Origin of the sequence: Streptomyces himalayensis subsp. himalayensis (assembly GCF_013778455.1) — a bacterium.
Lineage (GTDB): Bacteria > Actinomycetota > Actinomycetes > Streptomycetales > Streptomycetaceae > Streptomyces > Streptomyces himalayensis.
On record NZ_JACEHE010000006.1, the window covers coordinates 1 to 57,671 of the forward strand.

At 69.3% G+C, this 57,671-nt stretch carries 39 protein-coding genes and 3 pseudogenes (1 of these 42 running past the window's edge); 18 read left to right on the plus strand and 24 right to left on the minus strand.

What is annotated here, in order from left to right; translation table 11 throughout:
- The 4 genes and pseudogenes from H1D24_RS41715 to H1D24_RS11825 all read right to left on the minus strand — a co-directional run.
- Positions 1-961 (minus strand): class I SAM-dependent methyltransferase (locus tag H1D24_RS41715; RefSeq protein WP_220136664.1); only part of this gene is annotated, 961 nt, incomplete at its 3' end.
- A gap of 165 nt (positions 962-1,126) precedes the next feature.
- Positions 1,127-2,239 (minus strand): annotated as a pseudogene (locus H1D24_RS11815) (glycosyltransferase family 4 protein); the annotation flags it as partial.
- Positions 2,240-2,364: 125 nt separating this feature from the next.
- On the minus strand, positions 2,365-2,763 hold the full coding sequence (locus tag H1D24_RS11820; protein WP_181657419.1) for a 6-pyruvoyl trahydropterin synthase family protein: 399 nt from the start codon (positions 2,761-2,763) through the stop codon (positions 2,365-2,367).
- A 75-nt stretch (positions 2,764-2,838) separates the two neighbouring features.
- On the minus strand, positions 2,839-3,819 hold the full coding sequence (locus tag H1D24_RS11825) for a zinc-dependent alcohol dehydrogenase (RefSeq protein WP_181657420.1): 981 nt from the start codon (positions 3,817-3,819) through the stop codon (positions 2,839-2,841).
- 229 nt (positions 3,820-4,048) lie between these two features.
- Here H1D24_RS11825 and H1D24_RS11830 point away from each other — a divergent pair, with 229 nt between their 5' ends.
- Positions 4,049-4,903: a CDP-alcohol phosphatidyltransferase family protein gene (locus tag H1D24_RS11830; RefSeq protein WP_181657421.1), complete on the plus strand. Its 855-nt coding sequence runs from the start codon at positions 4,049-4,051 to the stop codon at positions 4,901-4,903.
- Here the strand turns inward: H1D24_RS11830 and H1D24_RS11835 are convergent.
- The 6 genes from H1D24_RS11835 to H1D24_RS11860 all read right to left on the minus strand — a co-directional run bounded on the left by H1D24_RS11835 (position 4,799) and on the right by H1D24_RS11860 (position 12,373).
- Entirely contained in the window at positions 4,799-6,781 is a 1,983-nt protein-coding gene (locus H1D24_RS11835) for a DUF2264 domain-containing protein (RefSeq protein ID WP_181657681.1), read from the minus strand. The genes H1D24_RS11830 and H1D24_RS11835 overlap by 105 nt on opposite strands.
- 17 nt (positions 6,782-6,798) lie before the next feature.
- Positions 6,799-8,028 (minus strand): LacI family DNA-binding transcriptional regulator, encoded by a 1,230-nt coding sequence (locus tag H1D24_RS11840; protein ID WP_181657422.1) that lies wholly within the window; start codon positions 8,026-8,028, stop codon positions 6,799-6,801.
- Between the two features lie 52 nt (positions 8,029-8,080).
- Positions 8,081-9,745 carry a type 2 periplasmic-binding domain-containing protein gene (locus H1D24_RS11845; protein ID WP_181657423.1) on the minus strand — a complete coding sequence of 555 codons (1,665 nt, stop codon included), beginning with the start codon at positions 9,743-9,745 and terminating at the stop codon, positions 8,081-8,083.
- Positions 9,746-9,858: 113 nt separating this feature from the next.
- The gene (locus H1D24_RS11850) at positions 9,859-10,719 is read right to left on the minus strand and encodes a carbohydrate ABC transporter permease (RefSeq protein ID WP_181657424.1); all 861 of its coding nucleotides are present in this window, start codon (positions 10,717-10,719) and stop codon (positions 9,859-9,861) included.
- A gap of 56 nt (positions 10,720-10,775) precedes the next feature.
- The gene (locus H1D24_RS11855) at positions 10,776-11,642 is read right to left on the minus strand and encodes an ABC transporter permease (RefSeq protein WP_258564011.1); all 867 of its coding nucleotides are present in this window, start codon (positions 11,640-11,642) and stop codon (positions 10,776-10,778) included.
- A gap of 296 nt (positions 11,643-11,938) precedes the next feature.
- The gene (locus H1D24_RS11860; RefSeq protein WP_181657425.1) at positions 11,939-12,373 is read right to left on the minus strand and encodes a GNAT family N-acetyltransferase; all 435 of its coding nucleotides are present in this window, start codon (positions 12,371-12,373) and stop codon (positions 11,939-11,941) included.
- 211 nt (positions 12,374-12,584) lie between these two features.
- On the opposite strand from H1D24_RS11860, the gene H1D24_RS11865 reads away from it, so the two are divergent.
- The 3 genes from H1D24_RS11865 (at position 12,585) to H1D24_RS11875 (ending at position 14,887) form a co-directional block, all read left to right on the plus strand.
- On the plus strand, positions 12,585-12,947 hold the full coding sequence (locus H1D24_RS11865; RefSeq protein ID WP_181657426.1) for a YciI family protein: 363 nt from the start codon (positions 12,585-12,587) through the stop codon (positions 12,945-12,947).
- The gene (locus H1D24_RS11870) at positions 12,944-14,221 is read left to right on the plus strand and encodes an RNA polymerase sigma factor (RefSeq protein ID WP_181657427.1); all 1,278 of its coding nucleotides are present in this window, start codon (positions 12,944-12,946) and stop codon (positions 14,219-14,221) included. Before H1D24_RS11865 ends, H1D24_RS11870 begins: the two co-directional genes overlap by 4 nt.
- Positions 14,222-14,668: 447 nt before the next feature.
- Positions 14,669-14,887, plus strand: coding sequence for a hypothetical protein (locus tag H1D24_RS11875; protein WP_181657428.1), 219 nt, complete (start codon positions 14,669-14,671; stop codon positions 14,885-14,887).
- 200 nt (positions 14,888-15,087) lie between these two features.
- On the opposite strand, the gene H1D24_RS11880 is transcribed toward H1D24_RS11875, so the two are convergent.
- The 5 genes from H1D24_RS11880 to H1D24_RS11900 all read right to left on the minus strand — a co-directional run bounded on the left by H1D24_RS11880 (position 15,088) and on the right by H1D24_RS11900 (position 23,288).
- Positions 15,088-15,510, minus strand: coding sequence for a hypothetical protein (locus tag H1D24_RS11880; RefSeq protein WP_181657429.1), 423 nt, complete (start codon positions 15,508-15,510; stop codon positions 15,088-15,090).
- A 63-nt stretch (positions 15,511-15,573) separates the two neighbouring features.
- A complete protein-coding gene (locus H1D24_RS11885) occupies positions 15,574-16,527 on the minus strand; it encodes a DEAD/DEAH box helicase (protein WP_258564012.1) in 954 nt (317 codons plus the stop codon).
- A 128-nt stretch (positions 16,528-16,655) separates the two neighbouring features.
- Positions 16,656-18,509, minus strand: a complete 1,854-nt coding sequence (drmB, locus tag H1D24_RS11890) for an MrfA Zn-binding domain-containing protein (protein WP_181657431.1) — start codon at positions 18,507-18,509, stop codon at positions 16,656-16,658.
- A complete protein-coding gene (locus tag H1D24_RS11895) occupies positions 18,506-21,631 on the minus strand; it encodes a helicase-related protein (RefSeq protein ID WP_181657432.1) in 3,126 nt (1,041 codons plus the stop codon). The genes drmB and H1D24_RS11895 overlap by 4 nt, the downstream gene beginning before the upstream one ends.
- 52 nt (positions 21,632-21,683) lie before the next feature.
- On the minus strand, positions 21,684-23,288 hold the full coding sequence (locus H1D24_RS11900) for a coiled-coil domain-containing protein (RefSeq protein ID WP_181657433.1): 1,605 nt from the start codon (positions 23,286-23,288) through the stop codon (positions 21,684-21,686).
- Positions 23,289-23,500: 212 nt separating this feature from the next.
- On the opposite strand from H1D24_RS11900, the gene H1D24_RS11905 reads away from it, so the two are divergent.
- On the plus strand, positions 23,501-24,865 hold the full coding sequence (locus H1D24_RS11905; protein ID WP_181657434.1) for an ISNCY family transposase: 1,365 nt from the start codon (positions 23,501-23,503) through the stop codon (positions 24,863-24,865).
- Positions 24,866-24,940: 75 nt separating this feature from the next.
- Here H1D24_RS11905 and H1D24_RS11910 read toward each other — a convergent pair whose 3' ends face one another.
- Positions 24,941-26,467, minus strand: a complete 1,527-nt coding sequence (locus tag H1D24_RS11910; RefSeq protein WP_258564013.1) for a sigma-70 family RNA polymerase sigma factor — start codon at positions 26,465-26,467, stop codon at positions 24,941-24,943.
- Between the two features lie 316 nt (positions 26,468-26,783).
- On the opposite strand from H1D24_RS11910, the gene H1D24_RS11915 reads away from it, so the two are divergent.
- Genes H1D24_RS11915 through H1D24_RS11930 form a run of 4 tightly spaced genes read left to right on the plus strand, consistent with a single transcriptional unit; the run spans position 26,784 to position 41,313 of the window.
- Positions 26,784-33,065, plus strand: coding sequence for a protein kinase domain-containing protein (locus tag H1D24_RS11915; protein WP_181657684.1), 6,282 nt, complete (start codon positions 26,784-26,786; stop codon positions 33,063-33,065).
- A 32-nt stretch (positions 33,066-33,097) separates the two neighbouring features.
- Positions 33,098-36,115, plus strand: a complete 3,018-nt coding sequence (locus H1D24_RS11920; protein ID WP_181657435.1) for a DEAD/DEAH box helicase — start codon at positions 33,098-33,100, stop codon at positions 36,113-36,115.
- Positions 36,115-40,137 (plus strand): Eco57I restriction-modification methylase domain-containing protein, encoded by a 4,023-nt coding sequence (locus H1D24_RS11925; protein WP_181657436.1) that lies wholly within the window; start codon positions 36,115-36,117, stop codon positions 40,135-40,137. Before H1D24_RS11920 ends, H1D24_RS11925 begins: the two co-directional genes overlap by 1 nt.
- Before the next feature lie 33 nt (positions 40,138-40,170).
- Positions 40,171-41,313, plus strand: coding sequence for an EcsC family protein (locus H1D24_RS11930; protein WP_181657437.1), 1,143 nt, complete (start codon positions 40,171-40,173; stop codon positions 41,311-41,313).
- 52 nt (positions 41,314-41,365) lie between these two features.
- On the opposite strand, the gene H1D24_RS11935 is transcribed toward H1D24_RS11930, so the two are convergent.
- Both H1D24_RS11935 and H1D24_RS11940 read right to left on the minus strand, forming a co-directional pair.
- A complete protein-coding gene (locus tag H1D24_RS11935; RefSeq protein ID WP_181657438.1) occupies positions 41,366-41,554 on the minus strand; it encodes a DUF397 domain-containing protein in 189 nt (62 codons plus the stop codon).
- The gene (locus H1D24_RS11940; protein ID WP_181657439.1) at positions 41,551-42,408 is read right to left on the minus strand and encodes a helix-turn-helix domain-containing protein; all 858 of its coding nucleotides are present in this window, start codon (positions 42,406-42,408) and stop codon (positions 41,551-41,553) included. The genes H1D24_RS11935 and H1D24_RS11940 overlap by 4 nt, the downstream gene beginning before the upstream one ends.
- A gap of 162 nt (positions 42,409-42,570) precedes the next feature.
- Here H1D24_RS11940 and H1D24_RS11945 point away from each other — a divergent pair, with 162 nt between their 5' ends.
- Positions 42,571-43,023, plus strand: coding sequence for an ATP-binding protein (locus H1D24_RS11945; RefSeq protein WP_181657440.1), 453 nt, complete (start codon positions 42,571-42,573; stop codon positions 43,021-43,023).
- Between the two features lie 453 nt (positions 43,024-43,476).
- Here H1D24_RS11945 and H1D24_RS11950 read toward each other — a convergent pair whose 3' ends face one another.
- On the minus strand, positions 43,477-43,806 hold the full coding sequence (locus H1D24_RS11950) for a hypothetical protein (protein ID WP_181657441.1): 330 nt from the start codon (positions 43,804-43,806) through the stop codon (positions 43,477-43,479).
- Between the two features lie 154 nt (positions 43,807-43,960).
- Between H1D24_RS11950 and H1D24_RS11955 the strand changes: the two genes are divergently transcribed.
- From H1D24_RS11955 to H1D24_RS11965, 3 genes are read left to right on the plus strand one after another with little or no spacing between them, the layout of a single operon-like run.
- Positions 43,961-45,778 (plus strand): DUF4357 domain-containing protein, encoded by a 1,818-nt coding sequence (locus tag H1D24_RS11955; RefSeq protein ID WP_181657442.1) that lies wholly within the window; start codon positions 43,961-43,963, stop codon positions 45,776-45,778.
- Entirely contained in the window at positions 45,775-47,004 is a 1,230-nt protein-coding gene (locus H1D24_RS11960; protein ID WP_181657443.1) for an McrC family protein, read from the plus strand. Before H1D24_RS11955 ends, H1D24_RS11960 begins: the two co-directional genes overlap by 4 nt.
- 42 nt (positions 47,005-47,046) lie before the next feature.
- Positions 47,047-49,182, plus strand: coding sequence for a UvrD-helicase domain-containing protein (locus tag H1D24_RS11965; protein ID WP_181657444.1), 2,136 nt, complete (start codon positions 47,047-47,049; stop codon positions 49,180-49,182).
- Positions 49,183-49,205: 23 nt separating this feature from the next.
- On the opposite strand, the gene H1D24_RS11970 is transcribed toward H1D24_RS11965, so the two are convergent.
- A complete protein-coding gene (locus H1D24_RS11970; protein ID WP_181657445.1) occupies positions 49,206-50,858 on the minus strand; it encodes an N-6 DNA methylase in 1,653 nt (550 codons plus the stop codon).
- A 354-nt stretch (positions 50,859-51,212) separates the two neighbouring features.
- Here H1D24_RS11970 and H1D24_RS44480 point away from each other — a divergent pair, with 354 nt between their 5' ends.
- The gene (locus H1D24_RS44480; protein ID WP_508477318.1) at positions 51,213-51,458 is read left to right on the plus strand and encodes a hypothetical protein; all 246 of its coding nucleotides are present in this window, start codon (positions 51,213-51,215) and stop codon (positions 51,456-51,458) included.
- A gap of 128 nt (positions 51,459-51,586) precedes the next feature.
- Here the strand turns inward: H1D24_RS44480 and H1D24_RS41720 are convergent, their stop codons facing one another.
- Together H1D24_RS41720 and H1D24_RS41725 are read right to left on the minus strand one after the other, a co-directional pair.
- A complete protein-coding gene (locus tag H1D24_RS41720; protein ID WP_220136653.1) occupies positions 51,587-51,883 on the minus strand; it encodes an alkaline phosphatase PhoX in 297 nt (98 codons plus the stop codon).
- A gap of 118 nt (positions 51,884-52,001) precedes the next feature.
- Positions 52,002-52,652 carry a PhoX family protein gene (locus H1D24_RS41725; RefSeq protein WP_220136669.1) on the minus strand — a complete coding sequence of 217 codons (651 nt, stop codon included), beginning with the start codon at positions 52,650-52,652 and terminating at the stop codon, positions 52,002-52,004.
- Positions 52,653-53,187: 535 nt separating this feature from the next.
- On the opposite strand from H1D24_RS41725, the gene H1D24_RS11980 reads away from it, so the two are divergent.
- Both H1D24_RS11980 and H1D24_RS11985 read left to right on the plus strand, forming a co-directional pair.
- Positions 53,188-53,643: a peptidoglycan-binding domain-containing protein gene (locus H1D24_RS11980; protein ID WP_181657447.1), complete on the plus strand. Its 456-nt coding sequence runs from the start codon at positions 53,188-53,190 to the stop codon at positions 53,641-53,643.
- Positions 53,644-53,766: 123 nt separating this feature from the next.
- A complete protein-coding gene (locus H1D24_RS11985; RefSeq protein ID WP_181657448.1) occupies positions 53,767-54,075 on the plus strand; it encodes a hypothetical protein in 309 nt (102 codons plus the stop codon).
- A 15-nt stretch (positions 54,076-54,090) separates the two neighbouring features.
- Here H1D24_RS11985 and H1D24_RS11990 read toward each other — a convergent pair.
- Together H1D24_RS11990 and H1D24_RS11995 are read right to left on the minus strand one after the other, a co-directional pair.
- Positions 54,091-54,974: pseudogene (locus H1D24_RS11990) on the minus strand (fructosamine kinase family protein).
- A 291-nt stretch (positions 54,975-55,265) separates the two neighbouring features.
- A complete protein-coding gene (locus H1D24_RS11995; RefSeq protein ID WP_181657449.1) occupies positions 55,266-56,300 on the minus strand; it encodes a glycoside hydrolase family 5 protein in 1,035 nt (344 codons plus the stop codon).
- 235 nt (positions 56,301-56,535) lie between these two features.
- On the opposite strand from H1D24_RS11995, the pseudogene H1D24_RS12000 reads away from it, so the two are divergent.
- Both H1D24_RS12000 and H1D24_RS12005 read left to right on the plus strand, forming a co-directional pair.
- A pseudogene (locus H1D24_RS12000) lies at positions 56,536-57,477 on the plus strand (RNA repair domain-containing protein); the annotation flags it as partial.
- An 81-nt stretch (positions 57,478-57,558) separates the two neighbouring features.
- On the plus strand, positions 57,559-57,671 hold the beginning of the coding sequence (locus H1D24_RS12005) for a type II toxin-antitoxin system Phd/YefM family antitoxin (protein ID WP_181657451.1). 148 nt of this gene lie beyond the right edge of the window; only the first 113 of its 261 coding nucleotides appear in the window; the start codon lies at positions 57,559-57,561; its stop codon lies off the right edge, out of view.

Below are 57,671 nucleotides of genomic sequence, written 5' to 3' on the forward strand. Positions count from 1 at the left end.
GCACATCGCTGTGGTGCACCACCACCCGCAACTCCCCCGCCGCGCACGCCGCCAGGCGCCCCCGCAGATAGGCATCGGCGCGCGGGGCGAGCTCCGGCCTCTGTTCGCACGCCGCGCCTACCCACCCCCGCAACCACTCCGCGCTGAGTGCGGAGTCGTCGGGGCCCAGCCGCCAGGGGCTGGGGTGAACCAGTACGGTCGCGCCCCTGCGGGCGAAGGCCTCGCAGGCCGCCGTGACGGCGTCGGGCCCGAGCAGGCGGCGCCCGCGGTCGCTGCGGCGCTGATGGGCGTTGAACGCGTCGGCGATCGCGGCGTCGAGCGGGTCGGCCGGGGTGATCTCGACGCGCCCCACCACCGACAGGGCCAGCAGCGCTGGGCAGCCGGTTTCGGTGCAGGCCGCGGCGAGCCGGTCCACCTCCTCGCGGGTGAGCAGGTCCAGCAGGGCGGAGGCCGTGACCAGCGAGGTGAGCGCGAGGTCGGCTGCGGTCACCCTCGTGATGTCTCCCCGAACGGTGGCGACCGTGATGGCGCTGCCGTCACCCGTATCGGCGCGCCCCGCCACGCCCGGCTGCGCGGCCGCGTCGGCCGTGTCGGCCGCGTCGGCCGTGTCGGCCGCGTCGGCCGTGCGGGGCATGCCGGGCACGCGGGGCATGCGTGGCAAGCCGACCATGCGGGGCATGCGGGCGGAGGCCAGGGCGAGCAGTTCCGGGTCGCGGTCGTGCAGGACCCAGTGCTGTGCGCCGGCGACGCGGGACGCGAGCCGGGGGGCGAGCCAGCGCCCCATGGAGCCGCTGCCGCACCCGAGGTCACGGATCACCAGTCCCGTGCCGCGGCGCCGCGGCAGGTCCGCCGGCCGGCGCAGCAGCCGGTCGACGAGTTGCGGTGCGCGGGCGGCTGCGTCCGCGCGCTCGCGCAGGGCCAGCCACTCGGGGGCGTAACGAGGGGCGTCCGTCGTCGTCATGTGGCCCTCCCGGGCTCCCGGCCTAGGCCCTGTCGTCAAATTCCCGTCGTCGCCCGGAGGGCGGCCCTGCGGCGTCAGGTGCGTGCTCTGGGGGTCCCCCCGGCCGGAGGCTGGGGGAGTGCCGGGCCCCGAACTTGGGTCGGGGCCCGGTGCGGCGAGAGTGCGTGCATGGCGTCGCGGGGCAGGCGGGAATTTGACGACAGGGCCTAGCCCTCCCAGTACCCCGGCGAGACTCCGCGCCGTCGTCGCCCATCCGTCGAGTGCGCCCCGCCGCCGTCTTGCGGCCGACCTCAGCCGGCGGCGCAGGTCGGGGTCGCGGAACCAACCGCGCAGAGCCGCCGTGAGTGCCACCCGGTCTCCCGGCGGTACGAGGATGCCGGGCACGTCACCGTCGGGCGTGCGTCCGACCGCTTCGGGGAGTCCCCCGACATCCGTCGCCAGTACGGGAATTCCACGGGCGAGCGCCTCGGTCACGGCCATGCCGTAGGTCTCGGCGTACGAGGGGAGCACCATGAGGTCGGCGGCGGCGTAGCTCGCGTCCAGGTCCGCACCGGCCTGCGGGCCCGCGAGCCTCAGCCGGTCGTCCAGGCCTGTCACACCGATCTGCTCCCGTAGCCGGGCCACATAACGGGGATCCTGGCCGAGCCCACCGACGCACAGGCACTCCCACGGCCCGTCGGCGACGGCCGCAAGAGCGTCTACGAGCAGGTGCTGGCCCTTGCGCGGGGTCACCGAGGCGACACAGAGCAAGCGCGAGACGCCGTCGGTCCCGGGCGCCAGCGGCGAGATGTCGGCGCCGGGCGCGGCGACATGGACCCGTGCGGGGGCGAGGCCGTGGTGGTCCACGAGCCTGCGGGCCGCCCAGTCGCTGGTCGCGACGACCGCCGAGACGGCGCGCAGTGTCGTTCGCTCACGGGCGTCCAGTTCCGCGGCCGGTCCCGGGGCGAGTCCCGTCTCGTCGCCCAGCGGCAGGTGCACCAGCACCGCCAGCCGCAGCCGCTCTGCCGCGGGAACGACGACGTCGGGCACGGCGCAGGCGACGAGTCCGTCGAGGAGGACGACGCTGTCGTCCGCCAACCCGCTGAGCAGCCGTGCCAGTTCCGCGCGGGCGGCTCCTCCGGGTCGCGGCCAGGTGCCCGCCACGGCATGCTTGTGCACGTGCCAGCCGAAGGCGCGCAGGTCGAGGGAGACCCGGCGGTCGTAGGTGTTGCCGCCGCTCGGTGCGGCGGGATCGTCGACGCCGCCGGGCATGACGAAGTGCACCGAGCTCAGGGACATCGGGGTGATCCCCCGAACGGTCCTCGGGACCGTCCTCGAAATGCTCTCGGAATCGGCATCGACATCCGCATCGACATCCGCATCGACATCGACATCGACATCGGCATCGGCATCGGCTGCGCCGTTCACAGGGCACGCTCGTAACTCGCCCACGCGATGTGCGACTCGTGGAGGGTGACGGTGATACCGGCCAGGCCGCGGGCGCCCTCGCCCAGCTTCCCGGCCTGCACGCGCGCGGCGAGGCGGTCGGCGATCACCTTGGCGAGGAATTCCGTGGAGGTGTTGATCCCGGCGAAGTCCGGTTCGTCGTCGAGATTACGGTAGGTGAACTCCCCCACCACCTCCTTGAGTTCCTGGGTGGCGAGACCGATGTCGACGACGATGTTGTCGGCGTCCAGCTCCGCGCGCCGGAAAGTGGCGTCCACCAGATACGTAGCTCCGTGCAGGCGCTGCGCGGGCCCGAAGACCTCTCCACGGAAACTGTGAGCGATCATGAGGTGATCGCGGACGGTGATGCTGAACAACGGCGACCCTCCAGGTGCGGCGTCGGGCCCTCGGCCGGGGCTTGCCGTGTAGTACGAGCGGTCGGCTGATCTCGTTCAACCGGATGAGTAGGCGACGCGATGACACAACCCGGGGAGTTCGCCGGCGGCGATCCTGGGCATCGCGTCCGGCAGCTCCTCGAAGGCGCATTCGCTGGTGACGAGCGCGTCGAAGGCGGGATCGGCGAGCAACTCGAGCGCGAGGGCGAGCCGATCGGCGAAGGTCCGCCGGGAGCGCCGCGCCGGGGACACGGCCCCCACCTGACTGCTGCGCACGACGAGGCGGCGCGAGTGGAACGCCTCCCCCAACGGCACACTGACCCGCCGGTCGCCGTACCAGCTCATCTCGAGGACCGTCCCCTCCGGAACGAGGAGTTCCAGTGAGCGCGCGAGTCCGTCGTCGGTGGCGCTGGCATGCACGACGAGGTCGCAGTCGCCGAGGGCGTTTTCGGGCAGCGCGAAGTCGACGCCGAGCGCGGCGGCGATGCGTGCGCGCGCGGGATCGGCGTCGACGAGCTGTACGCGAACGGCCGGGTAGCGGGCGAGCAGGGCCGCGACGGAGGATCCGACCATCCCCGCGCCGACCACGGCGATCCGGTCACCGATCAGCGGCGCGGCGTCCCACAGAGCGTTCACAGCGGTCTCGACGGTCCCGGCCAGCACGGCGCGCGCGGCGGGAACGGAGTCGGGCACAGGTGTCACGGCGCTCGCCGGGACGACGTACCGGGTCTGATGCGGATGGAGGCAGAAGACGGTACGCCCGAGCAACGGCACCGGACCGTCCTCGACGACGCCGACGCTGAGATAGCCGTACTTGACGGGCCCGGGGAACTCGCCGTCCTGGAACGGCGCCCGCATGGCGGCGTACTGACTCTCCGGTACGCCACCGCGGAAGACGAGCGTCTCCGTCCCGCGGCTCACCCCGGAGAAGACGGAACGCACCAGGACCTCGTCGGAGGCGGGCTCGGGCAGGGTGACCTCTCGTATCTCACCGTGACCGGGAGAGTTGAGCCAGAAGGCGTGGGCGGCATGCTTCATCAGCGAGCTCCTGAAGGCATGAAAAATCGGGCTGAACAACCGGAAGGCGACACACGTACTGATCACCGGAGGCCGCGAACACGGTACGTGGCCCTGTTCGACGCCGCCATAAGGCGTCACCCGCCGAACAGCGCTACACGCCAGACAGCCAACACGACAGTCAGCGCAACACGACAGACAGCGTCACACGCCATACAGCGGTACACGCCAGACAGCCGGAAGGTGCACGGTGGCCCTGAACAGCACGTACGACATGAGGTTGATGCGGCAGGAGACCGCGGTCGGAGCCGGCGCGCAGGTCCTCCTGCTGACCCTGCTCGGCACGGCGATCGGCCTGGGCCCGGCAGGCTGGCTGACGGGCCTGGCCTTCGCGGCCGCCACGTGGGCAGTGCTGACCAGGGCCCTGCACCGGTCGCGCCCGCGGTCGTTCGGGCCTGCCAACCGCGTCACTCTGGGCCGGGCGACACTCGTCGGCGGCGTAACCGCCCTGGTGGCGGACTCCTTCGAGAGCCCGCCCCCGCTCACCATCCTGGTCACGCTCACGGCAGTCGCCCTGATCCTGGACGCGGTGGACGGCAAGGTGGCCCGCCGCACAGGCACGGCGACCCCACTGGGCGCCCGCTTCGACATGGAGGTCGATGCCTTCCTCATCCTGGTGCTGAGTGTGTACGTCGCCATGTCACTGGGTGCGTGGGTACTGCTGATCGGCGCGATGCGGTACGCGTTCGTGGCGGCGGCGTGGGTGCTGCCTTGGCTGCGGGGGCAGTTGCCTCCGAGTACGGCACGGAAGGCGGTAGCGGCGTTGCAGGGCATCGTCCTTCTCGTGGCCGGCGCCGGAATCCTTCCGCCCGGTCCGGAGTTCGCGGTGGTCCTTGCGGCCCTGACCCTGCTCACCTGGTCCTTTGCACGCGACATCAGGTGGCTGTGGGGGGCGAGGGCGCCCCGAACCGTGGCGATGTGCCTCGGCGGCTGCAGCCGGTCAGACCACCACCTCCTCCTTCGTCCCGTCACGGAAGCGCACGACGACGACAGTGCCGTTGCCCTCACCGTGATCCGTGACGTGTGCCGTCACTGCGGCTCGTAGGGAGTCCGCGGTGCTCGGCCCGTCGGTGTCATCGCGGGTCAGCACGACCAGGGAGACGAACAGCCCACTGGTGCGCGCAGGTATGGGCCCGAACGGCCCGCTGCCGCCCCCGAGCGCGGGCAGGGCGAGATACGGGGTCGCCGAGTGGCGGCCGTAGGCGTTCGCGTCCGTCGCGTGGACGACCGCGCCGGTCGCGGAGTCCCAGCCGTGCAGACCGACGATCGCGCTGGTCAGACCGTCCGCGCGGCGGGCCAGGGCCCAGCCGGGACCCGAGTCGGTGACAGGGACGTCGGCGCCGGCCAACGCCCATCCACCCTCCCGTACGCCCGCACCCGCCGCCCCTTCGACACGGTGCACGCGCACCTCCCAGGGGCCGTGCACCACACTCGTCGTCTCGATACGGCTGCCTTCGGCGGGGGCGTGCCAGGACGCGGCACGCCGCCCGGCAGTCCCCAGTGGATGGATGCGGCCCCGCCGTGTGGGGACTCCCTGCGCGTCGACAAGCGCGATGTGGTTGTCGATGCCCGCCGCCCAGGCCGCCTCTCCCGTGTCCGGCGCGGCCGCCGTCGCGTACCCGAACTTCGCGTAGTGCGGGTTGTCCTCTGCCTTGGCCGGCAACGGGCGGAGCCGGTCGCTGCCGTGGTTGAGCAGCCGTACGATTCCGTCGGCGGCCGTGGAGTGCAGCAGCCAGCCCGGTTCGGGCAGGGCCAGGCATGCGTCGGTGGTGTCGACCGGGCTCGGCTCCTCGACGGCCGTCCACGCGGGATGGTCTTCGGGCAGCAGCAGGCCGAGGAACGCCTTGCTCGCCCAGTACGGCGAAGCGGGTCCGGAGTACCGCTGCGTGACCGGCTCGAACGCGCCGTACCAGCCGAGCGTCAGCAGCCCGCGTTCGTCGGGGACGCCGCGCTCGGCGAAGTGGCGCAGCGCGCCGGAGGCGATGCGGCGGGTGCGGCCTGGAGGTAGTGGTGTGGCGTCGGCCAGGGCACCCGCCCACAGAGGTGCGGCCGTGGCGAAGCGGTAGATGAGGGAACGGCCTTGGTGCACGGGTGCGCCGTCGGAGCCGAAGAAGTACTGGTAGGTGGAGAGGAATTCGCGCAGGCGGGCGCGGTAGGCGGCGACGCGGGCGGGGTCGGCGCGGGGGCCTGCGATGCGTGCCCACAGCAGCGGGTACAGGTGCATCGCCCAGCCGTTGTAGTAGTCGAACTTGCGGCCGTCGCCGTCGCTGTACCAGCCACCACCCCGGTACCAGTCCTCGATCCGGTCGAGTCCGCCGTCGATCTCGGCACGGGAGTGCGGGGCACCGACGGAGGCGAGGAACTCCTCGGTGACGACCTGGAAGAGGCGCCAGTTGGAGTCGTTCGCCTGCTTGCCGACGAAGCCGCCGAGCCACTCGGCGACGCGGGCACGAACCGCGTCGTCCAGCCGGTCCCAGAGCCAGGGGCGGGTCTCGTGCAGGGCGATGGCGATGGACGCGGCCTCGACCATCGGCTGGGCCCGGTCCTCGATGGGCGGCCACGCCTCGGGGCCGCCCGGATCCGTGCCTGCGGCGAGACCGGCGGCGTACCGCTCGATGAGGGACGCGTCCGCCTCGCCGCCCGCGCCCGCGATCCGGAAGGCGGCCAGCATGAAGGAGCGGGCGTAGCCCTCGAGGCCGTCGGAGAGCGGACCGGAGTGGCTGGCCGGTCCGGGCAGCCGGTACTGGGCGAAGCCGGGGGTTGCGTACGGGACGAGGGCGTCCAGGAGCCGGTCGGCGATCGCTTCCCAGTGCGCGCGGGTCCAGCCGGTGACGGGCGAGCGGAGGCGGTCCTCGGGCGGAAGGTCGGGGAGGTTGCTGACGGCGGGCGGGCTCGGCAGATGGGCTGCGGTGCGTGCGGTCATACGGAGACGAGGTGCGGTCATGCGGTGGGAGATCCTCCGTCGGACAAGGCGGGCCCTGGCGGGGGCGGCTGGACGCTGTCGCGTACGACGATGTGGGTGCCGAGCAAGTGGTGGGTGCCGGCGGCGTGCTCGGGGTCGCGCAGGGCCAGCCGTACGGCGGCGCGGCCCAGCTCCTCGGCGGGGGTGCGGACGGTGGTGAGGGGCGGGTCGAAGTCCTCGGCGAGCGGAACGTCGTTGTAGCCGACGACGGAGATGTCCTCGGGAACGCGCAGTCCCGCGTCGGCGGCGGCCCGCAGCACACCGGCGGCGACCATGTCGTCCCCGGCGAAGACGGCGGTGAAGGCCGGGGCGCCGCCGCTCTCCTTCAACAGGGCGGTCATGGCCCGAAGCCCGGCCGACCGGCCGAGACCGCAGTCGACGACGTGGGCGGCCTCGGGCGGCAACCCGTGTTCGGCGAGCGCCGCCCGGTAGCCGGCGACACGGGCGTCCAGCGCGGTGTTGCCGGGCAGCGCCCCGACGAACACGATGCGGCGGTGCCCGGCGGACAGCAGGTGCGAGGTGATCGCGTGGGCCCCCGCTTCGTTGTCGAACTCCACGACGAGAGCGGGGATGTCCGGCACGGGGGCCGGGCGGCCGCACAGCACCAGGCGCGCACCGGACGCGTCGAGCGCCTGCGCGTAGTGCGCCACCCGCTCGCGGTACGCGTCGTCCTCGACGACGCCGCCGACGAGGACGACCAGCCTGGCCCCTTCTTCCCGCATGAGCTGCACGATCTCCAGCTCCCGCTGTGCGTCGCCTCCGGTGGCGGCCACGAGGCAGAGCCACCCATGGGTGGCGGCTTCGGCCTCGACCCCCTCGGCGACCTGCGCGTAGAACGGGCTGGTCACCTGCCGTACGACCACGGCGACCATCTTGCGTCCCGCCCCGACCAGCGCCCGTGCGTGCGCGTTGGCCACGTAGTCGAGCTCGCGGGCCGCCCGCAGCACACGGGCCCTGGTGGCCGCGGGGGTCTCGTAGTTGCCGCTCAGGACGCGCGAGACGGTCGCGATGGACACCCCCGCGCGGTCGGCGACCTCCCGGATGGTCACCCGGCGTCCCTGACCGGCAGCTGAGGCCTTCGTTGCGGCCTCCGCCCGCCCCTGACCGGCGGCCTCCGCCCGCCCCTGACCGGCGGCCTCCGCCCGCCCCTGACCGGCGGCCTCCGCCCGTCCCTGACCGGCGGCCTCGGCCCCCGTGTTCTTCCCCATCCCCGTCCGCTCTCCTTCGTGCCGCCCCCGTCAGTGGTTTCCCGGTCGCTGATCAGTGGTTGGCGGCGTAGTCCTTGGCCAGTTCCTCGGCAATTCTGTCGCCACCCCGACTGCGCCATTTCTTGACCGCCGCGTCCCACTCGGACAGCGGGGTGCGGCCCGCGATGATGCCGGTGACCGTGTCGTCGAGCATGGCCTTGAGGGTGGTCCCCTGCGCGGTCTGGGTCTCGGACTGCAGCCCGTAGGAGGCGTTACGGATGGCGACGGGCACCACCTTCTGCTGCCACGCGTGCAGGGCGCGCACGGCATCGGGCATGTTCGGTACGAACAGCACCTGGGGTCCTTCGGCGAGGTACTTCAGCGGCAGGTTGGTGTTGTTCTCCACCTTGCCGAGGTCGTTGGGTACGGGCGAGCCGTCCTTGCCGCGGGTGAAGTGGGTGCCTTCGACGCCGTAGTGCACGAGCTCCCACTCCTCCGAGCCGAACGGCGCGGCGAGGTAGTCGAGGATGCGCAGCAGCAGTTGGATGCGTTCCTTCTTGGCCTTCTTCAGCACGGTGTAGCCGAAGGAGCGGCGGGCCGCGACGCTCCCGCCCGGTGTGCCGCCGACGCTGTACGGGAGGGCGGCGGCGGGCGTGAACTTGCCTTCCGAGTCGAGGTACTTGGGCAGGTAGGCGCCGAAGCCGTCCTGCATGGAGCCGACGGTTCCGCCGAGGTAGAGGCCGTAGAGGTCGGGCTGCGAGATCGAGGTGGCGTCGGGGTGGTAGGAGCCGGCCTTGCGCAGCTGGAGCTGGTAGGCGATGGCCTCCTTGTAGCGCTCGTCCGCGGCACCCGGCAGGAAGGTGCCGTCCTTGTCGACGGCCCAGCCCTGCGGGGCACCGTGGGCCGCGGAGTGCACGGCGTTGCCGAAGAGCGACCCGACGGCGGCCCCGAGCGCGTACTTCTTGCCGCTGGTCCCCTTCTTCGCGACAGCGGCGAACTCCTCCGACGTCCAGCCATCGCCCACCGTCATCCCGGCGGCTTCGAAGTAGTCCTGGTTGAGCCAGAGAGTGGAACCGGGCAGCGGGCGCTCCAGCGGGATGCCGTAGATGCGGCCGCCGATCCGGCCCATGTCGCGCCAGGCGTGGGTGGGGATGTTCGCGAGGTTCGGGTATTCCTTGACCGCGTCACCGGAGAGATACGGGGTGAGGTCCTCGGCCCGGCGCTGTACGAACTGGGCTTCGCGGGGCAGCGTGAAACCGGAGAAGATGTTGATGATGTCGGGCAGTTCGCCCCCCTCACCGGTCATCACCGTGGCCATCTTCTTCTGGTAGTCGGTCTGCGAGATGACCGTGTAGTCGATCTTCACGCCGAGCGCCTTCTCCACGGCCTGCCAGAACTTGTTCGACGAGGCGGCCTTGGGCGGCGTACCGAAGGACACCGACATCACCTTGATGGTGGAGCCGTCGCCCGGGGTGTCGGCGACCGACTTCACCAGGTCGGACGGGTAGGCGGTGTAACCGGCCTGCACGCCCTGCTCGGTGGGCGCGAGGTCCGGCTTCGGCCCGGAGAAGGGCACGTACGAGGGCCAGGGCGCCAGCTTCTTGCCGGCGTTGGAGACCCCGCCGCCGCCCGAGTCGGAGGAGGAACAGGCCGTCAGGACGGAGGGGGCGGCGAGGGCGGCGCCGCCGACGGCGATGGACCGCAGGAGGGTGCGCCTCGACATTGAGGAACCGGACATGCGGGGACTCCCAGGTGTTGGGGACTGGCTTGGTTGGACGGGTGTGCTGACTGACTGCACTGCGCTGAACTGAGCTGAGCTGAGCTGAGCTGAGCTGAGCTGAGCTGTAGTGACTAGCTCTTGATGGCGCCGGTGAGAACGCCTTTGGTGAAGTACTTCTGGAGGAAGGGGTAGACGAGCAGGATCGGCACGGTGGCGATCACCAGGACCGCCATCTGCACGGTCTGCGGCGCTGTGACCGTGCCCTCGCCGGTGGTGATGTCGGTGAGCCCCGACCCGGCCACGACATAGGTGCGGAGCACCTGCTGGAGCGGCCAGTGGTCGCTCTCCAGGTAGAGCGAGGCGTAGAACCAGGAGTTCCAGTACGCCACCGCGTAGAACAGCCCGACGACGGCGAGCGCCGCCTTGGACAGTGGCAACACGATCGAGACGAGCACCCGCCACTCACCGGCCCCGTCCAGCCGCGCCGCCTCGTACAACTCCTCGGGTACCGACTGGAAGAAGCCGCGCAGGACCACGAGATTGAAGACGTTGATCAGTACGGGCAGGACGAGGGAGGCGTAGGTGTCCAGCAGACCGAGCCCCTTGACCAGCAGAAAGCTGGGGATCATGCCGGGCGGGAAGAGGAACGTGAAGAGGACGAGCAGCAGGACGGGCTTGCGGCCGAAGGTCCCGGGGCGCGACAGGGCGTAGGCGAGTCCGATCGTGCAGGCGAGGCTGAGCAGCGTGCCGATGACGGTCACGCCCGCGCTGACGCCTAGGGCGTGGGTGACGATGCCGCCGTCGAGGATGTCCCGGTACGCCTTGAGGGTGGGGTCCTGGGGCCACAGCACCCAGCCGCCGTTGGCGACGACCTCGTCGGTGGAGGCGAGGGAGGTGGAGAGGATGACGAGGAAGGGCACGCAGACGAGAAGGACGACGGTGACGAGGGCCAGGGCCTTGGCCGCCTGGGTGAGGGGCCGGGGCTTCTCCATCCAGGCGGGGCGTGGCGCACGCGTCGCTCGTGCTGCCAGTGCCGCTCGTGTCGCCGTCACTTGTAGACCCCCTGTTCGCCGAGGCGGTGGGCGACCTTGTTGGCCGCGAAGACGAGGAGCGCTCCGATGACGCCCTTGAACAGGCCCGCGGCCGCGGCGAATCCGTAGTCGCCACCGACAATGCCCTGGTAGTACACGAAGGTGTCGATGATCTCCGCCGCCTCCGGGCCGACGGCGTCGCGCTGCAGCAGCATCTGCTCGAACCCGACGGAGAGGATGTCGCCGAGCCGCATGATCAGGAGCAGGACGACGACGGGCCGGATGGCCGGCAACGTGACGTGCCAGAAGCGCCGCCAGGGCCCCGCGCCATCGATGGCGGCCGCCTCGTACTGCTGCTCGTCCACCTGGGAGAGCGCGGCGAGGAAGATGATCGTGCCCCAGCCGGCGTCCTTCCAGATCACCTGGGCGACGACGAGCGGCTTGAACGCGTCGGGGTTGCCGATGATGTCGACGGTGTGCAGGCCGGCGTCGCCGAGATAGCCGTTGACCAGGCCTGTGTCGCCGAGAACCTGCTGGAAGAGGGCGACGACGATCACCCACGAGATGAAGTGCGGCAGATACGCGACGGACTGCACGAACCGGCGGACGGTGCTCCAGGTGAGGGTGTGCAGGAGCACGGCGAGGGCGAGCGGCACGGGGAAGTAGAAGACGATCTGAAGGACCGCGATCCAGAGCGTGTTGAGGACGGCGGCCCAGAAGTCACTGTCGCCGAACATCCGTTGGAAGTTCGCGAGGCCGGTCCACTGACTGCCCCACATCCCGTCGAAGGGCACGTAGTCCTTGAAGGCGATGACGTTGCCGACGAGGGCGCCGTAGTGGAAGAGCAGGAAGTAGGCGAGGCCCGGGAGCATGAGCAGGGCCAACGCCCAGCCGTTAAAACGTTTTCGTGCCGGTCGAGCAAGCTTCTCAGGATCCTGCGCAGGCTTCTCTGCTCGCTGATCTCTGCGTTCGTGCAACGCGACGTCCACCGGTCCCCCTCTTCGCGTGACTCGGAGCGAGAGGAAATTAAAACGTTTCCAATGCCGAGTCAATGTCCCTGACACGAATAGGTGGTTGGGGCATCCGAGCGGTGAGGGGGTGGGAGGTGGGAGGCGCCGGCATCGATGATCCAGTGCGTGCGTCCTCAGTGCCCAGCGATGCGGCCGATCACTGACGACTGTCAGCCCTCGGTCGGCCCCACGGTCGGCCTGACGAGGCGGAACATGCCGGTCATGTCGCCACGGGTGAAGCCACTCCGCTCGTAGAGCGGGACGGCTTCATCTGTCGCGAACAGTCCGACGAACGCCGTGGACGGCGCAGTGCTCGCCACATGATCCAACAGCCGACGCAACAGCGCCGTCCCGATTCCGGCCCCCTGGTAGGCGGGCAGCACGGCGAGGTCCTGGACGTAGAAGTACTTGACGCCGTCCCCGACCAGGCGCCCCATGCCGACGACGTGGTTGCCGGCCAGGGCGACCACGCCGGCCAATGATCCGGCCAAGGACGCGGGCGTCGTGTCCCAGTCGAATGCGGTGGTCCAACCGACCGCTTCGGCGAGTCGGCGGTGCTCGGCCGGGGTGGGCGGACGGTCGAGAACCGCGAACGTGTCGATCACGTGGTTGATCGTGAGGCAGCAGTGGCGGGTGGAGCAAGGGATTTACCCCGCCACCTGAGGATGTTCCGGCGGACCCCGCGGCTCGGGGACCATATAGATCGTCACGTTGGGGGTATCGGCCGAAGAAATGTCGAGGGGGGCTGTCGAATCCGGGCCGGCCGTTCGACGTAGGGGTGTAAGGCAACAACAACCGCCTGGAAGGACAGCCACCATGGCTCAGTACGCGATCCTCATCTACGCGAAGACCCACGTCGACGAGGCCGAGGTGATTCCCGGGGCACGCGAGGCCCATGACCGCCACTTCGAGGACATGGTGGAGTCCGGCGCCCTGGTCGCGGCGTTCGCGCTGCAGCCCGCCGCCGACACAGCGACCTCGATCCGCGGCGATGTGGTGACGGACGGCCCGTTCGTCGATGCCAAGGAGGTCATCGCCGGCTTCGCCATCATCGAGGCGCCCGACCTGGACGCCGCTTTGAAGATCGCTCGGGCCAATCCCGCCACCCAGCAGGGCGGCGGTGTCGAGGTGCGGCCCGTCGAAGGCGGCTTCATCGCGGATCGGCCCGCCGCGGCATGACGCCCCCGGCAGACGTCGAGACGGCGGTCGCTGACGCGCACCGTCGCGGGTGGGCCCTGGTGCTCGCCGCGACGGCGCGCGTCGCGCGGGACCTGGACCTGGCCGAGGAGTGCGTGCAGGAGGCGTATGCCACGGCCCTGGCGAGCTGGGCCCGCGACGGTATCCCGAACAACCCTGAGGCGTGGCTCACCACCGCGGCCAAGCGCCGCGCGATGGATGCGGTGCGGCGCGAGCAGACGTTCCGCTCGAAACTCCCGTTGCTGGTGGAGCCCGAGGAGACGGAGGACGAGGTGGCCATCGACGAACCGGTCGAACCGGCCGCCGTCGAGCCGGAGGACGTGGTACCCGACGAGCGGTTGCGACTGATCTTCATGTGCTGCCATCCGGCACTGGCGCAGGAGGCGCAGCTGGCACTCACGCTGCGGCTGGTGTGCGGGATGACGACCGCCGATATCGCGCGGGCGCTGCTGGTGTCGGAGCCGACGATGGCCGCCCGGATGACCCGGGCGAAGAAGAAGATCTCCGCTGCGCGGATCCCCTTCCGGCTGCCGGGAGCGACTGAGCTGCCGGATCGACTGCGCGCGGTGCTCGGCGTGATCCATCTGCTGTTCACCGCCGGGCACACCGCGCCGTCCGGCGCATCGCTGGTGCGTACGGACCTGGTGGACCAGTCGCTGAGGCTGGCCCGGATGCTGCGGGAGCTGATGCCCGACGAGCGGGAGGTGCGGGGGCTGCTCGCCCTGCTGCTGGTCACCGACGCCCGGCGCGCCACCCGGGTCGACGCCGACGGTCACCTGCTGCGACTGGAGGACCAGGATCGATCGCTCTGGGACCGCTCGGCGATGGCCGAGGCGCACGACCTGATCGTGGACGGGCTGCGCGGCGGACGACCGGGCCGCTATGTCCTGCAGGCGGCGATCGCCTCGCTCTACGCCGAGGCCCCGTCCTACGACCAGACGGATTGGCCACAGATCGTGACCCTGTACGACGAGTTGCTGTCGTTGTGGCCGTCACCGGTGGTGGCGCTGAACCGCACGGTGGCGGTGTCGATGGTCGCCGGTCCGGCGCAGGCACTGGCAGAGGTCGCGGAATTGGAGAAGGACAGCCGGCTCGCGAGATACCACTACCTACCGGCGATCAAGGCGGACCTCCTGCATCGGCTGGGCCGCTCGGAGGAGGCCTCGCTCGCCTACCGCCAGGCGCTGGAGTTGACCGGGAACGACGTTGAGCGCGAGTTCCTGGCCGAACGCCTTGCCGGTCTGCATCGGGCATAGGTGCGGGGCTTTCGGTCGGCGGTCCGCATCGGGCATAGGTGCCGGGCTCTCGGCCGGCGGTCCGCATCGGGCATAGGTACGGGGCTCTCGGCCGCCGGTCCTCGTCCGAGGCTGCCTCGGGGTCCGGCTTCGGCGGGTACGCATGTCGGCAGCCTCGGCTTCGTCCTCCTGCGAGCTCAGGCCGACCGCGATGGGGCGAGTCCGGCGACGTCTGGCGACGTATGTTGCATGAGATGCGATGCCGTGCGGCCGCGCCATTTCAGGCCTGACAGCCCGTACGCCGCCATTCAGTTGACGAACAGGCCGCCGGTGACGACGCCTGTCAGGGAGTGAAGGCCGCCGTCTCCTCGACCGGGAGAGTGGCGGCCTTGTCACCCGAGCCCCAGCGCAGGGCGGCCACGGTGAGGAGGCAGCAGGCGAGGGCCGCGACATCAGACGATGTAGCCGATGGAGCATCCGCTCCCGAGGGTCTCCATGGCGATCGACGAGGCGCCGCCAGGGACGAGGTGGCAGAACGGAGTTGACGGCGAGCGGCCCGCCCTCCCGCGCTACCTCGCCCGCCGCGTCCTTGAGCTGAGTGCTGAGATCGGAGGAGGCGAGCTTGGCGGTGAACTCGTCGGCGGCGCGGTTCAGGGCGATCGCGCCGATGAGCCGGGCCGAGGGTGAAGGCGAAGTCCCGCAGCAGGCTGGTGGACGCGCTCGCCATGCCTGCGTAGTGAATGGGCACGGTGTTGACGGCGGTCGCAGTGATCGAGGAGACGGTGAGCGCGAAGCCGATGCCGACCAGCGCGCACTGCACGATGAGCGAGGTGAGCGCGGTGTCAGCGACCGGCAGGGCGGCAGCCAGGAAGTCTCCGACGGCGCCATCAGCGCCAGACCTCCGCCCAGCACCAACGGGGCCTGACCTTCTCCAGCAGCCAAGAGATCACCGGCAACAGCAGCAGCGTCCAGCAGTTGAGGAGGATGAAGGCGAACGAGTCGCGCAGCGGGCTCTGGTCCTGGATCGGGCCCAGCTGGATGCTGGTCGCGTAGGCGGTGCCGAGGTAGCTGAACATGCCGACCACCGCGACGAACAAGGGCAGCGCGAAGGCGCGGTTGGTGAACGCGAGGCGCAGCAGCGGGGATGCGGCGCGCCGCTCGGCGACGATGAACAGGCCGATGAAGACGGCGGCGACGACGTAGGCGATGACCACCGGGGCCGCGGTCCAGCCGTCTGCCGGGCCCTGGATGACCACGTACAGCAGGGCGAACGTGCCGATGCCGACGAGAGCCCCGGTGCCGTCCGACATTGCTCCCCACCGACGAAGGAGACCCGTACAACCGCTGCGAGCGGTGACCAGCCGGTCGGGGCGTCATCCTCGTTGCAGCACTCCTCGAGGCACCGTCGCGATCAACGGCGGCTCATTTTCCCCCTCGTACCCAAAGTGAAGTTCCTGCCGCGCGCGAGTGGCTAGCACGTAGTACGTCATGCGGAGCGCGGCCGAGGTGGGATCGGCGGCTGCGTCCGTGTGCGTGTCGGGGACGACGACCGTGTCGAATCCGAGGCCCTTTGCACTCGCGCGGTGGACGAGAACGACCCCGGGGCGACTGAGGTCCAGGTTGCGGTAACGACCTTGTGTGGCCTTGGCCGTGTACATCTGCGGCTTGAGACGCGGTGCTCTGCGCTCCAAACTGCCGAGCAGGGAGAACTGGGCGTGGGTGGAGTTCACGATCACACCGATGCTCCGTCCCGGGTGCCGCTGAGCCAGCAGAATGACCAGATCGGCGGCGCCCCGTTGCGGCAGGTGATGCAGCCGCGGGGGTGAGCCATCCCGGTCAGGAAGGGCGGGCGTGCCCGCTCCGGTGTGGAAATGGGCTGCGAAGGCCGCGATCTGATGGGTGTTGCGATGGTTTCCGTTGAGCTCGCGGCGGGTGCAGTTGCCCAGGCGCTGGGTGATTTCGGCAAGAGTGGAATTGGTCTCGGTGAGGCGCTGGCATTCGTCGGCGAACACCGTCGTGCGGGCCTGCAACAGTCTGCAGAGGCGGTAGAACTCGGGCGGCAGATCCTGACCTTCGTCGATGACCAGCGTGGGACCGGCGACGGGCTCGGTTTCCGCAGCCCGCTCAAAGAAGGCGTGCCAGTCGTACCAGCCGTCATCGCTGCGCGGGGCCTTGGTGCCGTACCACTCGGCGAGCCACGAGTGGGCGGTGGCCACGCGAACACTGCGGTCGACCGGGCCCAGCGCGTGGACGACCGCCGCCAGGGACTGGCGCAGCAGGTTGGAGCGGGTCAGAAGCACGGCTGGCGTTCCGGTGAGAGCGAGCATGACGGCCCGCTGGGCTGCCAGGAGACTCTTGCCGCTACCGGGCGGGCCACTGATCAGGTGGTTGCCGTCGAAGGGGAGATCTTCGAGTGAGGCACGCTGCTCGGGTGTGAGGTCCAGGTAGGTGAGCGTCATCGGGTCGCTTGCTCCAGGGCTGTGGCCGCGGCGGCTCGGGCGGCGGTGACGATGGGCTCGAAGTAGCCGGGCACGTGCTCGCCGCCAATGACGAGGGCGCGATCGAGAAGGGTGTTACCGGTCTCGCAGCTCGTTTCGGGCAGGAGGGCGCAGGCGTGGCAGGCCGCGCGGTTGAGGTTGCCGAAGCCTTGGCCTGTGTGTTCGGCACAGAGCGGGTCGGAGGAACACCAGGCGGAGGCTTCGGTCATACGCAGCAACGTCTCGGCCAGACGGGGAGGCTCGCCCTGCTGGACGAGACCGCCGAGTGTGCCTTCCGCGTCTCCCGCGGCGGTGTAGACGAGGATGCCGTACTGGTCTTGTTCGGCGCGTGCGTAGATGCGCTCTCGCAAGCTGGCCGTCGTGTAGCCGGATTCGAAGGAGAGCTGGCGGATGAGGAGGTGCGCGAGAGTGTGCAGGAGTACGAAGCGGGGCGAGAGTTCTGCTCCGGTCAATGCCTCGAGTCGATCTCTCTGGAAGGACCGGTCGAGGTAAACGCGCATGTCGGCAACTCGCTGGTGGACCCTGGTGTCGCGTTCCCAGTCCGTGAGTTCTCTCTTGTCGAGGGTCAGGAAGATGCCTTCACCGAAGACCTCCACTGCCGGCAGCCACTTGAGGCGCCGCGCGGTGTCGGCAGGAACGACGGTTGCATCCGGAGAGACTCGGGTGAAGCCGGACAGAGCACGCACCTCGCGAAGCCGGTCGGCGAGGATGATCCTTCCGATACGGCGCTGTATTCCCGCCCAGGGGTCGGCGGTTTCGTGAGCGAGTCCAAGAGTGGTCTCACGCAGGGCGAAGTCACGGGTGGCGGGTAGGGCTGATGCCGTGAATGCGGCCCATTCCTCACGGCTGAGGTCGGGGCGGGTGGGGGCGGCCGGAAAGTCGGGGGAGGTCGTCGAGGTCTGGCCGGTCTCCTCGGCTATGAGGTTGTCCAGGAGTTCGTCGTCGGCGCCGGTGTCCTCCTGGATCATCGTCCGGAAGACCGCGGCACGCGGTGTCCCGGCCACCCGGCACAGCGACACCCACAGGTCGTGTTCGCGTACCCGCCCCGCGAGCTCTTCGTCGGCGTGCATCGGCACGTCCGTCTCGGGAATGTCGAGCGCCGAGTGCACCACCGGGTAGTACAGGTTGCCTGCCGTACGCTGCACGACTTGCACGGGTTTTGCACACTCGACGGCCTCGTTCGCCCGCTGCCAGGGATTCCGTCCCGAGCAGCGCATCCCGTGGGTGCCGAGGATGTCGAGGAGATCGCGGGAGGCCCCGCACCCCTTGGACGTGCAGGCGACGGAGAGCGCTTCGAGGCCGGATGCGCGCTCGGAGACGAGGAAACGCAGTTTTTCACGTTCGCTGCACTGCCGTCGCTCGCCCGCCTCACGCCGCGAATGCGCCCAGAACCACCAGTCGATGTCGCTCAGGTGCCCAGCCGCACAGATCTGCACGAACCGCATGGGCGCAAGCGTCCGCGCGGGCGAGCAGGACGGGCAGCGTGGCGGCAGCCCCGGTTTCTCGTCGGCAATTCGCCAGCGCTTCATGCGGCGGCAGGCTCCGCAGAAGAGCCAGGACGGGAAACGGATGTACGGAGCACCGGGTGCATCGGGACGGTCGAAGCGGTCGTTGGCCGTTGCGGGAGCGGCGTAGAAGCCGGTCACCCCAAGCCTGGAGGCCAACCGCGGCGACTCGACTTGCTGCTTGGCCCGCTGCGGCCAGTCGCCAATGCCGGTGGCGACGAACGACTCGCCCTGAATGTCGAAGACGGCTCCGACCCCGAACGGCAGAACGGTCTGGGCTTGGCGTACCCGCAGTGTGCGGCTCACAGATCGGCTCCCTTCACCATCACCTGGCACTCCCGGTCGACGTTGCGCATGGAGTTCGGTGTCTCCCACAGGCCGTAGTTCTGCTCGAAGCTCTTGATCAGGTTCGACTGGCCCTTGCCCTGGCTGCGGTAGAACAGCTCGCGGCCGTCCTTCCGCGCCTCGCGTGCGGCGTCCTCCCAGTCGGCGAGGAGTGCCGCCAGTTCCTTGCGTACGGCGTCGGCGGCAAGCGGCTCGACGGCTCCTGCCCGCGTCGCCAGCCCCTCGATGAGGACCTCCACTTCGGGCAGTCGGTCTAGCACTTGCCCGGCCTGATTCTCGGCGGCGAGGCCCAGGCGATGGCGTACGAGGATGACGAGCGCGGCGTGCAGGGCACGACGGCGTGAAGGGACGGACCAGGGGGTGACGCTGGTCGGTTCGACATGTCGATAGAGCGAGCGGTGGTACACGTCGAAGGTCTCGTAGTGGGAGCGGTCGCGAGGTCGGGTGGCGTTGAAGAAGGTGACGACAAGACCGGGTACGGCGTGCCGGCCGACTCGGCTGGTGGCCTGGATGTATTCGGCGGTGGTCTTTGGCTGGCCCTGCATGAGCATCAGCGCGAGCCGCTTCACATCGACGCCGACGGACAGCATGTTGGTGCAGGCCAGGAACGACACCGACTGCGAGTCGTCCCAGGGTTTTTCGAGCCGGTCGAGCAGGGCGGGCTGCTCCGTGCGCGGAAGGTTGCTGGTCAGCTCCTGCACCTGGCGGTCCGCCAATTCTCGGACTCCCGCGCCGGAGTCGAGTCCGGTGAGCTGCGCGGGGATGTCGTCGGCCGCAGCGGTGACGGTGCGACCGAGTTCGCGCAGGCTGTGATGATAGGCGACGAGCGTCCAGTACGCGTCCCGGTGTTCTTCGGGCAGCTCCCAGGCACCCTGGAGCATTGCGGCGGCGGTGGCCACGGCGGCGCGACCCGCCGTGTGCCCCTGGGCCATGACGCCGAGATAGCGGCGCCCCGGTTGCGACGTGTCGGGTTCGGCGAAGTACGACCGGCGGGCGTCGAGTCCGGCAGGTGGGAAGAGCCGTACGTCGCTGCCGTACAGGGCGCGGATCTGCTCACTGGAGCGGCGGATGGTCGCCGTGGATGCCACAACCTTCGGTCCGACGCCCTCGCGCGTGGTGCAAAGCCCGAGAACGGCGGACTCGTACAGTCCGACGGTGCTGCCGAGAGGCCCGGTAAGCAGATGCAGCTCGTCCTGGATGACGAGGGACGGCGGCTGGTTTTCACTCACCGCGCCGAACAGCCGTCCCGCACGTGGCTCCCATGCCAGTCGGGCGAACTTGTCCACGGTGCCGAGGACGAACGTGGGCGGCCGGTCGTAGAGCTGCTCATCGACGACGCTGACCGGCAGCTCGTCGTGGAAGGCGCACTCCGCACGCGGGCAGTAGAAGGCAAACGAGTCCGCGGTGGCGCGTACTCCGTAGTCTCCGATATCGGCGGACTTGCGGGTGGGCACGATGCGCGTGCCACACCACGGGCAGCGGTCGAGGATGAAGACGTCCTCCGGCCGTGCCGCGCCGCGCACATCGTCGAAAGCCGCCCGGGCCTTTTCGTACGTGTTCGGAGACGTGGCCTCGCCCACCCACAGGCCGATCGAGAAGGGCTCCTCACCGTACGTGGCCGGGTCAGCGCGGCGCAGGGTCTCCAAGGCGCACACGGTGGTGGCCGCGCGCTGGAACTGCTGAGTGGTGAGGAGGCTCAGGGTGTAGCGGCTCAGGACCGCGGTGCCGCCGCCGTTGGGGTCGCGTCGGCGGAGCACCATGGCGAAGGCGGCCAACAGGAGATACGCCTCCGTCTTACCGCCGCCTGTCGGGAACCAGATCAGGTCCGTGGTCGCCCGGTCCTGGTGCCGGGGGTCGGCCACACCGTCCAGCGCCAGCAGAAAGAACGCCAGCTGGAAGGGGCGCCAGACGGCGTTCGCGCTCGGCTGAGGGTCCAGGAGTACAGGGTCGCGGCGGGAACGGCGTTCGCCTGCCTGGTCGCGGCCCGAGTGGCGCATCTGCAGGGCCATGGCACGGTTCGCTGTCCGGAACGCGTGCAGCAGTTCGGGACGGTTCGGGTCACAGAGGGTGCGGACGCCGGACTCGATACGAGTGACGGCGGTACCGATACGGGCGAGGATACGGTCGGCAGCTTCGCGTCCCCACTCCGGAATGTCGGTGTTTAGCTGCCCCACGTACCAGGCGCGGTAGTCGGCTGCGAACTCCCCCAGTTCCTCATGGAGCTGGTCGATCGGGATATCAGGGTTGGCCAGGTGAAGCACGTTCAGTACGGAAGTGTCGCCGAAGCCCGCGGCCCGGGTACCGGAAACCTCGGCTTCCGGCATGACGGCGGCCTTCAGTCCGACAACCCGTTCGCCGTCCTCGTCGTACAGTTCCTCGACGGCGCAACCGTGGCCGACCGCGTGAGTTCGTACGTGCCGGTACTGGAGACGCAGCTCCTGTTCCTCCGGATCACGGCTGGCCAGGCGCACGCTGGGGTACTGGAGGACCGCTCCGTCCACGGGACGCGCCTCCAGGCCGACCTGGAAGAGCATCCGGTCCCACTGGGCGGCCTTACCGAGAGCCTGTTCATGGCGGGCGGTGTTGACCAAGGCGACGGTGACCAGCTGTCCGGTGCCGAATACACGGCGGCGGATGCGGATTTCGGCTCGGCCGTCGAGGACGAAGACCTGGTCACGGTCCGGGCCGAGGGTGTGCGTCTCGTCGGGGAGGGGAATGCGTTCCCAGCGTCGACCCCGTTCGCCCGTGGCGGCCCGGGTTTCGTAGCGGGCTCCCGCGCAGCCGACGGCGATGGTGTTGGCGTCGGTGTAGAAGCTGACGCCGAGGGAGGACGGCAGCCAGGAGTTGGACTCGGGGATGGGATCGTCGGCGGGGGCCCCGTCCTCTACCGCTCCCTCCGTGCCGGCTCCGTCCAACTCCTCCGCTGCGAGGACCAATTGTCGCTGCAGATCGGCCTCTTGGGGATAGAGCGTGCCCATGAGGTACTGGCGGTCGGGTGGGGCTTCGAGAATCTCCTTTTCTCCTGCGGCTGGGCCCACGAGCTGACGGTGCAAATAGGTGACGAGTTCCTGCCTGGGATCCATGGTGCTCCTCAAGAAGTACGCAAAGTACGTGGTGTGTCCGGCGGCGTGCGCCTCACGACCGGCGCCAGCGGTCCCGGAGCGGGGTGCGGCCGACGGCGGCTTCCCGCTCGGCGGCGAGTTGTGCCTGCAGTTCGCTGATGCGGGCCCAGGCATCGTGTTCGACCTGGGCGATGCGCTGGCCGGCCCGCTGTTCGGCGGCCTCCATCTGAGCGGCCGCCTGCTGATGAACGACACGGACGGCATGGTCACGCTCGGCGAGCGTGGCCTCGGTCTGCCGCAACCGCTCTTCGAGGGCCGCAATGCGTGTCTCGCCCTCCTCTCGATACTGCCGAAGGCGCTGGTCCGCTTCGTTCGCCCGCTGCTGAGCCCACGCGGCGCGCTCTTCGGCAGAGGCGAGGGCTGTCGCTGCAGCGCGTTCCGCCCTCTCGCGGGTGAGCTGTTGTGCCTCGCGATGCTCTTCTTTAAGGCGTGCGATTCTCTCTGCGGCCTGTCTACGCAAGTGCTGTTCTTGACGGAGCAGCGCCTTGTCCATGCGGCTCAGCAGCACCTGTTCCAGAGCGTCGAGCTGGCGCTCGGTTTCCGCACGAGCCGCGGCGACCTGGGCATCAGAGGCCTGCCGCTCCTCGGCGAGGCGCTGCTGATGCTCGTGCCGCAACCGGGACAATTGCGCCTCGTATTCGCCGAGGGCCTCAGCGAGGTGCTGATCGGCTTCCGCCCGGAGCTTCGCAAGCTGCTCCTCGCCAGCCCCCCGGAGCGCTGCGAGCCTCCGGTCGGCCTCCGCCTGAACCTGCGTGAGCCGCTGATCGACCTCCGCGGCGGCGACAACTGGCGACGGCCGGAGCCCCGCGCCGGCGACGGCCAACGGCTGCTCGACCGTCGCGCCAGCCGACTGTTGTCTGGTCCCATCAGGGTTGGCGGGCACATCCGGCGTTTCGGCTTCAGCGAGGGGCGTCTTCTCGATTGCCAGCACGTCACCGCGTACCGGGCGCGGCTCGGGCCCCACCCCGTCTTCATCCACGCACCGTTCAGCATCCGACGCGGGCGTCGGGCACCCCTTGTCGTGGTCTGCGTGCGGCCGGTCGCCGGTGGACGGGCCCGCGGCCCCCTCTCGCGTCGGCAGCTCGGCGGCGAATTCCCTCAGTGCGTCACGCACCGCGAGGCGCGACTCACTGTGGACCAACGGTTTCTTGGCGAGGTACGTCCGCGGTGTCACCCCGACCAATGCCTCGGCCGACCGCTCGAAGAAGTCCTCGGGGCGGAGCCCGGCCTCCTTGAGGGTGTCGAAGATGCGCCGCAACACTTCCAGGGCTGTGACCACTTGCCGGTCGAGTGTCCCCCGTTCTCGAACGGCGCCCACCACAGCGTCAGCGGCAGGCCGTCCTAGCAGCACCGCGAGTTGCAAGTGTCCCACAGCCAACAGAGCGTATTCGGCGAGCCAGGCCACTCCGGCGAACGCCGTCGGCATCCCTACGGCCTTGTCCCAGTCCGCCGTGTTCTGCGGGAATTCCAGCATGGCGGCCTCATCCTCGAAATGCAGTTTCGGTTCAGGATCGGGAGGCGCGGAGAGCATGACCGCCGGGGAGGCGACCTCTGGCGCCGACAGCCCAGTGCGCCTGTCGGTCGCCTCCACCCCCTGTTCGCTGGGCCCCTCCACCACCGCTGTTTCCTCTCCCTCCGACGGTAGTTCGCACTCAGGTTGCACTTCCCGGACCCGGGCATCAGCGGCCCGAGCGGGTTGAGCCTTGGCCCTAGCTACTTGACCCTGAAGAAGTCCGGGGCTGTCTTTGGGTTGTCCTCTGGGGAGAGCTGGTGAGGGCTGGGCCTTGAGCGCGACAGTGGAGGCGGGTCGTTGCGGCCGGGGGTGGGGCGATGTTACGTGTCGCAGGAGTGCAGGACGCCTGGTGGGAGATGCTGCCGGAGCAGGCGCGGCAGTTACCCGCCGAGCTGGCCCGGGTCGATGCGTTCTTGGACGACGAGCGATTCATCGCCCCTTGGCGGGCGGTGTTCGCCGAGCGGCTGGGGCGGCCGTCGGTGCCGGTGGAGACGTTACTGCGCCTGCTGTATCTCAAGCACCGCTACCAACTGGGTTACGAGACCTTGTGCCGTGAGGTCGCAGACTCGTTGAGCTGGCGCCGGTTCTGCCGCATCCCGCTGGCCTCCCCGGTGCCGCACCCGACCACGCTGCTCAAGCTGGTGCGCCGCAGCGGAGCACGGACCGTGGAAGAAATGAACGCCGCCCTGCTGGGCAAGCTGGTCGAAGACAAGCTGGTGCGGTGCCGCAAGCTGCGCATCGACACGACCGTGATCGAAGCCGACATCGACCACCCCACGGACGCCGACCTGCTCGAACACGGGGTACGCAAGCTGGGCCAGCTGGTCGGGCGGATCAAGGCGTCGGGGGCAGCCAGGCGTACCCGCTTCCGTGATCGCAGCCGGTCCGCGGGGCGGCGTTTGAAGGAGATCTCGCGCACGCTGCGGCGGCGCACCGGCCAGGCGCTGGGCGAGATCGACCGGCTCACCGGTGAAGTCGCCGCCGTGGCCCGCGCGACCCTGCGGGACGTGGCGGCGGTGGAGCGCAATGCCCGGCGCGCGCTGGGCAAGCGGCCTTCGGGACGACTTGCGCACCTGGTGGGCGAGCTGGCCGAGACCGCGGCGGGCACCCGCCGACTGCTGGAGCAGACCGCCTTGCGACTGGCGGGCATCCGAACCATCCCCGACCGGCTGGTCTCGTTGGCCGACCCTGACGCCCGGCCGATCCGCAAGGGCAAGCCCCAGCACCCCACCCAGTTCGGCTACACCGCGCTCGTGGCTGAGGACGAACGCGGCTTCATCGTCGACCACCAGGTCCAGCGCGGAAACCCGGCCGATGCGCCGCAACTGGTTCCTTCGGTGAAACGTGCCGTGTCACTGACCGGCCGCCCGCCGGGCACGGTCGTCGCCGACCGCGGGTTCGGCACCGCCGCCAACGATCTGGCTCTGGCCGAACTCGGTGTCCAGCGCATTGGCCTGCAGCGCGCTGGGAAGCCTGGAGAGGCGCGGCGTGAGTACGAACAGAGCCGCCGATTTCGGTGCATGCGCAACTGGAGGGTCGGTATCGAGGCCCGTATCAGTCACCTCAAGCGCAGTTTCGGTTTCCGTCGCACCCGCCTGCGCCGCTTGGCCGGCGCCCAGATCTGGGCCGGACTGGGGATCTTCGCCTACAACCTCCAGCGGATGACCGTTCTCAGCCGGTGAGGGACATGCCGCCGACAGGCCGACGGCGTTTCGCCGTCCTGCAGCACCAGCCCCGTCACCAGCCCAAACCCTTTTTCAGGGGCAAGTAGCTACGGAGGACTGTTGTCCGGCGCGAGGCCCGTCTTGGTCCGCACTCTCGCCGCTATCGGATCCGTATGCCCCGTAGAGCCCAGCCGCACGAAGCCGCTGCTTAAACACAACCCGGGCTTTGCTCTGCACCTGCCGGATGCGCTCTCGGGTCACCCCGAACTCCCGCCCCAGGTCGTCCAGAGTGGAAGGGTCGTCCCCGTCCAGGCCGAGGCGCCGTACGAGAACGCGGGCGTCGCGCTCGGAGAACGTGTCGACGACCGCCATGACGTCTTCCATCACAAGCGCCCACAGCACGCCGTGGTCCACGGACGGCTGGCCATGCGCCTCGCCGACCAAGTCACCAAGGGTGGCGCCGTCGCTGATGACACGGTCCAGCGAGTCGGTGCGCCGGCTCAGCCGCCGGGCCTCATGCACCTTCTCCACACTCATGTCGCAGAACACCGCCACGTCGACAGCCCCCACAGACCGCCCCTGCGAGGCCAGGGTTCGCTCGGCGGCAGCAACCTTGCGGATCTGCTCGTGCATATGGACCGGAATCCGGATGAGCGCACCCTCGTCCGCGATGGCCCGGGTGATCGACTGCCGAACCCACCAGGTCGCGTACGTCGAGAACTTGAAGCCTTTGGTCGGATCGAACTTCCGGGCGGCCCTCATCAACCCCAGCACGCCGTTCTGGAACAGATCGTCGTAGTCCAGCCCCTGGTCCAGGTACCGAGGCACCAGTTTGTGCACGAGCCGCTGGTTGTGCAGGACCAGGCAGTCTCGAGCCCGCACCCGGATATCGCCGTACGGCAGGGACCTCAGCTCTTCTGTGTCGGGTTCCTGAGCGGCACGGTCCGCCCCACCCCTCAACAGCACGGCGAGGCCGACCTCGTCCTCGGCCTTCAGCAGGTAGCTTTCAGGCCGTCGCCGGATGCGGTCTTGCGCCAAGACGGCCATTGCGGCGGCCACGGCAGCGGTGAGATCTCCAGCTTCCGTCCCCACCGCCTGAGTCGGCGCTCCCATCTCCACCGCTTGAGCCGACGCTTCAGTCTCCAGCACCCGAGTCGGCACAGAGGGCGAATTGATCCCCGCTTCCCCACCATCGACCGCCGCGGCGACGACATCGCGCACCACGGCCGTCGCCCGAAGCTCCTCGGCTTCACCAGCGCCGAGCCCGGCCAGTCGAGCAACACCGTCCACAGCCCGAGACGTCACGAGCCCATCAGCATCGACGTACCGACGGAGCAGGTCGCAGGCGATTTCCACGCGGGGACGTACAACCTTCTCCACTGCAGAGATGTCTGCCTTTGCGTGCACATCCTCGCCCTGGACGGGCAGCTTCATGGCAGCAAGCGCCTGCCGCAGTCGGGCCTGTTCCGCATCGTCCAGACCGAGGGCCCTGGCCCGGCCAAGGAAGACCGGCTCTGGAACGACCCCGTGCACGGCCGCCCGCTGGAACTCGCCGTACATCTCCGCCAGCGCAGCTCTCAGCCCGCCCGCTTCTGGTCCATCTTCGGGCCGACGCTTCATGTGCCCCCAACTCCCCCCTCACGAGCCCCCGACTGCGCCCGGTCCTGGCCTCCCCTGCCACCAAGCACCAAGGACTCGAATCCCCAACTAGCAGTCACATTACGACAGATGCGTTGACGACGTCAACACATCAAACGATTGACGAGATTTGCGGCTTGCGTGTACGGTGACGACCACAGTGTCGCCTGGCTCCACAGTGAATGACCCAGGCGGCGGGGGGTACTTGGGGTGGGAAACATGTTGTGCGCATGCCGGACGCATGTCTTTTCCCGAACCGCGAGGGAACGACTGAGGGGCGGCAGTGAGCCAGGGTTTGATGGGCGGCAGGTTCCGGATCACGCGGGTCATCGACACGGGGAACATGGGGGAGGTACACAGGGCTGAGGATCTTCAGGCCCCTGAGGACGCTCCTGAGCGGACCGTCGCCGTGAAACTGATCCTGCGTCGCCGCTCGGGCGCCCAGATCGACACCGGGTCGGATTCAAAGGCAGTGCAGCGCTTCGCCCGCGAGGTACGCATCATGCGGCGCCTCGATCATCCGAATCTCACCCGTCTCATCGACGGCGGGGTGGATGAGACGCAGGGCGGTCTGCCTTATCTGGCCATGGAGTTGCTCGATGGCGAGACGCTGCGCGACCTGGTCGAGGAGGAGCGGCAGCTTCCGGTGTCCTGGGCCGCCGCCATCGCCACTCAGATCGCCGACGGACTCACCGCCGCGCACTCCGCCGGCATCGTGCACCGCGATTTGAAGCCGGCCAACGTCATGCTGACTCGGGGCGGCATGGTCAAGGTCCTCGACTTCGGTATGGGCCGCATCGTCGACGACCCGGACGAGGCCCGGCTCACCAGTACGGGCGTCACCGTCGGCACCGCCCGCTATATGGCGCCCGAGCAGTTCGAGGCAAAACAAGTCACCCAGGCCGCCGACCTGTACGCCCTGGGTTGCGTTCTGTACGAGATGCTGGTCGGTGTCCCGCCGTTCACAAGTGAGTCGCCGTACGAGCTCGCCGTCAAGCACGTTGGCGACACGCCAACCCCTGTTCGCCTGATTCGCAGCGACGTCCCCAGCGAGCTCGCGCGTCTCGTCGAGCGGCTCCTCGCCAAGGACCCTTCGGCCCGTCCCGCGGATGCCGTTGCCGTCCGCGAGGCACTGCTTCCTCTGGTCGGCCAGGACGGAGATGCCCCGCGACTGCCGCACTGGAGTGCACTCGACCCGACGCGACTGTTCCGCGAGACCGGGAGCACCCCTGCACTCGCCGGACCCGCGGCCGACAAAGATCCGGCGCCCGTAACCGCCTCCGGCACCGGCATGGACGTCTTCGGTGTCCACCGCGCGCTGATCAAGGACTACCGCTCCTTCACCGAGGGCGGCACCGTCATCCGCGACGACCGCATCGCCGCATTTGTCGAGGACGACCTGAACGCGAAGTCCCAGTGGCCAGACCCGTGGCTGTCGCTCAACCCGTTCTTCGCGAGCGGCGGTACGGTCGTTGAGCTGGCCGGTCAGGGCATGCTGCACGAGGAGTGCGCCCGAATCTTCCAGGCGAAGAAGACCGAGCGCGGCACCGTCTGTGACGGCCGCCCGCTCACGCTCCACCAGCACCAGCGCGAGGCCATCGACGCGGCCGAGTCAGGGGCGTCGTACGTCCTGACCACCGGTACCGGCTCGGGTAAGTCGCTCTCCTACATCGTCCCGATAGTGAACAAGGTGCTTCACGAGCGGGACGCCGAGGGCCCAAAGGCTCAGAAGCGTGTGCGCGCGATCATCGTGTATCCGATGAACGCGCTCGCGAACAGCCAGCTCAAGGAGTTGGAGAAGTATCTCCGCGATGGCTACGGCGAGGGGCGCGAGCCGGTCACGTTCGCCCGCTACACCGGTCAGGAGGACGACGAGCGACGCAAGGAGATCCGGGACAACCCGCCGGACATCCTGCTGACCAACTACGTGATGCTGGAGCTGATGCTGACGCGGCCCGCCGACCGTGCCAGCCTCATCAAGATGGCCAAGGGCCTCGAGTTCCTGGTCTTCGACGAACTGCACACGTATCGCGGCCGTCAGGGCGCGGACGTGGCCCTGCTGATCCGGCGCGTGCGCGAGGCGTGCCAGGCGCAGGATCTCCAGTGCATCGGCACGTCGGCGACGATGTCGACGGAGGGCACGGTCGACGACCAGAAGGAAGTGGTCGCCGACGTGGCGAGCACCCTCTTCGGTACGAAGGTCCGGCCCGAGCACGTCATCGGCGAGACCCTGGTGCGCGCGACCGACGACGCGCCCGCAACCGTTCGGGCCGAGAGGCTCACCGCCCCCGCCGCCCCGCGCGCGTATGCGGACCTCGTGCGGGACCCTCTGGCCCGCTGGATCGAGACCCGCTTCGGCCTGGCCACGGACGAGGCCACGGGGCGCCTGGTGCGTCAGCAGCCCGCCAGGATCGAGGATGCTGCGCAGGAGCTCGCCGAGAATTCCGGCGTCAGCGAGGAGGACTGTGCCGCCGCGATCCGCGCCACTCTGGAGGCGGGTTCGCAGGCGAAGCATCCGGTGACGGAGCGGCCGCTGTTCGCGTTCCGGCTGCACCAGTTCCTCTCCAAGGGCGACACCGTGTACGTCACCCTGGAGCACAAACTCTCCCGTCACCTCACCCGCTCCTACCAGCTCCAACAGCCGGACAGCGGCGGCAAGCTGCTGATGCCCCTCGCCTTCTGCCGAGAGTGCGGTCAGGAATACCTGACGGTGTGGCGGAACGAGAAGGACGGGGAGGTCCGGTACGAGGCGCGCCGTGACACCTCCGCGACCGGCGGGCGCCAGGGCGACGGCTATCTGTACGTCGACCACGACCGGCCGTGGCCGGCCAACGCCCAGTACGCCGTGGACGATCGCCGCCTGCCCGAGTCCTGGCTGGAGCTGGACGACAAGGGCCAGGAGGTCGTGAAGAAGTCGTACCGCGACCGGGTCCCGCACGCTGTCACCGTCGATCCGTTCGGCTACGAGGGCCGGGGCGAGCTGCAGGCCGCGTTCATCCCGTCGCCCTTCCTGTTCTGCCTGCACTGCGGCGTGGCGTACGAGCAGACGCGCGGGAAGGACTTCGCGAAGCTGGCGACGCTCGGCCAGGAGGGCCGTTCCTCGGCCACCTCGCTGATCTCGGCGTCGGTGGTCCGGTCGCTGAAGTCGGTGCCCGAGGAAGCCCTGGACAAGGAGGCGCGCAAACTCCTCACCTTCGTCGACAACCGGCAGGACGCCTCGCTGCAGGCGGGCCACTTCAACGACTTCGTGCAGATCACGCAGTTGCGGGGCGCGCTGTACCGGGCGGCTCTGGACGCGGGCGAGGACGGCATCCACCACGAGGAGCTGGCGTCCGCGGTGACCAATGCCCTCGCCCTCGACCCGGCCGACTACACCGGCGAAGGTGACCTGCCGCCGTCCCTCGCCCGCAACGCCGCCAAGACTCTCCGCGACGTGATCGCCTTCCGGCTCTATCTGGACCTGGAGCGCGGCTGGCGTATCACCATGCCGAACCTGGAGCAGACCGGCCTCCTGGAGATCGACTACGAGGACCTGCCCTGGGTGGCGGCCAAGCAGGACCGGTGGGAAGGCACACATCAGGCTCTGCGCGACGCCGATCCGGCTCTGCGCGCGGAGATCATGAAGGTGCTGCTGAACGAGATGCGCCGTTCCCTCGCCATCGATGTGTCGTACTTCCGTGACGACTTCGACTCGCTTCAGCGCGCGAGTGAGGAACGTCTGGTGGACCCGTGGGTGCTGTCCGCGGCGGACAAGCCGAAGGTCGGGACCGCCTACCCGCACCCGTCCCGTCCTGGCATGGACCGTTCGGGCCTGTTCCTTTCGGCGCGGGGCAAGTTCGGCAAATACCTGGTTCGCGCGGACCGGTCCTTCAAGGAGCTCGACACCGGCGATCTCCAGCTCGTCATCGAGGAGTTGCTGAAGGTCCTGGCCAAGGCAGGCCTGGTCAAGGAGGTTTCCGAGGCTCCGCAGCGCGCGGGCCGCTATCGCAGGCCCGCCGCCCCTGCCGCGATCGGCTACCGGGTGGCGGCGCAGTCGCTCATCTGGCGTGCGGGCAAGGGCGAGACGGGTACGCACGACCCGCTGACGCGCACCTACCAAAGCGGTGACGGCCCGCGCGTCAACACCTTCTTCCGGGACCTGTACAAGGACGCGGCGGCCGCGCTGTCCGGCCTGTTCGCTCGCGAGCACACGGCACAGGTCGCCCCGGAGGAGCGGGAGAAGCGCGAAGAGGCGTTCCGCAAGGCCGAGCTGAAGCTGCTGTACTGCTCGCCGACGATGGAGCTGGGCGTCGACATCTCCTCGCTGAACGCGGTGATGATGCGCAACGTCCCGCCGACGCCCGCGAACTACGCTCAGCGTTCGGGCCGCGCGGGACGCAGCGGCCAGCCCGCCCTCGTCACCACCTACTGCGCGACCGGTAACAGCCACGACCAGTACTACTTCCGACGCTCGGAGCGGATGGTGGCCGGTGCCGTCGCCCCGCCGCGCCTGGACCTCGCCAACGAGGACCTGGTCCTCTCCCACCTCCAGGGCATATGGATCGCGGAAGCCGGCCTGAAGCTGGGCCGCGCGATACCAGAGGTGCTCGACGTGTCACACCCAGACACCGGCGACCGCCCGGAGCCCGCGCTGGAGCTGCAGCCCGAGATCCTCGCCGCGTCCCTCGACAAGGACGCCCAGCGGCACACTGTCGACGCCGCCCTGCGCGTCCTCGGGCCGTTGCTGCCGGACTTCGCGGACACCACGTGGTGGTACGACGACTGGATCCAGGACCGGGTGCGGACGGTGCCCGAGCGGTTCAACCTGGCCTTCGAGCGCTGGCGGGACCTGTACCGTGCGGCGCTCAACGACCAGTACATCCAGAACAAGCGCCGCCTCGACTACACCCTGACCGAGGGCGACCGCAACCGTGCCAACGCCCGCCGCCGCGAGGCCGAGACACAGCTGAACCTGCTGATGAACGAGAGCGTCGACAGCAAGTCGGTCCTCTCCGACTTCAACCCCTACCGCTACCTGGCTTCGGAGGGCTTCCTTCCCGGCTACAGCTTCCCGCGCCTGCCGCTCGCCGCGTACATCCCGACCGTCGGTCGCCGCCGCAGCGAGGGCGACTATCTCCAGCGGCCCCGCTTCCTCGCGATCCGCGAGTTCGGCCCCGGCGCGCTGATCTACCACGAGGGCGCCCGCTACCAGGTGACGCGGATTCAGCTCCCGCCGGACTCCTCGGGCGACCTGGCCACCAGCGAGGCCCGCCGTTGTGCCCAGTGCGGCTACCACCACGACCCGGACCAGCGCGCCGACCGCTGCGAGATGTGCGACGAACCGCTGGGCTCAGCGACGTACGGCCTGCTGCACCTGCACACCGTGTACACGACGCGCCGTGAGCGGATCTCCTCCGATGAGGAGGAGCGCCGCCGCGCCGGGTTCAGGCTGGAGACCTCGTACCGCTTCCATGACCACGGCGCCCGCAAGGGCCGCCTGAACGCGTCCGTCTCCGAAGCCTCAGGTGCGCCCCTCGCCGAGCTGGCATACGGCGACTCGGCCACGGTCCGCATCACCAACACCGGCCGGGTGCGCGCCAAGAGCGACGAGCCGCCGGGCTACTGGCTGGACCTGGCCGACGGCCGCTGGATGAACGACCGCGACGCCGCCGAGGCGTCCGGCGACTCCAGCGAGCTGCCCAAGATCGACGCCGACGGCAATGAGCGCCGCCGCAAGAAGCGCGTCATCCCGTTCGTGGAGGACCGCCGCAACATCCTCGTCGTCACGCTCGACGAGCCGCTGCCCGAGCCGATCGCGCTGTCGCTGATGTACGCGCTGGAGCGGGGCATCGAGGCCGCGTTCGAGCTGGAGGACGTGGAGCTGTCCGGCGAACTGCTCCCGCCGAACGACGGTCCCCGTAACCGCATCCTGTTCATGGAAGCCGCCGAGGGCGGCGCGGGTGTGCTGCGCCGCCTCCAGGCGGAGCCGGACGCACTGGCGAAGGCCGCCCAGCAGGCGCTGGCCATCTGCCACTTCGGCCCCGGCGAGGACCAGGGCGGCGAGGAGCACCGCCCCGGCCGGGCCTGCGCGCTGGGCTGCTACGAGTGCCTGCTGACGTACGGCAACCAGCTCAACCACGCGCTCATCAACCGGCACTCGGTGCGCGAGCTGCTGGTGCGGCTCGCGTCGGCGACGGCGAAGCGCGATCCGCGCGGGGAGTCGCGTACGGAGCAGTTCAAGCGGCTCCTCGACCAGACACCCGAGACCCCCACTGCTGTCGAGGCCTCGGTCGGCGAAATCATCGCCCAGGACAACCTCCTCACCTGGCTGAAGGCGCGTGGCCTCCGGCTCCCCGACGAGGGCGAGACGCTGATCACCGAGGCCAACGTCCTGGCGGACTACGTGTACCGGCTGCCCGGGGTGAACGTCGCTGTGTTCGTCGATCTGCCGGACACCGAGCTGACGACCCTGCGCGACGAGGAGGCTGAGGAACGGCTCCTCGACGCCCGCTGGGACGTCGTCCGCTTCCCGCACGACGCCGACTGGGACGAGATCGTCGCTCCCCACACCCGCTACTTCGGCACGGCTTCCGCCAGCTGACCGCTGCTCGTCACGAGGACTGACAAACAGATATGGCACTCACGTACTCCGCTGGATCCCTGGTGACGGCCCGTGGCCGCGAATGGGTGGTGCTTCCCGAGAGCGAGCCGGACCTGCTCGTGCTGCGCCCGCTGGGCGGCTCGGACGACGACATCGCCGCCGTGTTCCCCGCGTTCGAGGAGGTGAAGGGTGCCGAGTTCGCTCCGCCCGAGCCGAGCGACCTCGGTGACCAGCGCGCGGCGGGCCTCCTGCGTACGGCGCTGCGGATCGGCTTCCGGTCGGGCGCGGGCCCGTTCCGCTCCCTGGCCGGCATCGCGGTGGAGCCTCGCGCGTACCAGCTGGTGCCGCTGCTGATGGCCCTGCGGCAGAAGACGGTCCGGATGCTGATCTCCGACGACGTCGGTATCGGCAAGACGATCGAGGCGGGCCTGATAGCGAGCGAACTCCTCGCGCAGGGCGAGGCGACGGGCCTGGCGGTGCTCTGCTCCCCGGCCCTGGCCGAGCAGTGGCAGCAGGAGCTGCGCACCAAGTTCGGCATCGACGCCGAACTGGTCCTCGCCTCCACGGTCTCCCGCCTGGAGCGCGGCCTGGACCTGGGCCAGTCCCTCTTCGACCGGTACCCGCACGTGATCGTCTCGACGGACTTCATCAAGTCCACCCGCCACCGCGACGACTTCGTACGCCACTGCCCCGACCTGGTCATCGTGGACGAGGCGCACACATGCGTCGCCGCCGACGACACGTCCTCCGGCGCGCAGAACCAGCTCCGCTACGAGCTGCTGCGCCGCGTCGCCGAGGACGAGACCCGGCATCTGCTGCTGGTGACGGCGACCCCGCACAGCGGCAAGGAGTCGGCGTTCCGCAACCTGCTGGGACTGGTCAAGCCCGAACTCGCCTCGGTCAACCTGGAGTCGGAGGCGGGCAGGAAGCTCCTCGCCCAGCACTTCGTCGCGCGCAAGCGAGCCGACGTACGCCAGTACCTCACCAAGGAGGACGGCCTCAGCGACGACAGCCTCGCCGAGCGCACCGCGTTCCCCTCGGACCGCTACTTCAAGGACGAGACGTACAAGCTGTCCCCGGCCTACCGTTCCCTGCTCGACGACGCGATCGCGTACGCGAGCGAGCGCGTGGAGGAGGCCGGCAGCCAGGGCAGGCGCGAGGCGCGCATCGCCTGGTGGTCGGCGATCGCGCTGCTGCGTTCGCTGGTGTCGTCGCCGAGGGCGGCCGCGCGGACCCTCGTTACGCGCTCCGCGGCCGCGGTGGCGGCGTCGGCCGAGGAGGCCGACCGGCTCGGCGCCCCGCTGACCAGCGACTCGGCGGACAGCGACGCGCTGGAGGGCATGGACGTGGCGCCGGGCGCGGAGACCTCGGAGACCGAGGAGCACGCCGGATCGCGCCTGACCGAACTCGCCGACCGAGCCGAGCGGTTGGAGGGCCCGGAGCAGGACCTGAAGCTGAAGGCGCTCATCAAGCACCTCAAGGCGCTGCTGGCCGACGGCCACAACCCGATCGTGTTCTGCCGCTACATCCCGACCGCCGAGTACCTGGCCGCCCAGCTGGCGAACGACCCGGAGACCAAGAAGCGCGGCCCCCTCGGCGCGAAGACCGTGGTGAAGGCCGTCACCGGCACCCTCTCCCCGCAGCAGCGCGTGGAGCGCATCGAGCAGCTGGCGACGGAGGCGGGCGACGACGCGGCAGCCCGCCGCGTCCTGATCGCCACCGACTGCCTGTCCGAGGGCGTCAACCTCCAGCACCACTTCGACGCCGTCATCCACTACGACCTGGCCTGGAACCCGACCCGCCACGACCAGCGCGAGGGCCGCGTCGACCGGTACGGCCAGAAGAAGGACCAGGTCCGCGTCATCACCCTGTACGGCGACGACAACGGCATCGACGGCAAGGTCCTCGAAGTCCTCATCAAGAAGCACCGGCAGATCAAGAAGGACCTCGGCATCTCCGTCTCCGTGCCCGACGAGATGTCGACGGGCGTCACGGACGCGATCGTCGAATGGCTGCTGCTACGCGGTCGGGAGGGCGAGCAGCAAGCCCTGTTCGGCTCGGACGCCTTCCAGCAGAGTTTCGCGGACCTGGAGCAGGACTGGAACTCGGCCGCCGAGCGCGAGAAGGCATCGCGATCGCGGTTCGCTCAGCGCTCGATCCACCCGCAGGAGGTGGCCCTCGAGGTCGCCGCGATCCGGGAGGCGCTGGGCGGCGCGGGAGAGATCCACACCTTCGTACGGGAATCGCTGAGCGCCCTGAACGCGGTGATCCGCGAGAACGGCGGAAACGTCGGGAACGCCGGAGCCGGCGAGGACTTCACCGCTGAGGTGGGCGGCACCCCGGCCGGCCTGCGGGACGCGCTCGCCCCGGTCGTCGGCGCGGAGACGATCGAGAAGGACCGCCCGATCCCCTTCCGCACGTCCCCGGCGGTGGCGCGCGGCGAGGCGGCCCTGGTGCGAACCGACCCCCTAGTCGGGGCCCTGGCGGCCCACGTCCTGAACGCCGCCCTCGACACCCAGGCCGACGGGGCACGCCCGGCCCGCCGCTGCGGCGTCATCACGACGGACGCGGTCGCGACGCGCACGACGCTGCTGCTGGTCCGCTACCGCTTCCACCTCACCCTGCCGTCCCGCAACGGCGAGAAGCAGCTGGTCGCGGAGGACGCCCGCCTGCTGGCCTTTCAGGGCTCCCCGAAGAACGCGGTGTGGCTGCCGCAGGAGCAGGCTGCGGCACTGCTGGACGCGACGGCGGCCGAGAATACGGACCCGCACTTCGGCGAACGCACGATGACCAGGATCCTCGGCCAACTCTCTGATATCTCCGGCTACTTGGAGTCGTACGGAGACCAGCTGGCCGCCGAGCTGGACGCCTCGCACCGCCGGGTGCGGTCCGCGTCCGGCGAGATCGTCCGGGGCTTGTCCGTCACGGCCCAGAAGCCCGCCGACATCCTCGGCACGTACGTCTACCTGCCCGCCACGCCTGCCGCTTCCGTCGCTTCCGTCGCCGGTTCCGCCTCCGGTGCCGCCGCTTCCGCTGGAGTGTCCGCCTGATGTCCGCCACCACCCGCAACCAGGTCTTCACCGCCGTCCACACGGTCGGCGCGCTGCTGCCGGCCGACATGCTGGTCCGGATCTCCGAAGGCAAGGACGTCCCTGGCTCGAAGCCCGCGGACTACGGCCTGCCGTCGTCCCGTTCGGTACGCGACGAGGCCGAGCGCAGCTGGGAGTACCTGAAGCCGCTCTGGCGCGAGCTGCGCACTCGCCTCCCCGAGGACCCGGAGACCGGCGCACCGGCCATCGACCCGACGGGCCTCGCCGCGAGCGACTGGCTGGCCCCGCTTTGGCGTGAGCTGGGCTTCGGCCGGCTGACGGCGGTCGGTTCGCCGGGCGTCACGGCGGACTCCGACGCGGAGAAGAGATTCGAGGTCTCGCACCGCTGGCGGCACGCCCTCATCCACCAGACGGCGTGGAACTCCAACCTGGACAAGCGCCCCGGCGGCCCGGGCACGGTCCCGCCGCAGTCGATGCTCCAGGAGTGCCTGAACCGGACGGAGGCCCACCTTTGGGGCGTCCTGACGAACGGCCGCCAGGTCCGCCTGCTGCGCGACTCCAGCGCGCTGGCGACGGCCTCGTACGTGGAGTTCGACCTGGAGGCGATCTTCGACGGCGAGCTGTTCAGCGAGTTCGTACTGCTGTACCGGCTGCTGCACGTGTCCCGTTTCGAGGTGGCGGAGGACGCGGCACCGTCGACGTGCCAGCTGGAGAAGTGGCGCACGGAGGCGATCGCGTCGGGGACGCGGGCGCTGGACCAGCTCCGCAAGGGCGTGCAGACGGCGATCACGACGCTGGGCACGGGCTTCCTCAAGCACCCGGACAACCGGGAGCTGCGCGAGACGCTGGACGTCAAGACCTTCCACTACGCGCTGCTGCGCCTTGTCTATCGGCTGCTGTTCTTGTTCGTGGCTGAGGACCGGGAGGTTTTGCTGTCCCCGACGGCGGACGAGCGCGCTAGGGAGCGGTACGCCACGTACTTCTCGTCCGCTCGGTTGCGCCGACACGCTCAGCGGCGCCGGGGCACGGCTCACGGCGACCTCTACCGGGCGCTGCGCTTCGTCCTGTCCGGCCTCGGCAACGATGACGGCCTGAAGGAGCTGGGCCTGCCGGGACTCGGCGGCATCTTCGACGACACGGAGGCGGACAAGGTCCTGCATGGGCTTGCCCTGTCCAACGAGCCTCTGCTGGAGGCCGTCCGTGCGTTGTCGATCGTGCGGGACACCGACTCGAAGCGGAACCGCGTCGTGGACTACCGCCACCTGGACGCCGAGGAACTCGGCTCCATCTACGAGTCGTTGCTGGAGCTCGTACCGAAACACAACGCCACCGGGCGCACCTTTGACCTCGTCGAGCTGTCAGGAAACGCCCGCAAGACAACGGGTTCGTACTACACACCGTCCTCGCTCATCGAGTGCCTGCTCGACTCGGCGCTCGACCCCGTGATCGACGATGCGGTCAAGCGGGGCGAGATCCGCGCGACGCGTAAGGGCGAGCCGGACGCCCGCGACGCCATCGTGGAGGAGCTGCTGTCGCTGACGGTATGCGACCCGGCATGCGGCTCCGGCCACTTCCTCGTAGCCGCCGCGCGCCGCATCGCCAAGCGGGTGGCGGCGGTACGGGAGCAGAACCCCGAGCCGACGCTGGACGCCGTACGGCATGCTCTGCACGAGGTCGTGGCGCGGTGCATCTACGGGGTAGACCTCAACCCCATGGCGGTCGAGCTGGCCAAGGTGTCCCTGTGGCTGGAGGCCCTGGAGCCGGGCAAGCCGCTGGGCTTCCTGGACGCCCACATCAAGCACGGCAATGCGCTACTTGGAGCGACCCCAGCCCTGCTGGCGAACGGCATCCCCGACGACGCCTTCAAGCCGATCGAGGGCGACGACAAGAAGATCGCCGCCAAACTGAAGAAGGACAACGCCAAGGAGCGCGGCGGCCAGCTCCGCTTCCACACCGAAGAGCGCATCTGGGTGTCCAACGCGGCCTTCGCTGCGACCCTACGCGAGATCACCGACGCTCCGGCTGACACCCTGCGCGACGTACGTCTGCAGTCCAGCCGCTTCCGCAAGCTGGAGCAGTCCGCGGACTACCTCCACGCCCGCCACGTCTCCGACGCATGGTGCGCCGCCTTCGTCTGGCCTAAGGTCCAGGGTGCCCCGACCCCCGTCACTCAGGGCGTCCTCCGCGACCTCCAGAGCCCCGGCGGTGGTATCCCAGTAACCACCGACCGGAAGATCACCGAACTCGCCCAGCAGTACAAATTCTTCCACTGGCACCTGGAGTTCCCCGACGTCTTCCACGTCCCTGCGGCCTCGAACGCCGGCGTCGAGGAGTCGGTCGGGTGGGCAGGGGGCTTCTCGTGCGTGTTGGGGAACCCGCCGTGGGACCAGGTGCAAGTCGATGCCCGCGAGTTCTTTGCATCACGACGGCCTGCGATCGCACAGGCAGCAAACATGACCGTGCGCAACAGGTTGATCAAGAAGCTTGAGCAGGACGATCCCGAACTCTTCGCGGAGTTCGCAGCCGAAAGCCGTGCGAACGATGGTTTCAAGCATTTCGCCCACGCTTCTGGTCGCTTCCCGTTGACTGCCTTCGGAAGGCTCAACACCTATTCACTGTTCGCCGAGCACGCCAGGATGATCGCAGAGCAGATCGGGCGCACTGGCCAGATCGTGCCATCCGGGATCGCAACCGATTCCTTCAACCAGTACTTCTTCAACGACCTCGTTCAGAAGGGCTCCCTCGCTTCGCTGTACGACTTCGAAAACGCGGCACCCCTCTTCCCTGGCGTTCACCGCTCATTCAAGTTCAGTCTCCTCACCCTCGCCGGTCGCGCCGTTCGTGAACCATCAGCCATGTACGCCTTCTTCCTCCACGACCCTGCGGACCTAGACGCGGCCGACAAGCGCTTCACCCTCACCCCCGAGGAGATCACCCTCCTCAACCCCAACACTGGCACTTGCCCGGTCTTCCGCACCCGCCGCGACGCCGAGATCACTCTCGACATCTACCGTCGCGTCCCTGTGCTCATCCGCAAGGGAGACCCTGAGGGGAATCCGTGGGGCATTCAGTTCCAGCTGATGTTCATGATGAACACGGACTCGGACAAGTTCCGCTCCCGCGAGGAGCTCGAATCCGACGGCTGGACCCTGACCGGCAACATCTTCACCCGCGGTGGTGCCACCATGCTCCCGCTCTACGAAGCGAAGATGCTGCACCATTATGACCACCGCTGGGCCACCTACGACCCTGACGGCTCCACCCGCGATCTCGCCCTCTCTGAAAAGCAGGACTCCTCTGCCGTGGTTCTCCCGCGCTACTGGGTCCCCCAGTCTGAGGTCGATGCCGCTACAGCGTCCAAGGGCTGGCAGCGCGAGTGGGTGATGGGCTTCCGCAAGATCTGCCGTGCCACCGATGAGCGCACGGCGATTGCCTATGCCTTTCCCAAGGGCGGCTTGGGCGACTCAGGCAACCTGCTGATGCCCACATCGACGACGAGTCCAGCGCTCATGTACGCCAATGTGATCGCTCTTTCGCTCGACTATGTTCTCCGCCAGAAGTTGGGGGGCACCAACCTCAACTTCTTCCAGTTCGAACAGCTGCCTATCCTCCCTCCCAGCGCGTTGAGTCTCCACTCCACCTTTGTCGCTCCGCGCGTCCTCGAGCTCACCTATACGGCCCACGACATGGCCCCCTTCGCGCGCGACCTGAGTGACGCCGGAACGCCCTTCCTCTGGGACGAAAATCGCCGCGCGATCATGCGAGCCGAGCTGGACGCGCTGTTCTTCCACCTCTACGGCATCGCCCGTGACGACGTGGACTACATCCTCGAGACCTTCCCCATCGTCAAGCGCAAGGACGAGGCCAAGTTCGACTCGTACCGCACCAAGGAGCTGATCCTCGCCGAGTACGACCGCATGGCCGAGGCCGGCCTCACCCTCGACAACCCCTTGGTGGACAGCGAGAACTACACCTCCACTCTCGCCCCGCCCCCGGGCCACGGCCCCCGCCACCCCGCCTGACAGCTTGCCCCAGAGACAGGAGCGCCACGGACCATGAGTAACCCGCAGTACCCGCAGCAGCCCGATCAGCTGCCCTCGGACTACGAGCTTGACGCATGGCGTGCCATCCAGCAGTTCAAGGGCCGCCCGCTGTCACGAGCAATGAGTAACGCCGGCGAGCAAGTGGCGAACGGCGTCGCGGCACTCGGCAAGCGCGCCGCGAAACAACTGGAGAACCACCCACGGGCCAAATCGGCGGTTTCGCGTGGACAGGAAATCGTCGCCAAGGGCGCGCAGAAGGTCGGCGCCGGGGCTCGCGGAGCCGCCGACGCCCTCCCGGACTGGAGCGGCACTGCCGTTCAGTCCATACGGCAGACGGTGGGGCGGGTCTCGCGAGCGGGACTCTCCCCCAAACGCGTGGTGGCGCGCCACAAAAAGCGCGGGCACGAGGTCGAGTCACTCTCCGACCTGCGCCGCCTCGACCTCCAGCAGATCGACGCTGTCCGTGGACGCGGGGCGAGTTGGTACTACCCGGCCGTCGCGGCGCTCTCGGGAGCGACTGCGGGACTTGCGATCTCCGGAGGAGAGCTCGTCATCGCCGCCTCCGCCGGCGCCGCGGCGGCGCCTTCGGGTGGTGCGATCGCGGGCGCTTTCGCCGCCGATACCGCGGCCGTCCTCGGACTCGCGTCCCGCGCCGTCGGCCATGTCTCGCTGTTCTACGGCTACGACCCCGAGGAGCCTGCCGAGAAGCTCTTCGTGATGTCTGTCGTCAACGTCGGGACCGCGAGTTCGGCCACCGCCAAGAACGCCGCGATGGCCGACATCTCGCGGCTCACCCAGGCACTCTTCCGCGGCAAGACGTGGGAGGTCCTCAACGACGCGGTTGTCACCAAGGTCTCCCAGCAGTTCGCGAAGGCGTTCGGCTTTCGCCTCACCAAGAACGGACTCGGCAAGGCCGTACCCGCATTCGGGATCGTCGTCGGAGGCACCCTCAACTGGACCACTCTGGAGGGCATCGTCGACGCCGCCGACATGGCGTACCGGCGGCGGTTCCTCCTGGAGAAGTACCCGCATCTCGCTGACGAGGAGGCATTGGCTCCGTTTCCCGACGACGACCCGGACGTCCCGGACGACGCCGACGAGGAGATCAGTGTGCTCGACGAGATAGCCGAGGCGGGCGGACCCGACCTCCACTGACCCGGTGTCCCGGCGGTGAACGTCATCACGCGACCGCCGGGACGAACGCTGCTCAGGCCCCCGCCGCGAACCCCACGAACCGCGACCACTCCTCACGCCCGACGGCGAAGTGAGGGCGCGTCACATCCTTGGAGTCCCGTACGCGGACGGCCTGTTCGGTGATGGCAACCTCGATGCAGTTGTCGCCCTCGGTCCCGCTGTAGCTGGACTTGAACCAGGCCAGCTCAGTGCCGTTACTCATAGTGCTCCTCTGATGCGCTTCAGCAGGCCCACGGAGTCAAGGGGGTTGAGGGCCTGTGAGCGGAGTGTCGCATATCGCTGATGCAGAACGGCGGCCTCGGTCACATCAGCGATCAAGCGTCCGTTCTTCTGTCCCTCGGAGTAAGCAAGGCGCCTCCCGTCCGGAGCCTCGAGAAGGGCAAGCGGACCATCCAGTCCCGCGTGGCACTCGCTGTCGATCGGCATGATTTGGACAGTTACGTTGCGGAGTTCAGCTAAAGCCAGGATGTGATCCAGCTGCCCGCGTGTGACCTCCGTACCGCCGAGCCGCCGCCTGACGATGTACTCCTCCATGACGAAGCTGAAGGAGGTGTTGGGCCGCGCGCGGATGAGCTCCTGGCGCTGCATGCGTGCCGCAACCTGCGCCTCCATCTGCTCGTCAGACAGCGGCGGGACACTGTTCTCAAAAGCAGCCCGCGCATACCCCTCCGACTGCAACAACCCCGGCACCAGCCGACACTCATACGTACACAGGCTCACCGCCACCTTCTCCAGCCGCGCCCACCGCCGGAACCAGGCCGCCAGCCCCGGCTCCCCCCGCGTCAGGTGTCTGGCCGCCTTCCGCAGCGCGCCCGTGTTGCCCAGCGCCTCCTCCGCCCTCTCCACGAACGACTCGTCCGGCATCCGGCGCCCCAACTCCACCGACTCCACGGTGTGTTTGGAGAACCGGACCCGCGCGCCGAAGTCGACCCGGCTGAGCCCGGCGTGCTCGCGCAGGGCCTGGACGACGGCCCCGAAGGTCCGCAGACTATCCGACGGGTCGGGCTCCCGCTCCCCATCGCATGCCGCCGTCACATCAACGTCGCCGCTCGTCATACGCGGCCACCTCCAGGTGCGTGTGTGCGTGCTCCCCACGCTCAACTCACCCAGAGTGACGGCAAGATCCACGTACTGTCCACCATATGTGCCCGTACGCTGACCCACCGTACGGGGCGTGCCGCTGGTGAGCGCCCCCGCGCGCCCGCCACGGTGGCACCCATGAACGCAAGCGCCCCTCAACTCTCGACTACCGTACGCACCTTCTCTCAACTCTTCTCCTCCACACGGCGCGGCGCCCGCCTCGCCCGACTGCTGGCCACCGAGCAACTCCGCACCTGGGAGGCCCCACCGGGCATCACGGAACGTGCCGAACAGATCGTCGCCGAGCTCGGCGCGAACGCCGTGCTCCACGGCCAGGTGCGTGGCCGCGACTTCCGGCTCGCTCTCGCCCTCGACACCGCAACCGGCACCCTCCGCATCGAGGTCACCGATGCCCGCGGGGGCCACCTCCCCGCAGCGCCCCTGGCAGACCGGGCCGAGGACGTCGAATCCGGCCGCGGCCTGCTCGTGGTAGCCATGCTGGCCGACCGCTGGGGAACGCGGCCGTTTCCGCCAGGCGGCAAGACCGTCTGGGCCGAGTGCGGCTGCGATGACCACCACGCGCCCCGGTGAGTGCGAAGTCGGCAGTAGGCACGCCCGTGTGCCGTCACCCGTTCCAGACGATGTTGCAGATGTAGAGAAATGAGCGGCTCACCGGCCTGCGGCGCGCGGGCAGTGCGGTCACGGTCGTGCTCCCGGTTCTGTGGTGGGCGTTGACTGCGTTCTCAGTACCCCGCACCACACCGGATCGACTGCCGGATCGACGCAAGGCTACGAGCCGACCACACCGAGTGTCCGGTCGGGGTTTACGCGATCACCATTTGGCCGAGTCGCCGGGCAGACCCGCAGGGCGTAAGGAAGAGGTGCGTGGACGACGCACCGACCGCGCGAGCCCGGCCTCCCGCCTAGGGCCGCGGCCCGTGCCGACGACACAGCCGCTGACCACCGCCGCAGCGCCGCCAGTTGCGGGACAAGCCCGCCACCGTACAGGGCGGACCAGTCCCGGACGGCCACTGGTCCGCGGTGTCAGTCGCTGAAGAGGTCCTGCGCGTGGGTGACCCGCCACGCCCGATCCAGCCAAGTGCCGAGCTGTTCGTAGTCGTGGCAGGAGAGGACGCGCTCGCGCACGCTGCCAGAAACCTCCAGCCCGCGCCGCTCCAGGACCATGAGTACCGCCTGCGCGCGCTCGGCCTCGCGGCCTTGCTCGCGGCCTTCTTCGCGGACCTTCTGGGCTGCCGCGGAGCGGTAGAAGATCTCCATAGTGCTCATGAGTTGCCTCCAGATCTCGACGGCTTGGGAGCCCGTGAGACCGGCCTCCACGTACTCGGCGAAGACGACCGCGTCGTCGGGGTCCATGCCGCCCAGCGCCTGGGCCAGTGCGGCCAGTATGCCAGCGTGGGCCGGATCACGGCCTGCAGCGAGCCGCGGATGCTCAGGCCCAGATCGGAGCGGTTGTCCGTGGCACCCCCTACTGTTCTCGGTGGATCTTCTGTTGGGGGGAGTAGCGACGATGGCCGTCGAGAATGTGGAGTACCCGGAGTTTCTTCTGCGGCTGCCGAACGGGGGGCCGGTGGCGCGTGGGCGCCCTACGAATGAGCTGGGCGACAACGGCAGCCGCAGTTTCGTCGTGCCCGCCGACCAGCCTGTGCGGCCTGATGTCGTGCCATCGTTCGCCACCCGCGCGCCGGCTGCCCATCGGCAGCGCGAGGATCTGATTCGGCAGGGGCGGATCGGGCCGTCCGAGAAGTGGCCCGGTTGGCTGAAGACGAGGGAAGCGATCACGTTCGGTTCTCCGTCGAGGGCGGCAGCGGTGCTGATGGGCCGCAACCCGAACGGCTGGTTCGACTGGAAAACGGAGGACGGCCTCCCCCTCGCCGACTTCATGCCCGGGACTTGGCCCGGCCCGAACCGCCCTTGGCTGGTACGTGGTTCGAACGTCAGCGGGCTGGACCTCGTCCAGCGGCTGTGGCTGCCCGACGGGCGGGTCACCCTTGCCGCGTCGCGGCTGCGGCAGGGCGTCGAGCAGGGGATCAGCATGGACCGGCTGCGCACCCTCGTCCAGGAGGACTACGAGTCCACGGCCACCTATAGCCAGAAGCAGCAGTTGGTGGAGGAGTTCCACGCGTTCCTGTCGCGCATGAAGCCCGGCGACACGGTCTGCACCATCTCCGGTGGCCGGCTGTACGTAGGCGAGATCACCGGCGAGGCGGCGCAGACGGAGTCCGAGGGCCGACGGTCCAATCTGCGCCGTCCCGTGGAATGGCAGCCCGACGGCCACCCGTACGACGAACTGCCCGAGGAACTGCAGCAGAGGCTGTCCGTCCAGCACGACGTCGTCGACTTGTCGACCGTCCAGGCCCTCGTCGAAGGGCTGGGACTGAGCGATCAGGAGCTGGCGGAGGAGGCCGAGGCCATAGAGCGCGATCCGAGCATCGAGATCCCCGCGCTCACCGCCCGCCGCGAGCTTGAACTGCCCGAGCCGACGGACGAGCTGGCCACCGAATTCCTCGTGCACGACGTGGAATGGCTGCGCGAGCTTCGAGACCTGCTGTGGGACGATCGCCAGTTGGTGCTGTATGGGCCTCCCGGCACCGGCAAGACCTATCTCGCACTGAAGCTCGCGGAGTTCCTGGGTGGGGGCCCCGAGCAGGTGAAGCTCGTACAGTTCCACCCCTCGTACTCCTACGAGGACTTCTTCGAGGGCTTCCGGCCCCAGGAGGACCCGCGGACCCGGGAGGTCGCCTTCCGTCTCACCGCCGGCCCACTGCGTGAACTCGCCGACCTCGCCTCCCGCGAGGGCAACCGGCACATCCCGCACTTCCTGATCATCGACGAGATCAACCGCGCCAACCTGGCAAAGGTCTTCGGCGAGCTGTACTTCCTGCTGGAATACCGCAACAAGTCGGTGCGACTGACCTACTCCGGTGACGACTTCGCCCTGCCGCCGAACCTGTTCGTGATCGGCACGATGAACACCGCGGACCGTTCGATCGCGCTCGTGGATGCGGCGATGCGACGTCGTTTCGCGTTCGTCGAGCTCTCGCCACGCACCGAGCCGACGAGCGGGCTGCTGCGGCGCTGGCTGGCCAAGGAGGGCAAGGACACCGAGCCCGCCGATCTGCTCGATGCGCTCAACTCCCGTATCGATGACCAGGACTTCCGCATCGGTCCCTCGTACCTGATGAAGAAGGGTGTCTACCGGGAGGGCGGTCTGCAGCGGACCTGGCGGACGAAGATCCTGCCGCTTCTGGAGGAACACCACTACGGGGAGGGCGTGGACATCGAGAAGCGGTACGGGCTGGCCGCGCTGCGGGAGTCGCTGGCGTGACGGCCGTCGTCGAAGGGGCGGCGTCGTCGGTCGAACTCGTCGAACACGCGCCGGCAGTCAGCCTCGACCTGCCGGACGGCATCGGCCGGGCCCTGGCCGCAGGGGACATCGTGAATGCGGCGCCCGATCCCTACGCCCCGGGCCGTTGGTCGCTGCGTGCAGGCAGCAAGGTCGGCGTCGTGGCCGTCTCCGTGCCGGGGGGCGAGCCGTTCACTGTGCGCATCACCCCCAAGGTCCCCATCGCCCGCCTCTTCTTCCTCCTCGGCTACAGCCTCGACCCGCGCAGTGGCTGGCGGGACGGGCAGGTGGACGTGGCCGAGCACCACGACCTGCTTCCCGCGCTCGCTCACGCCGTGGAGCGGCAGATCGACCGGGCCCTGCGTCAAGGGCTGTTGCAGGGGTACCGGGCGACCGAGGAGACCGCTCTCGTCGTACGGGGGCGGATCCGGGAAGCCGAGCAGATCCGCCGCCACTTCGGGGCGACGCTGCCTGTGGAAGTGGCGTACGACGAGTTCACGACCGACATCGCGGAGAACCGCATACTGCGGGCGGCCGTGGAGCGGCTGCTGCGCCTCCCCGGTGTGCCACGCGACGTGCGACGCCGGCTCCTGCACCAGCGAACCCGTCTCGCCGATGTCACCCCGATCGTGCGGGGACAGCCCATCCCCGACTGGCATCCCACCCGTCTCAACGCGCGCTACCACCACGCCCTGCATCTCGCCCGCGTCGTCCTGGACGGTGCGTCCGCCGAGCAGGCGCCAGGCGGGCTGCGCATCGACGGGTTCCTGTTCGACATGAACCAGCTCTTCGAGGACTTCGTGACGGTCGCTCTGCGGGAGACATTCCGTGGCACGCACCGAACGGGCCGTCTTCAGGACCCGCACCACCTCGACGAGAACGCCGCGATCCGCATGAAACCGGACTTCGTCCTCTACGGACCGGACCAGTCTCCGCTGGCGGTCGCGGACGCCAAGTACAAGGCGGAGAAGCCGGAGGGCTATCCAGGCGCGGATCTCTACCAGATGCTCGCCTACTGCACGGCCCTCGGATTGCCGGAAGGGCACCTCGTCTACGCGAAGGGGAACGCGCCGCACGCGGCCCACCGGGTGCGGCACGCGGGCATCGTCCTCCACCAGCACGCGCTGGACCTCGGCCAGGCACCGGACGGGCTACTCGCGGGCATTACTGCCATCGCCCGGCAGATGTGCCCTGACCTGGGCGTATGATGCGGCGCGGGGAGTGTCGTCCAGGGGTGGGGAGATCACGTCGTGCCGCAGCTTGCGTTCGCCAACAGCTTCTGGGAGAGCTACGACGTCCTGGAGAAGCCCGTCAAAGCCGGCGTACGCAAGGCGATGGAGAAGTTCCAGCAGCTCACCGTGCCGGAGCTGCACGCGGACAAGGGACTGCATCTGGAATCCGTCGACAAGGCACGGGACCCCCGGATGCGCACCATACGCATCAACGACTTCTGGCGGGGCGTCGTCCTCGCGCCGAACGACGGCAGTGATGTGTTCCTGCTCGTCAACGTCGTGCCGCACGACGACGCGTACACCTGGGCCGCGAAGCGGCTGTACACGACCAACTCGGCGACGCGCGGCCTCGAGGTGCGCAACGTCGTCGCGATCGAGCAGCTGACTCCGGCCTTGGAGAGGGCGGCGGCCGCTGCGCCCTCGTTGCTGTTCGCCCAGTACTCCGACACGGTGCTGCGCGAACTCGGCATCGACGACCAGGTGCTGAAAGCCGTACGGACCATCATCGACAAGCCACAGCTGGAGGCGTTTGGGACGCTGCTGCCGGAGGACCAGTTCGAGGCATTGCAGTACCTCGCCGAAGGGTTCAGACCCGAGGACGTCTACCGGGACGTCGTCGCGGTGCGCCGCCCCGTCGATGCCTCCCCCGAGCCGGACGAGGACCTCGCGGCGGCCATCGCCAACACCACGAGCCGTATCACGCTGGTCACCGGTCCGGACGAGCTGATCGACATCCTGGACAAGCCGTTCGCGGCCTGGCGCGTGTTCCTGCACCCCTCGCAGCGGCGCGTCGCCTACCGGGTGTCGTACGGCGGCCCGGCTCAGGTCACGGGCGGTCCGGGCACAGGCAAGACGGTCGTGGCCCTGCACCGCGTCAAGCACCTGCTGTCCCGCTCCCCCGACGCCCGGGTCCTCCTCACCACGTACACCAACGCCATGGCCGCCGCCCTCCGCGAGAACCTGTCTCTTCTCCTCGACGGCGACGAGACGCAGCTGGCCCGCGTGGACGTGACGACGGTGAACGCGTACGCCCACCAGATCGTCAGCGAACTCGGCGGCAAGGCCCCATCGCCCATCGGCGACCGGGAGGAGCGGCAGGTGTGGCGGAAGGTCGTCAAGAAGCTCGGCCTGCCGTGGACGGAGCAGTTCCTGGCGCAGGAGTACCGGCATGTCGTCCTGGCCCAGGACATCCGCAGCCTGGACGTCTACCGGGCGGCATCCCGGCGTGGGCGCGGCAGCGCGCTCTCTCCGGCTCGGCGTGAACAACTGTGGCCCGCCATCGAGCTGTTCGAGTCGATGCTCCGCGATCAGGGCGCTTCCACGTACCTCCAGGTGTGTGCGCGTGCGGCGCGACTGCTGGCAGAGGCCACACCCGCGTACGACCATGTCGTGGTGGACGAAGCACAGGACCTGCACCCCACCCAGTGGCGTGTTCTGCGTGGCGCGGTCGCACCCGGCAGCGACGACCTGTTCATCACGGGCGACCCGCACCAGCGGATCTACGACTCCAAAGTTTCACTCGGGTCACTGGGCATCTCGGTGGCCGGTCGTACGAGCCGCCTGCGCATCAACTACCGCAGCACGGAGGAGATCCTGACCTGGTCGACCGGCATCCTCACGCCGGTGTCGGTCGACGACCTGGGCGGCGAGGGCACGGACAGCCTCGCCGGCTACCGCTCCCTTCTGCACGGCCGCCGGCCCCATGTGAACGGGTACGGCGGTGAGCAGGCGGAGGTCGCGGCACTCGTGGAGCGCGTCGAAGGGTGGATCGCCCAGGGCATCCGGCCGTCCGAGATCGGGGTCTGCGCCCGTTTCAACCTGCTTCTCGACAAGGCCTACGACAAGCTTTCGGCGGCCGGTGTTCCGGTGGCTCGAGTCAAGGACAACCCGGGGCCGGACGTGGACGGTGTGCGTCTCGCCACCATGCACGCGATGAAGGGCCTGGAGTTCCGGTGTGTGGCCGTCCTCGGGGTGACGGCGAGTGCTCTCCCGTTCGCACGCGAGGTCACTCCGGTGGACGTGGATGCGCTCCAGCACGACTCGGACCTGCTCCGGGAGCGCTGCCTGCTGTTCGTCGCGTGCACACGGGCTCGGGAGGCGCTGGCCGTGTCATGGAGTGGGACGATCAGCAGCTTCGTGCCGCAAGAGCGATAGAGACCCTGAGAGCGGCCAGAGCGTCATTCTTCTGGCGCAAGGGCCCCGTTCCCCAAGCCGTCACGTGCAAGCACCGTCGCCTCGCGGCTAAGCTCCGCCACCTTCCGGACCCGCTCCTCGAACTCCTGGAGGGCGCGGAACGCGGTCCCGTAACGGTGTTGGTCGGCGATGTCCATCTGCGGAATCCGGGCACCCCGGCCGTCGAGACGGAACGTCCCACTGGCACTCGTGGAGCGCCGCGTGTTCACCGTGCTGCGCAGGAAGCCCTGAAGGTAGTCGGTGTCGAGCTGGTCACTGACTGAGACCGGCTCGGCATCGCCGTATTCGACCAGCCCGGCGCGGGCCAGGTCGGCGACGCTAACCGTGGGGCCCTCCAGGGAGCCTGGGCCTTCTCCTTCGGCGAGGACGGGCAACAGTGCCGCCAGGTGACGCACCTGCTCCTCCAACTCCCGTCGCAAGGCTTGATACTCAGCGACGTAGTCGCGATGCGACTCCTTGACGTGGCTGCCGGGGGTGAGGTCCACGGCCTCGTGAAGTAGGTCGATCAGGGGTACGTCGGCGACCTGGTCGGGGCCAGGCTCGAGGGAGCCGTCGGGGTCGTTCGCGGTAAGGTCCACCATGCGTACGTAGGTGGCGGCATCCTCGGCGGACTCCGGGCGACGCAGGTGCCAGAGGTGGACCGGGAGTGCGTGTGAGGATGCGGTGCCGGCGGGGAGTGCGGTGATCTGAGTGAGGATGCCGCGGCGTACAAGCTCGGAGCGGATGCGACGACCTGCCTTGCGGTAGGCAGCCGAGGCGGACATCACCATGACGACACGTCCACCTGGGGCCGTGTGGGCGTAGGCGTGCTGGAGCCAGGCCAGTTCGCCTTCCGCACGCGATGGGGTACCGAGTTCCCAGCGGGAGTCGAGGAGCAACTCTTCGCGGCCCCAGTCGGTGACACCCACCGGTGGATCACAGACGACGAGGTCGGCTCGCAGCTCTGACCAACGGTCGTCACGCAAGGAGTCGCCGGTGGCAATGGTGACCTTGCGGCGCCCGGTGAGGTCGGCCCGGAGTTGCGCGAAGCGGGCGCTGCGCGGGTCGGATTCCTGGCCGTATCGCTTGGGGCCTCGTTCAGGCCCGACCGCGAGGAGGAGGGTGCCGATACCGCAGGCGGGATCGAAGAGCGTGGTGTCGCTCCGCACGTCGCCGACGAAGTGGCATACGGCGCGCACAGTGCGCGGCGAGGTGACCTGATCCGAGCCGGCACGGCGCACGGAATCGGTGAATCGTTCGCTGAGGGCGTCTATCACGGCAGCCGCAGAGGTGCTCCTGACCAGTTCCTTCGCCAACCGAACCGACTCCGCGGGGAGTTCGGGCGCCTCCTCATCCTCGGCCAGAAACCGGGCCACGTCTGCGAGGCCACCGATCATCTCGTCGGAGTAGGCAGCCCGCAGTGCCTGCCAGAGCTGAACCTCGTCCGAGACTTCCTGCCCCTTGCGCTGCCTGCTCAGCCATTCCTGCACCTCGACGAGGGCGAATAGAGGGCTGTTGGCGCCGCCGCCGACCGGGGCGGGGAAGTCGTCATAGCGCCGACGCCAATTCGAGACGGCGGCACGGGTGACTCCCGCCAGCCGTGCGATCTCGGCACCGGTTACCAAGGGTTCGTTTGCGGCAGCGACGTCATCCTTCATTCGGGTCACCGTACACGGAATGCAATGCCCACTCAAGAATATAAGTGTTGACGATGTACACAGATTAATACAAACCTCGCCGTGTAGAGCGGCGAGCCAGTGTGCGCCCCTATCCAGCACGCAGGGAGAATCACCATGACTACGCCCACTCTGCCTCAGCAGCCGTCCACGCCTGCGGGGACGCCTGGCTCGCCGCACACTCCGAAGCAGCCCATGCGCCGCAAGGCAGGGCTGACTCGTGGAGCAACCTCCGTCGCGGGTCGGCTCATCGGCACTGGCATCGGATCGAGTGGGGAGGAGACTTACCCTCCGAGCAACGTCGGCGGCGATGGCGAGTACCTCGTTGGCGAAGACATGAAGGCCGGTACGTACAAGACGGGCGTGCCCGCCGACGACTTCCGCTGCGACTGGGAGCGAGCCCAAGGACGCGAGCGGCGAACTCGATTCGATTATCGCCAACAACCTCGAGGGGCCGACCGTGGGTCCGAGTGGCTGTTCCGGCATCTGCTGCATCTCGACGACCCTGACATCTACCCGCATCCGTGCAACGCCTGCCGAAGCTCACGCCCGGACCCGCACGCCCAAACTCCGCTGACCTGAACTCCGCACGCTCGGCGGTCCGTTCACCCCGGCGCCACCCCCGCTGCCGACGGGTGTGGTCCCGGGCCGCACCCCCGCACCGCTCCTGCGGCGGGTTGCGGTCACGGGACCGCAACCCGGCCGCCCGGCTACGCCGGCCGGGCCGCCGCCTCGTCGTCGGGCCAGGAAGTCACCGCCCGCGGGTTCGCGGCCGTGATACCCCAGGCGCGGGTGCGCTGGCCGGGGTGCTGGATGTTGACGAAGAGCGCGTCACCGTCCGGAGTGGCGGACACGCCCGCGACCTCGGAACCGCGGGGAGCGACCAGGAACCGGGCCACCTCCCGGGTCCGGGTGTCGGCGACCAGGAGCGCGTTGTTGCCGACCTCGGCGAAGACGGTGCGTCGCCGTCGGCAAGGCTGTGGCCGGGGACACCGGTGGAGATCCACAGCCTGCCGTCGGTACCGAACCAAAGGTTCTTCAGCCCGGCGAACAGGCCCGTCCGGGGTCAGGGCCGGGTCGCCGCCGGGGTGGAACACCTCCCAGGCGAAAGTCCCGCCCTCCGTGCTAGTGCCGCCGGTCTCGGTCCAGCGCACGACCCGGCCGTAGCGTCCGGCACCGGTGGCCTGCCCGGCGGCCGCCGCCCCACCCGAGCCTGCCCGCTGGTGAGCCTGCACCTGCTCCGCGTGTCCGGTGCAGGCCGGGGCCGCGGTCCCGCTGACGACGGCGAGATACACCTCCCCGGTACCGGGGTACGGCGACCCGCTCGGGCCTGGCCAGCGGAGTGGTGCCCACGGCGTCGGCGGCGAGGCCGGCCCGGACCAGGACGTCGGCCTGGTCCCGCCAGCCGTTCCCGGCCGTGAGCGGCCCGCTGCCGAAGACCAGCGGCAACCAGCGCCCCGAGCCGTTCGCGCCGAACAGGGCCACGGACAGCGTGCCGTGGTCCAGGGGGTCCTCGCCCTGCGCGCGCAGGGTGCGCCACGGCCGCGCGCTGACGTACTTGTAGAGGTACTCGCCGTCCTCGGCGTCCGTGCTGTACACCACGACCCGGCCGTTCACCTCGGTGACGGTGGCGGCACCGTGCCAGAAGCGGCCGAGGACAGTCCGCTTCACCGGCACAGAGGCGGGGTCCTGCGGGTCAAGTTCGGTAATCCAGCCTTGGTCTTTCGGCCGGCCCCCTCGTCCGCGAGGTCGAAGCGGGCGTCGGCGGTGTGCCAGGGCGCGCCGAGGCCGCTCGCGGAGAAGCCGTGCCGTACGGCCGTCTCATCGCGCCGCCAGTCCGGACTGTCCGTACCGAAGCCCGCCGGAACCAGGGCAGGGCCTCCTCACGAGAGCGCCTGGAAAGGCCAGGTGCCTCCTCCCGCCTGCCGCACCGAGCGTGGGTTGACGCGCACACATCAAGAGCCGCCGGCAGCCGCCGGAAGCGGGGCGCGCCCCGGCAGCAGCCTGCCAACGATCCCGCAGCAAGCTGCCGGACGCCGCGGCACGCCAGCCCGCAACCGAGCGCTTAAGTCCGACCTTGACAGCTGATCAGCTCACGTCCATAGGATTCCCACTCAGCAGCCACAGGCCTCCCGCTCATCCACCTCGCGGAGTCAGGCCCCGGCATTCCCAAGGGAGAACGGTGTCTACGCTCAAGCACGCCCTCCGCAGGTCCCTCACGGCAGCCGCCCTCGCCGTCGTCACCGCCGCCACCTGCACCACCCCCGCCTCCGCCACCCCGTCCCAGGGCTAGATCAGCGGCTCCGGCACGGTGACCGACGACTGGTACAACGAGGGCACACTGTCCATGTACAACTACCGGACCACCTACGCCGTCGGGCTGTGGCAGCGCATTCTGTACGCGGAGGGCGCCTACTACCCTGTCGGCGGCGCCGGCTCGATCGTCACGCCGTTCCAGAAGCAGTGGATCGACTGCGACTTCGGCTCCGGCACGCGGATCGCCACCCAGGACCTGCAGAACCGCTGGGGCCTGGAGGCCGACGGCTACGTCGGCCCCCTCACGCTCGGCCGCGCCGACAACAACCTCGTCCTTATCGGCGACTACAACACCGCCACCCAGCTCGTCGAGTACCGGGGCCGGGCCCACACCGTGCAGTTCCTGCGGGTGAAGTCCAATGGCGCATACCAGTTCCGCCGCGTCGCGAGCGACGGCGTCACCGACGGCGGCTGGAACACGGCCTCGTACAGCACCCCGGGCCCCTGCTGACGCACCGGCCTCCCGGGCGGTGCGGCGGCGCCCAGTCACGGCACCGCACCGCCCGGCGCGACTCTTGGGCAGGTCGGGTGCGACGTCGTACGCGCGGATACGGACGCTGACTCGCTCGCCCTCGTGGGCGCGGGCCTCAGTGAGTTCATCGGCGTCGCAGATGTCCTCGAGGTCAAGCCCGGCCGCGCGGGCGATGCGGTGCCGGGAGTGGACCTGCAGCCGATGCCGCTCGCCCTTCTGATGCACCATCCGCACCAGCGTCGCGTACTTCTTGGCCTGCTTCGGCTTGCCGGCGAACAGGTCCGCCAGCTCGCACCCGGCGGCTTCGGCAGCGGCCTCGATCGCCTCGGCCAACCGGGCGCCGGTCAGGAGCCGCGCGAGCATCAAGTATGTGACGCCATGGCTCTCTCCACAGCGGTCCGAAGGCAGTGATCTTCTGAGCTGAGCTCAGGGCCGCTGCCGGAACGGGGCGAGCGTGGCGCGCACGAGGTCGGTGGCGCCCCAGTCGGGGTCGAACTGGGCGATCACGGCCAGGTGCTGGCGTAGTTGGAGGATCGGCATCCGTTCGCGCCAGTCGCGGTCGAGCCCGGTCAGCTCGGCGTACAGCTCGAAGAACACATGCGCCTCGGGCGGCGGCGCCGTCGTCCATAGGTGGGCCAGGTCGACCTCGGCCCACGTGTACGACACGGCCGGGTCGATCAGCGCGGGCCGCCCGTCGGGGTGGCCATGACGTTCAGCGCCCACAGGTCGCCGTGCGTCAGGCACGCAGGCCTGACCGGCAGCAGCTCGGGCAGCCGGTCGCACAGCCGCTCCAGCGCCGCCCGGTCCGCGGCGTCGAGCGCCTCCTGGACGCGACGCTCGCCGAGCCAGCGCAGCAGACGGTGCTGGGCGAAGAACTCGAACCCGTCGTCATTCCAGGTGTTGACCTGCCGACGGCGGCCCAGCCAGTTGTCCCGGTGCCACCCGAATCGGGGGTACCGCGTGGTGGTGTGCAGGTGGGCGAGCGCATACGCGAGCTGCTCCCAGAAGGCCTCCGTGCCCGGCCGGGGCTGCAGCACGGACAGCACGAGCAGGTCGCGGTCCGTGAGGATGATCTCGGGCGTGGCGACGCCGCCCGCCTCGCGCAGCACGGTGAGCCCTTCGGCCTCCGCGGCGAAGGCGTCGTCCGACGGCGGCTCGCCGAACGCCTTGACGAACACCGACGTGCCGTCACCGCGGCGCGCGAGCCCCGCGGTCGCGGCGAGGCCTCCAGTGGCTGGCTCGACCGCGACGACGTCGGTCAGGTCGGCCGCGTGCAGGCGTTCGAGCAGGAAGGACGTCGCCTCCGTCACGGGTGTGCTCCTCTCTGCTGGTCACGCAACATGGCATCAGGGCCGAGCCCGCGACGGCTCACTCACTGAGCCCAGCTGGACCGCGCGTCCTCAACGCCGCCCTGTCGAGCGCCTATCCGCGCGGCCTCTTAGCCAACTCCCGCTCGATACGGGCAACCTCCCGCGCCTGTGCAGCCTGCTCCCGCTCCAGATGCTGAGGAGCGCCGGCGCCGTCACTACCTGACCGTCCGCTCGCCACGCGCCGGAGCGACCTCGTTGCTGAGCCACGAGGTCGCTCCGGGGTCACGCCGGTTACTGCCTCCAGGCCCAGTGCAGGCGGTCCAGCCCGCTCTGGTTGTTCACCTTCAGGCTGAGGTCGGTGCCCGTGCCCTGGAGGGTGGTGAGGGAGTAGGTGTCTCCGTTGCGCAGGCCGGGCCAGTAGACCGAGCCCAGGCCCAGTTCGCGGATGGTGTCGGTGGCCGCCTGGATGTAGGCGATCTCGTTGGAGCCGTTGATCGGCCCGTTGTAGTTCAGGCCGGAGGTCATGGTGGCGCCGAACTCGTCCAGGATGGTGCGCGAGGCGCAGTCGCCGATGCGCTGCTTGAAGTCCTGCTTCCACTGGTCGACGCTGGTCCAGTCGGTGTGCCAGAAGCCGTAGTTGTGCAGGGCCAGCCGGGTGCCGTCGAGCCGGCTGTCGGCGCACACGGGCTTGACGTCCTCGCTGTACTTGAAGCCGCCGATGAGGATCCGGTCGCGGGGCACGTTGCTGTGGGTGGTCACCCACTTCGCGGCGATGTCGCGCCACTCCTGGGAGGTGTAGCCGAACGGCTCGTTCATCGGCTCGAAGTACACCTTGGAGTTGCGCACGTACGAGGAGGTGATCCGGGCCCACATCTGGTCCCAGCTCGCCTGGTTGTCGATCTTGCCGTCCTTGGCGTTGTCGGCCTCCCAGTAGCCCAGGATGACCTTGAAGCCCTGGTCGGTGGCGGCGTCGATCGCTCCCCGGTACGACTTCCAGAAGGGGCCGTTCACGGAGGTGGGGTTGACGGGCAGCCGGACGGTGTTGGCGCCGAGCTTGGCGAACCCGTCGATGATCGCCTCGGACTTGGCGTAGACGGTGGCGTAACTGTCGGAGGTGGACAGGCCCGAGGGCACGACCGCGTCATCGGCGTAGTTGTCGCGCGGGTCGGCCCAGTTGACCCCGTGGAAGTCGCTGACGGGCGGCACCGCCGCTTCGGGGGAGGCGGGCGAGGCGGATGCGGGGGAGGCGAGTGCTCCGCCGAATGCCGTGACGCAGGCCAGCAATGCACTGAGGCAAGCTGTCCGGCGATGGTTCTTTCGTGACACGACATCCCTTTCTGAACAGTTGCGCTCGCGAACCCTCGCGGACGCAGACCGGCGGCTGGATGGCTCCCGCAAACTAGAAGAGGACTCGAACAGAGGTCAACACATCTGCACACAAAGTTTCATTCAGGAGCCGGGCACCGGCGGAGCGTGAGCCTGGCGGCGACGGCATCGGGAGGACAGCGCGGGCGCGGCACCCTGGAAGAAGAGAAGGTGTGAGGGCGAGAGAGGAGGCGTGATGCGGACCAGCGACGAGATCTATCACCGGGTCCGCTGGGACCCGCGGTTCGACCCGGCCCGGTTCGTGCTGGGGATCAGCCAGCGTGGGGACGCCCCCAAGCGCATCGCGCTGACCTCCTTCGTACCCGGGGGCGACATCCCATGGCACCGGGTGGTGTTCATCGAGGCGGACGGCGAGGTGGTCTGGGACCGGGCCACTGGTGTGGACCGCATCGACGCGTCGAGCGCCGGCCGGGTGCGGGGCCCGCTCCGCCTGCGGGCCCCGGAGGGCCGGTACGCGTCGGACCACTACGGTGACCAATACGGTCTGGAAGCCGAAGTGAGCCGCGACCCGGACTACGGCCGGAGCGAGCCCACCGCCGCCCTGGACGTACACCCGACCCCCCGTACGGCGGTGGCCTGGATCCCGCCTTCGGAGCTGTGGCCGCCGATCCAGGACATCCGCAGGGATTACGATCCACAGCTCCACCGCTGGCCGCCGCACGTCAATCTGCTCTTCGGCTTCGTGCCCGAGTCCGACTTCGAGCGGGCGGCGCCCCTGCTCGCCGCGGCAACGGCCGAGACGCCGGTCTTCACGGCCCGGCTGGACGGGGTGCGCACCTTTCGACACCGGGCGTACTTCACCGTGTGGCTCGACCCTGCGGCGGCCGGCGAGGCACCGTGGGCGGGCCTGTGCCGCGCGCTGCAGCAGCGGTTTCCGCGCTGTCGTGGGCGCGGGAAGAGTTTCACCCCGCATCTGTCCTTGGGCCGGACCAGGGATCCGCAGTGGGTCGCCGCCGACTGTGCCGCCCGGCTCGACACGATGACTGCGACGGTATGGGAGCTCGTCCTGCTCGCGCGCAGGAGCGATGGGCCGATGCGGCCGCGGGCCACCGTCGCTCTGGGCACGGGCGAGATGCGCTGGCTGCCCGAGCCGGGCCCCGGTGCGCCGGGCGCGGAGGACACGGCCTGGCTCTCCGAGCTCACCGACAGGTGAGGCAGAGAGCCGCCCGGATCGGGCGGTTGTAGTACTTTGTACTACATGGAAACGACCGCGCGAGAGTTCAACCAGAACGCCTCAAGAATCCTCGCCGCTGCCGAACGCGGCGAGCGCATCACAGTGATCAAGAACGGACGGCCGGTCGCCATACTGTC

Bases quoted from the DNA above. Each gene is read 5' to 3' on its own strand.
- H1D24_RS11970 (WP_181657445.1), bottom strand. From the start codon at position 50,858: ATGAAGGATGACGTCGCTGCCGCAAACGAACCCTTGGTAACCGGTGCC.
- H1D24_RS11905 (WP_181657434.1), top strand. From the start codon at position 23,501: ATGTTACGTGTCGCAGGAGTGCAGGACGCCTGGTGGGAGATGCTGCCG.
- H1D24_RS11950 (WP_181657441.1), bottom strand. From the start codon at position 43,806: ATGGACCCCGACGACGCGGTCGTCTTCGCCGAGTACGTGGAGGCCGGT.
- H1D24_RS11835 (WP_181657681.1), bottom strand. From the start codon at position 6,781: ATGACCGCACGCACCGCAGCCCATCTGCCGAGCCCGCCCGCCGTCAGC.
- H1D24_RS44480 (WP_508477318.1), top strand. From the start codon at position 51,213: ATGAAGGCCGGTACGTACAAGACGGGCGTGCCCGCCGACGACTTCCGC.
- H1D24_RS11935 (WP_181657438.1), bottom strand. From the start codon at position 41,554: ATGAGTAACGGCACTGAGCTGGCCTGGTTCAAGTCCAGCTACAGCGGG.
- H1D24_RS11910 (WP_258564013.1), bottom strand. From the start codon at position 26,467: ATGAAGCGTCGGCCCGAAGATGGACCAGAAGCGGGCGGGCTGAGAGCT.
- H1D24_RS11840 (WP_181657422.1), bottom strand. From the start codon at position 8,028: ATGGGGAAGAACACGGGGGCCGAGGCCGCCGGTCAGGGACGGGCGGAG.
- H1D24_RS11930 (WP_181657437.1), top strand. From the start codon at position 40,171: ATGAGTAACCCGCAGTACCCGCAGCAGCCCGATCAGCTGCCCTCGGAC.
- H1D24_RS11865 (WP_181657426.1), top strand. From the start codon at position 12,585: ATGGCTCAGTACGCGATCCTCATCTACGCGAAGACCCACGTCGACGAG.
- H1D24_RS11940 (WP_181657439.1), bottom strand. From the start codon at position 42,408: ATGACGAGCGGCGACGTTGATGTGACGGCGGCATGCGATGGGGAGCGG.
- H1D24_RS11885 (WP_258564012.1), bottom strand. From the start codon at position 16,527: ATGCTCGCTCTCACCGGAACGCCAGCCGTGCTTCTGACCCGCTCCAAC.
- H1D24_RS11955 (WP_181657442.1), top strand. From the start codon at position 43,961: ATGGCCGTCGAGAATGTGGAGTACCCGGAGTTTCTTCTGCGGCTGCCG.
- H1D24_RS11880 (WP_181657429.1), bottom strand. From the start codon at position 15,510: ATGTCGGACGGCACCGGGGCTCTCGTCGGCATCGGCACGTTCGCCCTG.
- H1D24_RS11825 (WP_181657420.1), bottom strand. From the start codon at position 3,819: ATGAAGCATGCCGCCCACGCCTTCTGGCTCAACTCTCCCGGTCACGGT.
- H1D24_RS11850 (WP_181657424.1), bottom strand. From the start codon at position 10,719: ATGGAGAAGCCCCGGCCCCTCACCCAGGCGGCCAAGGCCCTGGCCCTC.
- H1D24_RS11895 (WP_181657432.1), bottom strand. From the start codon at position 21,631: ATGGATCCCAGGCAGGAACTCGTCACCTATTTGCACCGTCAGCTCGTG.
- H1D24_RS11920 (WP_181657435.1), top strand. From the start codon at position 33,098: ATGGCACTCACGTACTCCGCTGGATCCCTGGTGACGGCCCGTGGCCGC.
- H1D24_RS11845 (WP_181657423.1), bottom strand. From the start codon at position 9,745: ATGTCCGGTTCCTCAATGTCGAGGCGCACCCTCCTGCGGTCCATCGCC.
- H1D24_RS11915 (WP_181657684.1), top strand. From the start codon at position 26,784: ATGGGCGGCAGGTTCCGGATCACGCGGGTCATCGACACGGGGAACATG.
- H1D24_RS11945 (WP_181657440.1), top strand. From the start codon at position 42,571: ATGAACGCAAGCGCCCCTCAACTCTCGACTACCGTACGCACCTTCTCT.
- H1D24_RS11925 (WP_181657436.1), top strand. From the start codon at position 36,115: ATGTCCGCCACCACCCGCAACCAGGTCTTCACCGCCGTCCACACGGTC.
- H1D24_RS11870 (WP_181657427.1), top strand. From the start codon at position 12,944: ATGACGCCCCCGGCAGACGTCGAGACGGCGGTCGCTGACGCGCACCGT.
- H1D24_RS11875 (WP_181657428.1), top strand. From the start codon at position 14,669: ATGGAGCATCCGCTCCCGAGGGTCTCCATGGCGATCGACGAGGCGCCG.